The sequence below is a fragment of the Bacillus sp. N12A5 genome, assembly GCF_026790125.1.
Taxonomy (GTDB): domain Bacteria; phylum Bacillota; class Bacilli; order Bacillales; family Bacillaceae; genus Bacillus.
In genome coordinates, this window is record NZ_JALAMR010000022.1 from 17,286 (window position 1) to 74,956 (window position 57,671).

General features: G+C 41.1%; 57 protein-coding genes and 6 pseudogenes. 25 read left to right on the forward strand and 38 right to left on the reverse strand.

Features of this window, described 5'->3' with window-relative positions:
• Window positions 1-597: 597 nt before the first annotated feature.
• From MOC09_RS18985 to MOC09_RS18995, 3 genes are all read right to left on the reverse strand, one after another.
• Window positions 598-1,782 (reverse strand): glycosyltransferase, encoded by a 1,185-nt coding sequence (locus tag MOC09_RS18985; RefSeq protein ID WP_268371530.1) that lies wholly within the window; start codon window positions 1,780-1,782, stop codon window positions 598-600.
• 159 nt (window positions 1,783-1,941) lie between these two features.
• Window positions 1,942-3,204 carry a glycoside hydrolase family 18 protein gene (locus MOC09_RS18990; protein WP_268371532.1) on the reverse strand — a complete coding sequence of 421 codons (1,263 nt, stop codon included), beginning with the start codon at window positions 3,202-3,204 and terminating at the stop codon, window positions 1,942-1,944.
• A 126-nt stretch (window positions 3,205-3,330) separates the two neighbouring features.
• The gene (locus MOC09_RS18995; protein WP_268371533.1) at window positions 3,331-4,005 is read right to left on the reverse strand and encodes a GntR family transcriptional regulator; all 675 of its coding nucleotides are present in this window, start codon (window positions 4,003-4,005) and stop codon (window positions 3,331-3,333) included.
• A 232-nt stretch (window positions 4,006-4,237) separates the two neighbouring features.
• Between MOC09_RS18995 and MOC09_RS19000 the strand changes: the two genes are divergently transcribed.
• Window positions 4,238-4,975 (forward strand): sulfite exporter TauE/SafE family protein, encoded by a 738-nt coding sequence (locus tag MOC09_RS19000; RefSeq protein ID WP_268371534.1) that lies wholly within the window; start codon window positions 4,238-4,240, stop codon window positions 4,973-4,975.
• A 43-nt stretch (window positions 4,976-5,018) separates the two neighbouring features.
• Here the strand turns inward: MOC09_RS19000 and MOC09_RS19005 are convergent, their stop codons facing one another.
• From MOC09_RS19005 to MOC09_RS19015, 3 genes are all read right to left on the reverse strand, one after another.
• A complete protein-coding gene (locus MOC09_RS19005; protein ID WP_268371536.1) occupies window positions 5,019-6,218 on the reverse strand; it encodes a Bcr/CflA family efflux MFS transporter in 1,200 nt (399 codons plus the stop codon).
• A 195-nt stretch (window positions 6,219-6,413) separates the two neighbouring features.
• On the reverse strand, window positions 6,414-6,737 hold the full coding sequence (locus tag MOC09_RS19010) for an AzlD domain-containing protein (RefSeq protein WP_268371537.1): 324 nt from the start codon (window positions 6,735-6,737) through the stop codon (window positions 6,414-6,416).
• Window positions 6,734-7,459 (reverse strand): AzlC family ABC transporter permease, encoded by a 726-nt coding sequence (locus MOC09_RS19015; RefSeq protein WP_268371539.1) that lies wholly within the window; start codon window positions 7,457-7,459, stop codon window positions 6,734-6,736. Before MOC09_RS19015 ends, MOC09_RS19010 begins: the two co-directional genes overlap by 4 nt.
• Window positions 7,460-7,576: 117 nt before the next feature.
• On the opposite strand from MOC09_RS19015, the gene MOC09_RS19020 reads away from it, so the two are divergent.
• The 3 genes from MOC09_RS19020 to MOC09_RS19030 all read left to right on the forward strand — a co-directional run bounded on the left by MOC09_RS19020 (window position 7,577) and on the right by MOC09_RS19030 (window position 9,358).
• Window positions 7,577-8,134 (forward strand): helix-turn-helix domain-containing protein, encoded by a 558-nt coding sequence (locus MOC09_RS19020; RefSeq protein ID WP_268371540.1) that lies wholly within the window; start codon window positions 7,577-7,579, stop codon window positions 8,132-8,134.
• Window positions 8,135-8,218: 84 nt separating this feature from the next.
• Window positions 8,219-8,713: a MarR family transcriptional regulator gene (locus tag MOC09_RS19025; protein WP_268371541.1), complete on the forward strand. Its 495-nt coding sequence runs from the start codon at window positions 8,219-8,221 to the stop codon at window positions 8,711-8,713.
• Between the two features lie 15 nt (window positions 8,714-8,728).
• On the forward strand, window positions 8,729-9,358 hold the full coding sequence (locus MOC09_RS19030) for a nitroreductase family protein (RefSeq protein ID WP_268371542.1): 630 nt from the start codon (window positions 8,729-8,731) through the stop codon (window positions 9,356-9,358).
• Window positions 9,359-9,414: 56 nt separating this feature from the next.
• On the opposite strand, the gene MOC09_RS19035 is transcribed toward MOC09_RS19030, so the two are convergent.
• Together MOC09_RS19035 and MOC09_RS19040 are read right to left on the reverse strand one after the other, a co-directional pair.
• Window positions 9,415-12,072, reverse strand: a complete 2,658-nt coding sequence (locus tag MOC09_RS19035) for an MMPL family transporter (protein ID WP_268371543.1) — start codon at window positions 12,070-12,072, stop codon at window positions 9,415-9,417.
• A complete protein-coding gene (locus MOC09_RS19040; RefSeq protein WP_268371544.1) occupies window positions 12,069-12,527 on the reverse strand; it encodes a MarR family transcriptional regulator in 459 nt (152 codons plus the stop codon). Before MOC09_RS19040 ends, MOC09_RS19035 begins: the two co-directional genes overlap by 4 nt.
• A gap of 165 nt (window positions 12,528-12,692) precedes the next feature.
• On the opposite strand from MOC09_RS19040, the gene dinB reads away from it, so the two are divergent.
• The 4 genes from dinB (at window position 12,693) to MOC09_RS19060 (ending at window position 17,235) form a co-directional block, all read left to right on the forward strand.
• On the forward strand, window positions 12,693-13,205 hold the full coding sequence (dinB, locus tag MOC09_RS19045; RefSeq protein ID WP_268371545.1) for a damage-inducible protein DinB: 513 nt from the start codon (window positions 12,693-12,695) through the stop codon (window positions 13,203-13,205).
• Between the two features lie 171 nt (window positions 13,206-13,376).
• Window positions 13,377-14,753, forward strand: coding sequence for an amino acid permease (locus tag MOC09_RS19050; RefSeq protein ID WP_268371546.1), 1,377 nt, complete (start codon window positions 13,377-13,379; stop codon window positions 14,751-14,753).
• Between the two features lie 323 nt (window positions 14,754-15,076).
• Window positions 15,077-16,702: an ABC-F type ribosomal protection protein VmlR gene (vmlR, locus tag MOC09_RS19055; protein ID WP_268371547.1), complete on the forward strand. Its 1,626-nt coding sequence runs from the start codon at window positions 15,077-15,079 to the stop codon at window positions 16,700-16,702.
• A gap of 95 nt (window positions 16,703-16,797) precedes the next feature.
• Window positions 16,798-17,235, forward strand: a complete 438-nt coding sequence (locus MOC09_RS19060) for an Hsp20/alpha crystallin family protein (protein ID WP_087961925.1) — start codon at window positions 16,798-16,800, stop codon at window positions 17,233-17,235.
• A 27-nt stretch (window positions 17,236-17,262) separates the two neighbouring features.
• Here MOC09_RS19060 and MOC09_RS19065 read toward each other — a convergent pair whose 3' ends face one another.
• The 9 genes and pseudogenes from MOC09_RS19065 to MOC09_RS19105 form a co-directional block, all read right to left on the reverse strand.
• The gene (locus tag MOC09_RS19065) at window positions 17,263-18,084 is read right to left on the reverse strand and encodes a sugar phosphate isomerase/epimerase family protein (protein ID WP_268371548.1); all 822 of its coding nucleotides are present in this window, start codon (window positions 18,082-18,084) and stop codon (window positions 17,263-17,265) included.
• A gap of 15 nt (window positions 18,085-18,099) precedes the next feature.
• The gene (locus tag MOC09_RS19070; RefSeq protein ID WP_268371549.1) at window positions 18,100-19,443 is read right to left on the reverse strand and encodes a sugar porter family MFS transporter; all 1,344 of its coding nucleotides are present in this window, start codon (window positions 19,441-19,443) and stop codon (window positions 18,100-18,102) included.
• Between the two features lie 87 nt (window positions 19,444-19,530).
• The gene (locus MOC09_RS19075) at window positions 19,531-20,535 is read right to left on the reverse strand and encodes a LacI family DNA-binding transcriptional regulator (RefSeq protein WP_268371551.1); all 1,005 of its coding nucleotides are present in this window, start codon (window positions 20,533-20,535) and stop codon (window positions 19,531-19,533) included.
• A 93-nt stretch (window positions 20,536-20,628) separates the two neighbouring features.
• Entirely contained in the window at window positions 20,629-21,654 is a 1,026-nt protein-coding gene (locus tag MOC09_RS19080) for a Gfo/Idh/MocA family oxidoreductase (RefSeq protein WP_268371553.1), read from the reverse strand.
• Between the two features lie 446 nt (window positions 21,655-22,100).
• Window positions 22,101-22,575 (reverse strand): annotated as a pseudogene (locus MOC09_RS19085) (GNAT family N-acetyltransferase).
• A 176-nt stretch (window positions 22,576-22,751) separates the two neighbouring features.
• On the reverse strand, window positions 22,752-23,090 hold the full coding sequence (locus MOC09_RS19090; RefSeq protein ID WP_268371556.1) for a thioredoxin family protein: 339 nt from the start codon (window positions 23,088-23,090) through the stop codon (window positions 22,752-22,754).
• Window positions 23,091-23,266: 176 nt separating this feature from the next.
• The gene (locus MOC09_RS19095; RefSeq protein ID WP_268371558.1) at window positions 23,267-23,656 is read right to left on the reverse strand and encodes a DoxX family protein; all 390 of its coding nucleotides are present in this window, start codon (window positions 23,654-23,656) and stop codon (window positions 23,267-23,269) included.
• 97 nt (window positions 23,657-23,753) lie between these two features.
• Window positions 23,754-24,692, reverse strand: a complete 939-nt coding sequence (locus MOC09_RS19100; RefSeq protein ID WP_268371559.1) for a ring-cleaving dioxygenase — start codon at window positions 24,690-24,692, stop codon at window positions 23,754-23,756.
• Between the two features lie 25 nt (window positions 24,693-24,717).
• Window positions 24,718-25,338 carry a nitroreductase family protein gene (locus MOC09_RS19105; RefSeq protein WP_268371561.1) on the reverse strand — a complete coding sequence of 207 codons (621 nt, stop codon included), beginning with the start codon at window positions 25,336-25,338 and terminating at the stop codon, window positions 24,718-24,720.
• A 428-nt stretch (window positions 25,339-25,766) separates the two neighbouring features.
• Between MOC09_RS19105 and mneP the strand changes: the two genes are divergently transcribed.
• On the forward strand, window positions 25,767-26,660 hold the full coding sequence (mneP, locus tag MOC09_RS19110; protein ID WP_268358374.1) for a manganese transporter MneP: 894 nt from the start codon (window positions 25,767-25,769) through the stop codon (window positions 26,658-26,660).
• A 55-nt stretch (window positions 26,661-26,715) separates the two neighbouring features.
• Here the strand turns inward: mneP and MOC09_RS19115 are convergent, their stop codons facing one another.
• The gene (locus MOC09_RS19115; RefSeq protein ID WP_268371563.1) at window positions 26,716-27,564 is read right to left on the reverse strand and encodes an IS3 family transposase; all 849 of its coding nucleotides are present in this window, start codon (window positions 27,562-27,564) and stop codon (window positions 26,716-26,718) included.
• Window positions 27,565-27,599: 35 nt separating this feature from the next.
• Window positions 27,600-27,896, reverse strand: coding sequence for a transposase (locus MOC09_RS19120; RefSeq protein WP_268371564.1), 297 nt, complete (start codon window positions 27,894-27,896; stop codon window positions 27,600-27,602).
• Window positions 27,897-28,108: 212 nt separating this feature from the next.
• Between MOC09_RS19120 and MOC09_RS19125 the strand changes: the two are divergent.
• A pseudogene (locus MOC09_RS19125) lies at window positions 28,109-28,920 on the forward strand (MerR family transcriptional regulator).
• Between the two features lie 91 nt (window positions 28,921-29,011).
• Complete coding sequence (locus MOC09_RS19130) at window positions 29,012-29,701, forward strand: DUF554 domain-containing protein (protein ID WP_268358376.1); 690 nt, start codon at window positions 29,012-29,014, stop codon at window positions 29,699-29,701.
• A 53-nt stretch (window positions 29,702-29,754) separates the two neighbouring features.
• On the opposite strand, the gene MOC09_RS19135 is transcribed toward MOC09_RS19130, so the two are convergent.
• The 3 genes from MOC09_RS19135 to MOC09_RS19145 form a co-directional block, all read right to left on the reverse strand.
• The gene (locus tag MOC09_RS19135; RefSeq protein ID WP_268371566.1) at window positions 29,755-31,926 is read right to left on the reverse strand and encodes an MMPL family transporter; all 2,172 of its coding nucleotides are present in this window, start codon (window positions 31,924-31,926) and stop codon (window positions 29,755-29,757) included.
• A 114-nt stretch (window positions 31,927-32,040) separates the two neighbouring features.
• The gene (ydfI, locus tag MOC09_RS19140; protein ID WP_268371567.1) at window positions 32,041-32,682 is read right to left on the reverse strand and encodes a two-component system response regulator YdfI; all 642 of its coding nucleotides are present in this window, start codon (window positions 32,680-32,682) and stop codon (window positions 32,041-32,043) included.
• Entirely contained in the window at window positions 32,675-33,835 is a 1,161-nt protein-coding gene (locus tag MOC09_RS19145) for a sensor histidine kinase (protein WP_268371610.1), read from the reverse strand. The genes ydfI and MOC09_RS19145 overlap by 8 nt, the downstream gene beginning before the upstream one ends.
• A 321-nt stretch (window positions 33,836-34,156) precedes the next feature.
• Between MOC09_RS19145 and MOC09_RS19150 the strand changes: the two genes are divergently transcribed.
• The 3 genes from MOC09_RS19150 (at window position 34,157) to MOC09_RS19160 (ending at window position 35,032) form a co-directional block, all read left to right on the forward strand.
• The gene (locus tag MOC09_RS19150) at window positions 34,157-34,327 is read left to right on the forward strand and encodes a hypothetical protein (protein WP_268371568.1); all 171 of its coding nucleotides are present in this window, start codon (window positions 34,157-34,159) and stop codon (window positions 34,325-34,327) included.
• The gene (locus MOC09_RS19155) at window positions 34,324-34,500 is read left to right on the forward strand and encodes a hypothetical protein (protein WP_072565799.1); all 177 of its coding nucleotides are present in this window, start codon (window positions 34,324-34,326) and stop codon (window positions 34,498-34,500) included. Before MOC09_RS19150 ends, MOC09_RS19155 begins: the two co-directional genes overlap by 4 nt.
• A gap of 88 nt (window positions 34,501-34,588) precedes the next feature.
• The gene (locus MOC09_RS19160) at window positions 34,589-35,032 is read left to right on the forward strand and encodes a carboxymuconolactone decarboxylase family protein (RefSeq protein ID WP_268371571.1); all 444 of its coding nucleotides are present in this window, start codon (window positions 34,589-34,591) and stop codon (window positions 35,030-35,032) included.
• 49 nt (window positions 35,033-35,081) lie between these two features.
• On the opposite strand, the gene MOC09_RS19165 is transcribed toward MOC09_RS19160, so the two are convergent.
• The gene (locus MOC09_RS19165; protein WP_268371573.1) at window positions 35,082-35,762 is read right to left on the reverse strand and encodes a winged helix-turn-helix domain-containing protein; all 681 of its coding nucleotides are present in this window, start codon (window positions 35,760-35,762) and stop codon (window positions 35,082-35,084) included.
• A gap of 140 nt (window positions 35,763-35,902) precedes the next feature.
• On the opposite strand from MOC09_RS19165, the gene MOC09_RS19170 reads away from it, so the two are divergent.
• On the forward strand, window positions 35,903-36,472 hold the full coding sequence (locus tag MOC09_RS19170; RefSeq protein ID WP_419900968.1) for a flavin reductase family protein: 570 nt from the start codon (window positions 35,903-35,905) through the stop codon (window positions 36,470-36,472).
• Window positions 36,473-36,536: 64 nt separating this feature from the next.
• On the opposite strand, the pseudogene MOC09_RS19175 reads toward MOC09_RS19170, so the two are convergent.
• Window positions 36,537-36,821, reverse strand: a pseudogene (locus tag MOC09_RS19175) (hypothetical protein); the annotation flags it as partial.
• Here MOC09_RS19175 and MOC09_RS19180 point away from each other — a divergent pair.
• Window positions 36,821-37,284: pseudogene (locus MOC09_RS19180) on the forward strand (DMT family transporter); the annotation flags it as partial. The pseudogenes MOC09_RS19175 and MOC09_RS19180 overlap by 1 nt on opposite strands.
• A gap of 99 nt (window positions 37,285-37,383) precedes the next feature.
• On the opposite strand, the gene MOC09_RS20200 reads toward MOC09_RS19180, so the two are convergent.
• From MOC09_RS20200 to MOC09_RS19210, 6 genes and pseudogenes are all read right to left on the reverse strand, one after another.
• Window positions 37,384-38,127 carry a MerR family transcriptional regulator gene (locus tag MOC09_RS20200; protein WP_268371575.1) on the reverse strand — a complete coding sequence of 248 codons (744 nt, stop codon included), beginning with the start codon at window positions 38,125-38,127 and terminating at the stop codon, window positions 37,384-37,386.
• A gap of 207 nt (window positions 38,128-38,334) precedes the next feature.
• Window positions 38,335-39,100 (reverse strand): annotated as a pseudogene (locus MOC09_RS19190) (GNAT family N-acetyltransferase).
• A 175-nt stretch (window positions 39,101-39,275) separates the two neighbouring features.
• Window positions 39,276-39,695: an arsenate reductase (thioredoxin) gene (gene arsC, locus MOC09_RS19195; RefSeq protein WP_268358386.1), complete on the reverse strand. Its 420-nt coding sequence runs from the start codon at window positions 39,693-39,695 to the stop codon at window positions 39,276-39,278.
• A gap of 15 nt (window positions 39,696-39,710) precedes the next feature.
• Window positions 39,711-41,018 carry an arsenic transporter gene (locus MOC09_RS19200; RefSeq protein WP_268371578.1) on the reverse strand — a complete coding sequence of 436 codons (1,308 nt, stop codon included), beginning with the start codon at window positions 41,016-41,018 and terminating at the stop codon, window positions 39,711-39,713.
• Between the two features lie 12 nt (window positions 41,019-41,030).
• Complete coding sequence (locus MOC09_RS19205) at window positions 41,031-41,366, reverse strand: ArsR/SmtB family transcription factor (RefSeq protein ID WP_268371582.1); 336 nt, start codon at window positions 41,364-41,366, stop codon at window positions 41,031-41,033.
• A gap of 432 nt (window positions 41,367-41,798) precedes the next feature.
• Window positions 41,799-42,671, reverse strand: a complete 873-nt coding sequence (locus MOC09_RS19210; RefSeq protein WP_268358390.1) for a YitT family protein — start codon at window positions 42,669-42,671, stop codon at window positions 41,799-41,801.
• Window positions 42,672-43,052: 381 nt separating this feature from the next.
• Here MOC09_RS19210 and MOC09_RS19215 point away from each other — a divergent pair, with 381 nt between their 5' ends.
• Both MOC09_RS19215 and MOC09_RS19220 read left to right on the forward strand, forming a co-directional pair.
• Window positions 43,053-43,382, forward strand: a complete 330-nt coding sequence (locus tag MOC09_RS19215) for a winged helix-turn-helix transcriptional regulator (protein ID WP_268358392.1) — start codon at window positions 43,053-43,055, stop codon at window positions 43,380-43,382.
• A gap of 82 nt (window positions 43,383-43,464) precedes the next feature.
• Complete coding sequence (locus MOC09_RS19220) at window positions 43,465-44,037, forward strand: alpha/beta hydrolase (protein WP_268358394.1); 573 nt, start codon at window positions 43,465-43,467, stop codon at window positions 44,035-44,037.
• 59 nt (window positions 44,038-44,096) lie between these two features.
• Here the strand turns inward: MOC09_RS19220 and MOC09_RS19225 are convergent, their stop codons facing one another.
• Together MOC09_RS19225 and MOC09_RS19230 are read right to left on the reverse strand one after the other, a co-directional pair.
• The gene (locus tag MOC09_RS19225; protein ID WP_268358395.1) at window positions 44,097-44,522 is read right to left on the reverse strand and encodes a MaoC family dehydratase; all 426 of its coding nucleotides are present in this window, start codon (window positions 44,520-44,522) and stop codon (window positions 44,097-44,099) included.
• Between the two features lie 223 nt (window positions 44,523-44,745).
• Window positions 44,746-46,137 carry a PLP-dependent aminotransferase family protein gene (locus tag MOC09_RS19230; protein WP_268371612.1) on the reverse strand — a complete coding sequence of 464 codons (1,392 nt, stop codon included), beginning with the start codon at window positions 46,135-46,137 and terminating at the stop codon, window positions 44,746-44,748.
• A 155-nt stretch (window positions 46,138-46,292) separates the two neighbouring features.
• Between MOC09_RS19230 and MOC09_RS19235 the strand changes: the two genes are divergently transcribed.
• Window positions 46,293-47,156, forward strand: a complete 864-nt coding sequence (locus MOC09_RS19235; protein ID WP_268371584.1) for a DMT family transporter — start codon at window positions 46,293-46,295, stop codon at window positions 47,154-47,156.
• A gap of 115 nt (window positions 47,157-47,271) precedes the next feature.
• On the opposite strand, the gene MOC09_RS19240 is transcribed toward MOC09_RS19235, so the two are convergent.
• A complete protein-coding gene (locus tag MOC09_RS19240) occupies window positions 47,272-47,682 on the reverse strand; it encodes an Lrp/AsnC family transcriptional regulator (RefSeq protein ID WP_268358397.1) in 411 nt (136 codons plus the stop codon).
• A gap of 255 nt (window positions 47,683-47,937) precedes the next feature.
• On the opposite strand from MOC09_RS19240, the gene MOC09_RS19245 reads away from it, so the two are divergent.
• A complete protein-coding gene (locus MOC09_RS19245) occupies window positions 47,938-48,699 on the forward strand; it encodes an MBL fold metallo-hydrolase (RefSeq protein ID WP_268358398.1) in 762 nt (253 codons plus the stop codon).
• A 251-nt stretch (window positions 48,700-48,950) separates the two neighbouring features.
• Here MOC09_RS19245 and MOC09_RS19250 read toward each other — a convergent pair.
• Window positions 48,951-49,354: pseudogene (locus MOC09_RS19250) on the reverse strand (class I SAM-dependent methyltransferase); the annotation flags it as partial.
• 92 nt (window positions 49,355-49,446) lie between these two features.
• Here MOC09_RS19250 and MOC09_RS19255 point away from each other — a divergent pair.
• Window positions 49,447-50,118, forward strand: coding sequence for a hypothetical protein (locus MOC09_RS19255; RefSeq protein WP_268371586.1), 672 nt, complete (start codon window positions 49,447-49,449; stop codon window positions 50,116-50,118).
• A gap of 230 nt (window positions 50,119-50,348) precedes the next feature.
• On the forward strand, window positions 50,349-51,224 hold the full coding sequence (locus MOC09_RS19260) for an AraC family transcriptional regulator (protein WP_268361590.1): 876 nt from the start codon (window positions 50,349-50,351) through the stop codon (window positions 51,222-51,224).
• Window positions 51,225-51,420: 196 nt separating this feature from the next.
• Here the strand turns inward: MOC09_RS19260 and MOC09_RS19265 are convergent, their stop codons facing one another.
• The gene (locus tag MOC09_RS19265) at window positions 51,421-51,966 is read right to left on the reverse strand and encodes a TetR/AcrR family transcriptional regulator (protein ID WP_268361588.1); all 546 of its coding nucleotides are present in this window, start codon (window positions 51,964-51,966) and stop codon (window positions 51,421-51,423) included.
• A gap of 408 nt (window positions 51,967-52,374) precedes the next feature.
• On the opposite strand from MOC09_RS19265, the gene MOC09_RS19270 reads away from it, so the two are divergent.
• A complete protein-coding gene (locus MOC09_RS19270) occupies window positions 52,375-52,650 on the forward strand; it encodes an HPr family phosphocarrier protein (RefSeq protein ID WP_268361586.1) in 276 nt (91 codons plus the stop codon).
• 191 nt (window positions 52,651-52,841) lie between these two features.
• Here the strand turns inward: MOC09_RS19270 and MOC09_RS19275 are convergent, their stop codons facing one another.
• From MOC09_RS19275 to MOC09_RS19285, 3 genes are all read right to left on the reverse strand, one after another.
• Complete coding sequence (locus tag MOC09_RS19275) at window positions 52,842-53,432, reverse strand: YdeI/OmpD-associated family protein (protein ID WP_268371588.1); 591 nt, start codon at window positions 53,430-53,432, stop codon at window positions 52,842-52,844.
• A gap of 289 nt (window positions 53,433-53,721) precedes the next feature.
• Window positions 53,722-54,096, reverse strand: coding sequence for a hypothetical protein (locus MOC09_RS19280; protein ID WP_268361595.1), 375 nt, complete (start codon window positions 54,094-54,096; stop codon window positions 53,722-53,724).
• Window positions 54,097-54,635: 539 nt separating this feature from the next.
• Window positions 54,636-55,586, reverse strand: coding sequence for an EamA family transporter (locus MOC09_RS19285; protein ID WP_268371590.1), 951 nt, complete (start codon window positions 55,584-55,586; stop codon window positions 54,636-54,638).
• A gap of 113 nt (window positions 55,587-55,699) precedes the next feature.
• Here MOC09_RS19285 and MOC09_RS19290 point away from each other — a divergent pair, with 113 nt between their 5' ends.
• Both MOC09_RS19290 and MOC09_RS19295 read left to right on the forward strand, forming a co-directional pair.
• A complete protein-coding gene (locus MOC09_RS19290) occupies window positions 55,700-56,581 on the forward strand; it encodes an AraC family transcriptional regulator (protein WP_268361579.1) in 882 nt (293 codons plus the stop codon).
• A gap of 414 nt (window positions 56,582-56,995) precedes the next feature.
• Complete coding sequence (locus tag MOC09_RS19295; RefSeq protein WP_268361576.1) at window positions 56,996-57,457, forward strand: CarD family transcriptional regulator; 462 nt, start codon at window positions 56,996-56,998, stop codon at window positions 57,455-57,457.
• The last annotated feature ends 214 nt before the right edge of the window (window positions 57,458-57,671 follow it).

Sequence of the window (57,671 nt, forward strand, 5' to 3'; positions counted from 1 at the left end):
TCCGGCGTCCCCAGTAGCTCCCGTGACTCCTGTCGCTCCTGTCGCTCCTGTGGCTCCCGTAGCTCCCGTAGCTCCCGTGGCTCCTGTCGCTCCGGCCAGCCCTGGTAGTCCTGTGGGACCGGTGGCTCCTGTGGCTCCAACACTGCCTGGGATACCGCGTAATCCGCGTGGTCCCTGAGGCCCTCTTACTCCCCTTACGCAACAGCAACATATACATGATTGTTTAGGCTCAGGAATTTTTTTAGGGCCTACTCTACAACTAGGGCTTGAAGAGTTAGATCCACAATAAGGGCATCTATGTGACGGTTTTCGTGACATAATTTCTATTCACATCCTTTTTATAACTTGATTTTCCATACACCTATTCATAATATGAAAAATGATTTTGAGTGTGAATGAATGTGAAAGTATTCCTCCATCTGCCTTCGCTCCCAGTAAAAGAGCTCTTACAAATATATAATCCTTTTGCCAAAACCGATGATCTGCAAAATGACCCGATTATTTCCACAATGCCTGTTAGACTGTATCAGTAAAAAAGAGTGAGAACATTTTAATCTCACTCTTTTTTCTTATTTCATACGAAGGTCTTTTTGCTGTTTATTTTCTCTGTTCTATAAATTGATCAATCCGCCCCATTACCTCTTCCATATTCATGCAATCCTGAAAGCTTTGATTGATCTTTTGAATCCCTTCCTTATATTGGTCGTTATTCAACACTTCTTCCACTGCTTGTTTTAAAGACTGCGCGGTTACATGGTCTTTAGATACTGTATAACCTGCTTGTAGTTCAGTCAGCCGCTGGGCCACCATTGGCTGGTCCTTATCGTGCGGCATAACAACTAAAGGAACGTTAAAATGAATGCCTTCATTTACACTGTTCATTCCTCCGTGAGTGATGAAAACATCTGATTGTTCCAGCACTTCTAATTGAGGCACATACGAAGCAATGATAAAGTTCTCCGGCGCTTGCTTTAATCTTGTCAAATGAGCTTTTTCTCCCGCAGCTATCACGACCTTGCCCTTGACATCAGAAAATGCATCTATACATAAGTTGAAAAACTCTTCTGTTTCGTCTAATACCGTCCCCATAGAAATATAAATGACTTTCTCATCTTTTAAGTTATCAGTTGGGAAATCAGTTTTATCTGCTCTCTTAGGAAAGCTTGGACCGATAAACAGAAATTCATCGCCGAAACGATGGCTTTCCGGCTGAAAATATCGGCTTGTGTACACTACATTTAATTCACCTTTATTATGCATGAATTGAACCATATTTTCAGGTGATACACCATAATTTTGTTTCATTTCTAATAATAGATCTTCACACTGTTTATCCAATTGTAAAGGCACTTCTGAATCCGGATGCAGAGGCAATATCTTTAAATGCTCTTCATCGAATAAGAAGGAAGCAGAGGAAGAGATGCCAGGGATGTTGAGATAATCCCTGACCAGCTCTCCCGCACCAAATTTATCATAATAAACAAAGTCAAACTGAATGCTTTTTGACAACTCTTTTACGATATATAAAATGTCCAATGAGGTTTTGATATGTATTTTCAGGAAATCAAGAATGCCATTCGGCGAAGTGATATTAATAGGTGTTGTTCTCAGTAAATCCTGATGAAGGTGAACAGTCGCTCCTACTGCTTCCAATCTTTCTTTATACTTCTCAGTGGAGATATAATGTACATCATATCCTCTATCGGCAAAGGCTTTCGTAATGCCTAATGTAGGATTCACATGGCCTTCCGCAGGAAAATTCAAAATCAATACTGTCTTCATTTTGACAACTCCCTCTCATATCGTATTCTGAATCTTTGTTTGATCAGACTACTACTAATCGTAAGATGGAAACGCAACGCCATGCAAGGGACAAATGATTGAACAATTCTGCTGCTCTGGACTGAGATCAAAAAAAGACACCAAGCTTTGGTGTCTTTTTTATACCTTTCTGATCGTAAAAAATTTCCGCAGAAGCCATGGGCCTGGCGTGAAGCCTAAGGTTAACTGCCAAGCGCCTATGGCTTGCAATCCGTATTCGCGGACGATCAGCATCTTCTGGCTCATGCTCCTGACATCTTCAAACCATACCTCATGCATCCGCCCCTGCTGGTCTCTGTACCTGAAAAAAGGGGATTGATATTCGGTTGAATATTGTATCGGAGTTTGGTATCTCATCGCGGTTTCAATTGCGTTTTGATTTGAAATGGCTGAGGCGACTGTACCTGGCTGGTAAGGGATGATCCAGTCGTACCCGTAGAGCGGGACTCCGATAATGATTTTTCTGCTCGGCATCTGCGCAATCGCAAACTCAATGGTTCTCCTGATCTCAGTAATTGGCGCTACAGGGCCTGGCTCACTTCCGGCATGATGCCAATCATAGGCCATGATAAACATATAATCAACAACTGCTCCAATCCCTCCGTAATCGTAGCCTCTCAACCATGGGATATTATCGCTTGTTTTTGCCGGAACAGCTATCGTCAGCACATACCCTCCCGCCTGAAGGCGATCTCTCAGCTGACGTAAAAAACCAGAGAAAAGGTCTCGATCCGCGGCGCTCACCTGTTCAAAATCGATTGTCACACCCCCATATCCCCTTGTGGAAACTAAGTAATAAATATTGTTGACCAAGTTGGTTCTCGCTGTCGGATTATTCAGGACTTGGTGAACGAGTTCTGTGCTGAACCCTGCCGGTGTAAGGTTGGTTATGGTGGCCAGCGGTGTCACTCGCCTTTGCCATGTTGTCTCAATAGCGGCCGCATCATTTAATTGGTTTGCAATGTCGCCGTTAGGTGCAATATGGTATTCGAAAATCGAAATCGAAGACGAGTATGGCGCATAATCATTGATTAACGCCCGGTCAAGCTCAGGACTTCGGATTACATAAAAGCTTAACGTACCCGCAATGTAATTTGAGATAGATGGAATCGTTATTTTTGTTCCCGCCTGTAAAGCATTTGGGCTGATGCCCGGGTTTGCGGCCCGCAGCCGCTCTAATGGGACAAACGCTTTTGCAGCGATGGCCGTCAGCGTGTCACCTGGCTGAACGGTATATACGTAAAGAGGGATAAGAAGAGCCTGCCCCGGCACAATATTTGTTTCATCTAAACCATTCACACCCCTGATTTGATCAACAGAAGCACCGTATCTTCTGCCTATGGAAAACAAAGAATCACCAAGCCCGACGATATGGATAAACATGTTTAACCCCCATTATTCGTTAGTCAATCCATCATAAAATCTTATTAATCGGGTTCCTTATATATGTTGGTGAACACATAAAAAATACCAAGGGGTCAGCTCCCCCTTGGTACCGGATCACGCAATTCAATTCTCTTTTCCTTCTTCAAGCACACGCTTTAAATGCTCACAATCATGGTTGAAATGAGCCATCACATACTGTTTGGCTGCTTCTTTGTTTTTCTTTTTTACCTCTGCAAATATTTTGCGATGTTCACTCAGTATCGTTTCTGCACGGTGGTCACCCGTATAATTAAGGATTCTGCAAAAGTGAATCAAATCATTCACATGCTCAAGCAAATTTTTCAAATGTCTGTTATGGCTAAAATCGACAAGCATATCATGAAACTTTTGGTTTAAACTGATGATTTCCGTATCTTCCATGCCATTCTGAATGGCTTTTTCTGTTTCTTCAAGCTGTTTTTCAAGTATGGCAAGCTCTTCCTCATTCGCTTCGTCTATGACTAACTCGACTGCCAGCTGCTCCAGCGGGATTCTAATTTTATAAATCTCATCTACATCTTTTGCCGTTAACGACGTGATAGAAAATCCATTACGTTCATCGGCTTTTAACAACCCGTCTTTTTCAAGCAGCCGCATGGCTTCCCTTATCGGAGAGCGGCTGACGCCAAAGCTTTTCGCCAGCTGTGTTTCGTTTATCCGTTCCCCCGGCTTAAATGTCCCGTTGAAGATCATTTTTTTCAGCTGGTTATAAAATTGCAGGTAGTAAGGAGTCGGCTTGTCTAATTTAAAATCGTCCATATATAATACCTCTTTTGAATATATTCAGGGGCTTTTCTTCATCAAAATCATATAACAGATGGTATTGGGAAGCAACAAACTGCCTTGTCAGATCTCAAATTTTGAGGTACGATATGTTTGCTGAACGACGGTCGACGGACTACTGGCAACTGTTTTCCTCGCCAATAGGACACCATACCTCCGCCAGAATAGCGCACTTATTTTATTAGATCTTTTCAATGGAGGAAAAAATATGCTCATTATTCTTGTTATGTTTCTTCTCGGGATTATTTTAGGCTTTATTGGTGCCGGGGGAGCAGGCTTTGTCATTGCCCTTTTAACTCTTCTTTTTCACATCCCGATTCATACGGCTCTAGGCACTTCCCTCGCCGGCATGGCTTTTACCAGCTTATCAGGGGCATACAGCCACTATCGTGAAGGCAACATTCAAATGAAAATTGGCTTAACAGTCGGATGCTTTGCTGCGGTTGGCTCATTTTTCGGCGCCAAGCTGACATCTTTCATACCGGCTGATTTGCTTCATTATTTGACGGCTGGAATGCTATTTTTATCAGCGATTCTTATTTTAATCAGATTGTTTCTGTTAAAAGAGAAGGCACAAGTGAATCAAAGCACTCTTTCAACGTATACGAGAGCGGTCATCTTAGGAATTGTAGCCGGCGTTCTTTCCGGCACATTCGGCATCGGGTCGGCGCCTTTTATCCAAATCGGTTTAATGATTATGCTGAACCTGTCCATCCGCCATTCTGTCGGAACGACGATGCTTGTCATCATCCCTCTCGCGGTAGGAGGAGGAATCGGATATATTACAGAAGGATTTGTTGATTATGTATTGCTGATCAAGGTTCTGGTCGGCACCATGTGCGGTGCCTATGTAGGCGCGAAATTCACCAACCTTATGCCAAAGGTTGTCCTGAAGTCAGCCATCTTTTTGACCCCGGCGATTGCGGGCCTGCTGTTGTTATTCTGATCAAACAAAAAAACCTGACATATTGTCAGGTTTTTTATTCGTTCTAGTTCGCTCGTTCTTTCGTTAATCCAAAAAACGCCAGCGAGCCGATGACCGCTGTCACAAACATAATCGCTCCCATCGGGATGGCTGTCGTCTCATTAATGCCCACAAGCGGCGACACAATGGAACCGAGGAGCAACGGAAGCATGCCGAGCAGCGCACTTGCACTTCCGGCGCGGTGCCCCTGCCTCTCCATGGCCAGCGTAAACGTGCTGGTCAAAACCATGCCGATCGTAATCATGTAAACGAAAATGGATATGACTAATGTGGCAAGTGGGCCGTGAATGATGGTCATGGTCAAAAGCACAGCAGTCGCTATCATAGCCGTAATGACCGCCATGCGAAGCAGTCTTTTTTCATGAATGATTCCGCCAAAACGCCCGATAATAAAGCTGCCCGATATAATCGCAAGGCCGTTAATGCCGAAAAGAATGCTAAACACCTGCGGAGACACCCCATAGATATCCTGGTATACGAATGGTGTGCCGGATACATAAGCAAAGCTTCCTCCATGAATAAATCCGACAGTTAACGCGTACCCCATAAAGGATCGATCCTTCAGCAGGCTTCCCATTGTTTTAACAGATGTTCCGATGGAGCTTGGAATCCGTTTTTCTGGCGGCAGCGTTTCTTTTAATCTCAATGCAATCAGAAGAACAAGTAAAAATCCGATGATCGTTAACACGTGAAAAATCGTATGCCACGTTGCGAACGGCAAAAGCAAAATGGCACCGCCTGTCATAGGCGCAACCATTGGTGCCACCGCGGTAATGACCATTAACAGTGAGAAAAATTTAGAAAGCTCTCTTCCGGTAAACACGTCGCGGACGATTGCGCGAGACAGCACAAGCCCTGCAGAAGCGGTAAACCCTTGTAAAAACCGCGCAGCCACTAATGTTGTAATATTGGGCGACAGCGCACAAAACAGAGAAGATAATGCAAATAAAAATATACAGATTAATAGCGGTTTCCGTCTTCCCTGCGCATCACTGACCGGCCCGACAATCAGCTGGCCAATGGTAAGCCCGACCAGGCAGGCTGTTAAACTTAACTGTACAAGTGAAGCACTTGCTGATAGATCATCCGCGATTTCAGGAAAACTCGGCAAATACATATCGATATTAAGCGGGCCTAATATAGCAAGCATGCCGAGGAGAAACGCCAATGCCAAGCGTTCTTTTCCAGTTGGATTGTGCAGCATGTTATCAAACCTTCCCTTCAACCTAGTCCCTTTTATAAAATGGATGTTAACTCCAACAATGGATTGAAGCCGTAAAACATTTGTATATTGTATCACAACTTTCAGCATGTGAAAGCCGTTTAAAGCTCGAACGTAAGACACAAAAAGATCAGGATCTGCTGCCCTGATCTTAAGAGTTTCCGATATGCCCCTGTTCTATGTCCATAAACGCAAACCCGCCATAAGAAGAACGCCGCTGATCACGGTAATGGATAAACTTTTTGTTTTCATCGCAATCAACAGAGTCGGGATCAAGATGACGGCTGCAGGCCAATTCAATTGAAGAGAATCATTTGACTGAATCATACAATCCTTTACGACTAGTGCTGTCAATATACAGACCGGCACATAGGAAAGCCACTTAAGCACAGGCTCCGGCAAAGTGATATTCCGAACAACTAAAAAAGGAATGATACGGGGAATCATTGTGACCAGCGCACAGCCGATAATCACCGTCAAGATGTATGTATTGATACTCATTTATCCGTCACCGCCCCGATTGTTGCTACGATGACCGTTGATATGATGACAGCAAGATGAGACGGCATAAAGAAAGAAAAAACAACCATGGCAATCACCATATAGATAATAAGAGATACATAATGTGTAAGCTTCGTCGGCACAACATGTTCCAGTTGAAGAACCAGCAGCGCTAAAAACATAGCTGTTACCGCAAAATCAAGTCCGAACGATTCCGGATCGGTAATCCATTTGCCAAAAACAGCACCCGCTACACAAGACAGCACCCAGCACGCATACGCTGTAAGATTTAAACCGAACATCCAGCGGTCGTTAATCGGCTCATTTTTGACGATCCTATTTGAAGCAACGCCGAACGATTCGTCTGTGACCATCATGCCGATCCCTACATTTTTCGCCAGTGAATACTTTGAAAAATGAGGAGCAAGGGCAGCACTTAATAGAAAATTCCGTAAATTCACAATAAACGTAGTCAGAATAATGGCGGACATCGGGCTGTTCGCCGCTAACAACGCACACATGATAAACTGGGCGCCGCCAGCAAAAACCAATCCCGACATGAACACGATTTCCATCACGCTTAAATGAGACGCAACTCCCACGATTCCGAGTGCCAAGCCTACACTGATGTAACCGATAAGCGTCGGAACACAATCTTGAAAACCCTGCAGGAATGTTGGCTCATCCGTTTGGGCATGAGTCAATTCTTTCTTAGATATCATTCTGTACCCTCCTCGTCTAGGATATTATACAATTGTATGCTATAACTTACAACAGGATATAATAACAGACTTCCATATGTTATAATAAAGCGAATATGGACGTAAGGAGATACATGTATGGATGATATCCAAGGCATTATCGCAATGAATTTAGTCAAGCTTAGAAGAAACAGAAACCTTACTCTTGATCAAGTTTCTGAATTAACGGGTGTCAGCAAGGCGATGCTCGGACAAATTGAAAAAGGAAAATCAACCCCGACGGTCACAACGCTATGGAAGATCGCAAACGGGCTTCAGGTATCCTTTTCTGTATTTCTAAAAGAAGACAAACCGAAAGTTAGAAAAATCAATCTGGCAGATATCGAACCGATTACAGATAATGAAGAAAACTACTTCGTCTACCCTTTTTTCCCCTACAATCCTGAAACAAAGTTTGAAATTTACGTCGTCGATCTGAAACCCGGATGTATACATGAAGCAAAAACACATTTAGGAGAAGAATATCTTTTCATGAAAGAAGGCGAATTAACGGTTAAACTGCAGGGGCATGAGCACATGCTCGCTTCCGGAGATGCCTTGCAGTTTACAGGGTCAACCCCGCACAGCTACATCAATTCATCTGAAGAAACGGCCAGCTTTTTTTTGCTGATGTTCTATCCTGAGCCGCAAGGATGACAAACGGCCTCCCAGTTTTATACGCTGGGAGGTTTTTCAAATAGGCAAATGGCTTGCAAGATGAAACCAATCGGTGTATATTAATTGACGTGTCAATCATTGATATATCAATTAATAGTTTTGACAAGAAAGAAGGGATGGGTTTTGGCATCATTTTGTTCAGAGGAAGCCGAGATTTTATATCAGCTGCAGGGCGTGAACAAGGTGATTGGCATGAAGTTCGAGGCATGCACGGGCATCAGCCAATCTCGTTTGGAATTGCTGACATTGCTTTATCATGCAGATGAGATTAGTCAAAGCGACCTTCAAAAGAAAGTAAATATTGATAGTGCAGCCGTCACCAGACACCTGAAACAGCTGGAGGCCAAAGGCATGGTATCAAGACGGCGCAAACCTGAGGACAACCGCATCACCCTTGTTCGGCTAACAGACCAGGGAAGAGAGCGCATCGAGTCTTCTAAGAAAGAAAAGGAGCGTTTCATGAAGGAAATGCTCGCAAATGTAAGTGCAGACGAGCGACGCCTGCTCATTGATGTGCTGGCGCGCATGCGGAACAATATAGACAATATTGAAGCTTAAAAGGAGTGTATCAACATGATCAAAACAAACGATTTTATGGAGATTATGAAAGGCCGCCGTTCTATTCGCAACTATGATCCGGCAGTGAAAATCAGCAAAGAAGAGATGACAGAAATCTTAAAGGAAGCAACAACTGCGCCATCTTCTGTTAACGCACAGCCGTGGCGTTTTCTCGTCATTGACAGCCCGGAAGGAAAAGAAAAGCTCGCACCGCTTGCAAGCTTTAACCAAACACAAGTCACAACATCCTCTGCTGTCATCGCTGTATTTGCAGACATGAACAATGCAGACTACTTAGAAGAAATCTATTCAAAAGCCGTGGAGCTCGGTTACATGCCGCAGGAGGTCAAAGACAGACAAATCGCCGCGCTGACAGCACATTTTGAAAAGCTTCCGGCACAGGTGAACCGCGAAACGATCCTGATTGACGGAGGTCTCGTTTCCATGCAGCTGATGCTGACTGCACGCGCGCACGGCTACGATACAAACCCGATCGGCGGCTACGATAAAGAAAACATCGCGGAAACCTTCGGATTAGATAAAGAACGTTATGTACCGGTCATGCTCCTTTCTATCGGAAAAGCAGCAGACGAAGGCTATGCTTCCTACCGTCTGCCGATTGATACAATTGCAGAATGGAAATAAAACAAAGAGCCCAGACCTATTTTCTGGGCTCTTTTGTCCAATCACTCTTCTCTCTGTTATTCTTTGATTTTCTTCCTGCCAAACGGCCACCAGTTGCCTTCGCCAAAAGTCATGATGATTGCCGGAATGAAGAGCGGAAGAATGACAAGACCGTAAAGCAAGAGACCGATAATAATGACACTTGCCACCTGCATCAGCGTATTGACGCCTGAAGGCATCATCGCTGCGAACGTGCCGGCCAAAATAATGGCCGCTGTAATTATAACGGATCCCATTTTGCTCATTGATCTGACGACACCTTGCTCAATGCCAAGGTGCACCTCTTCCTTAAATCGGTCCAGCAAGAAGATCGAATAATCCACGCCTAACGCGATCAAGATGACAAAGCTGAAGAACGGTACTGCCCAGCTGACGCCGGCGTTTCCTAAGCCGTTTACAAAAATTAGTTCCGTTATGGATATCGACGTGTAGTACGTCAGCAGCAGTGACGCGATCATATAAATCGGCATAATCATTGAGCGGAACAAAATGGTTAACACGATAAACAGGCCAATAATCATGATCACCATTGTTCTGGAGAAGTCCGTTGTGGACAGCTCTTTTAAGTCCGCATTCATACTCGTGACCCCGCCGTATACAATCTGTGCATCCTCAAGAGGAGTGCCGTCAACTTCGTTTGCTACAGCTTTTTTGATATGGTTGATCGTCGTAATAGCTTGTTCTGAGTAAGGATTGGAATCCAGTACGACACTTAATTGCACGCCTTTTCCGTCTGCAAAGGAATATTGGTCAATAGACTTCTTAAAGTCTTTATCTTTCATGACTTGATCAGGAATGAATATCCCTGTATCCCTTACAGTTGAGCTTTTGCTCATGTCGCCTAACATCTCACTGGAAGCTGTTATGCCGTCAGTGATTTTGGTCAGGCCACCATTTGCGCTCTTCACGCCTTCAGCCAGCTTCTTCAGGCTTTCTGTCAGCGTTCCGGCTTGTGCCTGCTGGCCTGAGAGCTGCTGGTTTGCTTGTTCAAGGCCGGCTTGAATCTGGCCAAGCTGTCCGCTGATTGCTGTAAGCTGCTGGACGGTCTGTGCGGTATTGCCGGTTTGGGACATCTGTTTGCTCACAAGCTGCAGCTGCTGATTGATTTTGCCTAAGCCGTCTGCCGCATCGCCCAGTGAACCACCGGAGCTGCTGTTTGAGGCTGAGCCGGTTTGCCCCGCTATTTGATTCAACCCGTTTTCGATATCCGTTAAACCGCTTTGGACATCGGCAATTCCTTTTGCCGTCTTATCCAGCCCGTCTGAAACTGAGCCTAGCTGTTTATCAACATATAAATCTTTGATTTTATCACCTGTCGGCTGCGTGATCGTCATGACAGAATCAACGTGGTCGACCTTCTCAATGGCTTTGCTGATATTTCCGAGATAAGGAATTGTATCAGCTGTTGTAAGATCTTTGTCTCCCTTCACGACAACATTGATCGGGAACGCTTTTCCTTCACCAAATCCGTCCTTAATGGCTTCAAGAGCTTTGATGGATTGATAATCGCTGCTGATTTCCGCAGTTGAATCGAATGAAATCTGGTCATCATAGGTCAGGATGAACGGAAGCGTGATCACCACCGTGATGACAATAAACAGAAACGGACGCACAACGGAATGTCTGCCGAGAAACGCCCATAATTTATTGTCACTGTGCGACAGCACTTTCTTAGAAGGCCAGAATAATTTTTCACCCAGTGTCACCATAAATAATGGCAGCAGTGTGTAGAGGATAATCATTAAGATTCCTACACCGACTGCGACTCCTACTGCGGATTGGAAAATCGCAAACTTCGCAAATCCTAAGGCGGAAAATCCGATCAATACCGCAAATCCGCTGATAAATAAGGTTTTTCCCCCTGTGCGGTAAGCGATAAGCGCCGCTTCCTTTTTGTCATGCCCGTTTGCCAATTCTTCACGGAATCGGGTCAGAAGCAGAATGCAGTAATCTGTTCCAATCCCGAACAGGATGGCGACTAAGAAGGTTTGCGTAAACGTTGAAATTGGAAAATCAACATTATACACAAGGATCCCCAAAATGGATTGACTGATCAGATAAGAGAAACCGACAATCACAATCGGGATAAAAGGCGTCACAACAGATCGGAATACGATCAGCAGTAAACCGATAATCAAGCAGACTGTGATCACTTCCGTTTTCTTGAGCCCATCCTCCGAGCTGTGAGCGAAATCCTGATTGATGAGAGAAGCGCCCGTAATATAGGCCGTTAAATCATCAGGAACGATGTGATAAATGTCATCCGCGATTTTTTCCGCCTTTTGATCAGAGCCTGTAAACGTGACAGGAAGGAGAACGGTTTTTTTGTCTTTTGAAATCAATTGGTCTTTGACTTCTTTATCTGCTGTGAGAGGGGACGTTACCTCTTCTACACCGTCGATCTTTTTGATTTTATCGATCATTGTGCGAAGCTGTTTCTCTGTTTCTTTCTTCATAGCGCTGTCTAATGTAAAGACAACACTGATCGAATGATTGTCTTCTCCCGCTAGTTTTAAAATGGCGTTTGCCCTTTCGGAAACAGCATCAGCAGGAAGCTGGGCCTGCCCCTTTTGATTAGCCAGCTCCGTTAAGTTCGGAGAAAATAAACTCAATACGACGGTAAGCGCTAATATAATGGCTGCAATTGCCCACTTGAATTTGATGATGGCTCTCATTCGGCAGAATCTCCTCCTTTAAATTTGCTTTTTAAAATGGTGAATATCTCTATGATGGAATTTACGTGTTCCTCATCTATATCATCGATCAGCTCTTTGAGCGCGTTAAAGATGGCGGAATCTAATTCTTCGAGAATTTTTTCACCGCTGGTTGTGATGTTAATAAGCTTAGAGCGCTTATCACTTTTTGCCGGACAGTCATCCCATTCAACCAATCCTTTATCGAGCAGCTTTTTCAGCCTGTTTGATATCGCGCTCTTATGTACATTTTGATACATGGCCAGACTGCCGGGAGTGGTTGGGCCTTTGACCTTTAAAATTTTTAACAGGTCTGCCTGTTCTCTGGAGATATGCTTGAAGACATCCTGATTGATTTCATGATGCACAAACTCTGTCCCTTCAAGCAGGACTTCCACAAACAGGTTTATCGCCTGACATAGCTTTTGTTCATTCAACATCTTCCCCTCCTCATTATAGTTTACCCCTCTAAACTTTATGCCAATGTTAATTAGTTTATTCCCCTAAACTATGTCTGTCAACATATTTAATTCTAGAAAGCTCCGAAAGGAACACGCGTTCGAGTATAATAGAAGTTATAAACAAGAAAGGGGAACTTTCACATGTCAGATTTTACATTGAAACTGTATAAATATAACGTCTGGGCCAATCAGCAAATATTCAACCGATTAAAAGAGCTTCCAAAAGAGGTGTACCGCCAAGATATTCAAAGTGTGTTTCCGTCGATCTCCCATGTGCTGTCTCATGTCTATCTTTCTGATTTAGGCTGGATTGAAGTGTTTTCCGGCAAAAGCTTGAGTGATGCCTTGGCATTAGCTGAACAGCTAAAAGAACAGACAGATGCAAAAGAATTAGCGGAAATGGAAGACCTATTTCTGGAGTTATCCGAGCGCTATACATTATTTTTACAGCTAAAAGAACAGCTCAATAAGCCTCTCCAGATTCAAAACCCCTCTGGCGGAATCATGAAAACGACTGTTTCTGAATTGGTTCCCCATGTTGTCAATCACGGGACATACCATCGCGGCAATATCTCAGCAATGCTGCGGCAGGCAGGATATGCATCCGCTCCGACAGATTACGGGCTCTACCTGTTTATGAACCAAATGGCATAAAAAGCGGCTTCCCAATGGAGCCGCTTTTTTTATAAGGAATAGTCCAGATCACATTAAAATTTCTTTTCATCTATCCTTTATAGTAAAAAAGATAGAAATTTTAGTGTTATAATAATCATTAAAAACAGATTGCTGACTCAACAAACAATTTTCAATGGAGGAACACATAAAGTGACAGACGACATGACGAAAGACAATATAAATCAGCAAAAGCTGCAGAGAGGCTTGAAAAACAGGCATATCCAGCTCATCGCCATCGGCGGGGCCATTGGGACAGGCTTATTTCTCGGCTCAGGCAAATCGATTCATTTCGCTGGACCGTCAATTTTATTTGCTTACATGATCACAGGGATCATTTGCTTTTTAATTATGAGGTCTCTGGGTGAACTGCTGTTATCAAATTTGAACTATCACTCTTTTGTTGATTTTGTGCAAGACTATTTAGGTGATATGGCAGCCTTTATCACCGGCTGGACCTATTGGTTCTGCTGGATTTCCATTGCGATGGCTGATCTGACAGCTGTCGGCCTTTACACTCAATATTGGCTCCCGGGAGTGCCGCAATGGGTTCCCGGTTTAATCGCTCTGATTATTTTACTGATTATGAACCTGGCAACCGTCAAGCTTTTTGGAGAATTAGAATTTTGGTTTGCGTTAATTAAAGTCATTGCCATTTTGGCGCTGATCGTCATTGGCCTTGTGATGATCTTCAAAGGTTTTTCCACAAGCTCAGGAGTGTCCAGCTTCACAAATCTCTGGAGCCACGGAGGCCTGTTCCCGAATGGCATGCACGGGTTTATCCTCTCGTTCCAGATGGTTGTGTTTGCCTTTGTCGGCATTGAACTTGTCGGACTTACTGCCGGTGAAACAGAAAACCCTGAGAAAGTAATTCCTAAGGCGATTAACAATATCCCTGTCCGGGTGCTGCTTTTCTATATCGGGGCTCTTCTTGTGATTATGAGCATCTATCCTTGGGATGTCATCAATCCTAGTGAAAGCCCATTCGTGCAGGTTTTTGTTGCGGTTGGCATCGTCGGGGCAGCAAGTATCATCAACTTTGTTGTGTTGACATCCGCTGCTTCAGCATGCAACAGCGCTGTATTTAGTACAAGCCGTATGGTCTATTCCCTTGCGAAGGATCACAATGCGCCTGAATCAATGGCGAAACTGACTCCGCGTAAAGTACCTAGAAATGCACTGTTCTTTTCAGCTATCGTGATTTTAATCGGTGTCACGTTAAACTACATCATGCCAGAAGGCGTATTCACCCTGATCACAAGCATTTCAACCGTCTGCTTTATCTATATTTGGGGAATTACGGTCATCTGCCATATGAAATACCGGAAAACAAGACCTGAATTAGCAAAAACAAACAAGTTTAAGCTTCCGCTTTATCCGTTTACAAATTACGTGATTCTTGCGTTCCTGGCGTTTATCCTGGTTGTGCTGGCACTGGCACAGGATACTCGTGTTTCCTTATTTGTCACGCCTGTTTGGTTTATTTTGCTGATTGTGATTTACAAAGTGAGAAAAGCGAAGCATCAATAAGACTCGCAGCTCCTGCCTCAAAAATGAGAGCAGGAGTTTTTTTGATGAAAATGACCTTTGCCTTTGAATTTGAAGGTATGGTATAGTGTTTGTAATCAAAACAAGAAGGGATGATGGGTGGACAATGATTAACTAATCTTATTTTTGCCGTTTGAAATCAATATTTCAAATCAGAAAAAATAGGATTAGTCTGCCCATTTTCTATATATACGACACTGCTATTTATGACAAATAGCTTATTTGATCATGCAAAGGCACGGCTAATCCTTCCAATACATTTTGGGAGGATTTTTTTGATTCTCCCTTTAAAGCGAGGGATATGGATGAAAGAGATCGTAACATTAACAAACGTCAGCTGTGAAGTGAAGGATCTGACTGTTTTTAAAAACGTAAATGCCAGTGTTCAGCAAGGAGATATCATCGGGATTATCGGCAAAAACGGCGCTGGGAAATCTACGCTGCTGCACCTCATTCACAATGACTTAGCCCCTGCACAGGGACAAATCCTTCGGCAGGATATAAAAATGGCGGTCGTTGAACAAGAAACTGCGTCGTATTCCTTTGCGGATCAGACGCCTGCCGAAAAGAAATTATTGGAGAGATGGCATGTGCCTCTTCGTGATTTTCATCAGTTAAGCGGCGGTGAAAAACTGAAAGCGCGGCTGGCGAAAGGACTATCAGAGGATGCAGATCTTTTACTATTAGACGAACCGACAAACCACCTTGATGAAAAAAGCCTGCAGTTTCTCATACAACAGCTGAAACGTTATAGAGGCACTGTGATACTCGTTTCTCACGATCGTTATTTTTTAGACGAAGCTGCAACAAAAATATGGTCACTTGAGGATCAAACGCTGACCGAATTCAAAGGGAATTACTCCGGGTATATGAAGTTCCGGGAGAAGCAAAGACTCACCCAGCAGCGTGAGTATGAAAAGCAGCAAAAAATGATTGAACGAATTGAAGCACAAATGAATGAGCTCGCTTCTTGGTCGGAGAAGGCCCACGCCCAATCGACGAAAAAGGAAGGGTTTAAAGAATATCACCGGGTAAAAGCGAAGCGTACGGATGCCCAAATAAAATCCAAGCAAAAGCGGCTGGAAAAAGAGCTGGAAAAAGCAAAGGCGGAACCCGTTACCCCCGAATATACAGTCCGCTTTTCAATCGATAAAACCCACAAAACAGGAAAACGTTTTTTGGAAGTTCAGAATGTAACGAAGGCTTTTGGAGAAAGGACTCTCTTTAAAAACGCAAACTTTACGATTCAGCACGGCGAAAAGGTTGCAATCATAGGCCCCAACGGCAGCGGAAAAACGACATTACTGAACATCATTCTGGGCCAGGAAACGGCAGAAGGAAGCGTATGGGTGTCGCCGTCCGCAAATATCGGCTATTTGACGCAGGAGGTGTTTGATTTACCTTTAGAACAAACGCCGGAAGAGTTATTTGAGAAAGAAACATACATGGCAAGAGGGCACGTTCAAAATCTGATGAAGCACTTAGGTTTTACAGCCTCCCAATGGACTGAGCCAATCAAGCATATGAGTATGGGTGAGCGTGTAAAGATCAAGCTGATGGCCTATATTCTTGAGGAAAAAGATGTACTGATTTTAGATGAGCCGACAAACCATCTCGACCTGCCGTCACGCGAACAGCTGGAAGAAACACTGTCACAATACTGCGGCACACTGCTGGCGGTTTCACATGACCGATACTTTCTCGAAAAAACAACAAACAGTAAACTCGTCATTTCGGACAATGGCATCGAAAAGCAATTGAATAACGTTCCATCAGAAAGAAATGAGCGGGAGGAACTTCGTTTAAAGCTTGAGACAGAAAGACAAGAAGTGCTGGGGAAGCTCAGTTTTATGACGCCGAATGATAAAGGGTACAAGGAGCTTGATCAGGCTTTCAATGAGCTTACGAAACGAATGAAAGAGCTGGATTGAAGCCGTAAGGACCTCTAAAACAAATTGATAGGGATATAGGACACAAAAAAGCAAATAATATTGACAAACGAAATAGACACACAGGAGGTCCTATCATGGCACTAACACCTTATGATCCATTCAGACAATTGGCGAATATGAGAAAAGACTTTGATCATTTTTTCTCTGAGTTTCCTTTTGATTTGAGAAGCGAGCACAATGTAGGCAGCATAAAAGTGGATGTACACCAAACTGAAAATGAAGTGGTGGCTACATGCGATATTCCCGGGATTGAAAAGAAAGAAGATATCAACATTGAAGTGGAACAAAATATTCTAACGATTAGCGGTTCAATGAATAAAACAAGTGAAATAAAAGAAGAGAATATGTATCGAAAAGAACGTTACGCAGGCAGCTTTCACAGAACTGTGACACTGCCGGCAGCGGTTTCTCACGAAGGCGTAAAAGCAACCTACACGAATGGAGTATTGGTCGTCAGAATGCCTAAGTTAACCCAAGGCAATAAAAATAAAATCGATGTTGATTTTCATTAAAAAGGACAACAGCCGTTGTCCTTTTCTTTATATTTTCAAGCCTTCCCATGACCTTAGTGTCTCTAATGATGACTTATAATACCCTGCCACTACTTCCAAATAGGCATTTCCTTTCATCGGGGTAAACGGATCCGGTCCAGCCGCCACCATCTCCATAATAACCGGGCCTTTATAACCGATAGTATTGAGCGCTTCGATTTGTTCTTTGAGATTCGCATGGCCGTTTCCGATGGCCTGGCGATTTGAATCGGCCACGTGATAGACGCCGAGTTTCTGCCCTGCCAGTTTAATGGCCTTCACAGGATCAGCTTCTTCTATGTTCATATGATACGCATCGAGAAGAACTTCGAGATTGGGGCTGCTGACATCACGTATCAATTGTAACGCTTCTTTGCCAGTGATCACTTGATGATTTTCGTAACGGTTTAATACTTCGAATACGACCTGAATCTGCAATTCCTCCGCTTTGGCCATGATCTTTTTAGCGCTTTCGACCAATAAACTCCAATCCCTTGCATCATCACCGCTCCCTCTCACTTTACCGACATCGCCGTGAAGACAGATACGGGAAGCGCCTGCATCGACAGCCCAATCAAGTAAATCCAAGAAATACTGTACAGCCTTTGACCGAACTTCTTCATTCACACTTGAAATATCCACATTCCTTGGAGTTACTGATAAAATTTTTACTTGATGAGCGGCCAGTGTGTCAGCAATGTCTTTCGGATTTAGCGAAATATCCCCTTCGACCTCAACCCCGTCTACTCCGATTTCTGCAGCCAGCCGGCATTTTTGTTCAAACGGAATGCTGCCGAAAGTCCATAAGCATAACCCATACTCTCTTCCCATATTGAAATCCCCCTTTTAGAAAGATGAAGCTGTATTCTTTGACATGATTTCTCCTTCAATCTGTTCCAATGATTTGCCTTTTGTCTCCGGCACAAAATGATAAACAAAGAGAAAGGCAAGAACGCCAATGGCGCCGTATATGAGAAATAAAGAACCTGTACCGATTAAATCTAAGAGCAGCGGGAAGGACAGCGACACTGCAATATTTGCCAGCCACAGACAGGTACTGGCGATTCCCAGCGCCGTTCCCCTGACCTGCAACGGAAAAATTTCAGCCAGCACAACCCAAACGACCATTCCCCAGCTCGCTGAATACGCTACCATAAACAAGCATAAGCAGGATAACAGCAGCCATCCGGGTGCATGAAAGAACAGCGTACTGATGCCCAAAATACCAAGTGCCAAAGACATTCCAACATTGCCGATCAGCATGAGCTTTCTTCGCCCTATCATATCAATCAGCAGCAGGCCGATAATCGTAAATAAGACATTGATGATGCCGATGCCGATGGTTCCTGCGATGGCACTGGAAGCGCCGAACTTGGCATTTTCTAGGATGGTCGGTGTATAATAAATAATCGTATTCGTGCCTATTACTTGCTGAAAGATGGCGACCCCAATACCGATAAATAGGATCGGCCTGATAGCCGGGGATAATAAAGTTGATATGGAAACACGTTCTTCCGTCTTGATCTCCTTCATACTGCGGATCTCAGCATCAATTGTTTTCGGGTCTCTCGTCAGAAGCAAAATATGGCGTGCTTCATCCTCACTTCTTTTTTGCAGTATCCACCGCGGGCTCTCAGGCATAAAAAACATGCCGGCCATGAGAATGAAGGAGGGAATTACCGCTAATAGAAGCATCAGATCCCACCTGCCCGAAGATGAAAAAACAAAGTTTACAATATACGCCATGAGAATCCCGAAAGAATTCATCAATGTATTCAATGAAGCGATTCTGCCTCTGATCGCGGCAGGCGCCATTTCTGACAGATACAAAGGAACAATTGCCGAAGCTCCTCCAACCGCGACACCCAGTTCTATTCTGAATAGCAATAATATTCCGATATTATGAGCAAAGCCTGTTCCAATGGCTCCAATTGTAAAAAGCACACCGAGCCAGATGATTGTTTTTTTCCTGCCATAGCGGTCGGAAAATCTTCCGCAAAAGGCTGCTCCGGCTAAAGCGCCAATCAGTACTCCGCTGACAACCAATCCTTCTAACAATGGAGTCAGCTCCATGTCTTCTCTAATAAACAGCAGCGCGCCGGATATTACACCCGTATCGTACCCAAACAGCAAACCTCCTAATGCCCCGAAAAAGTAAATAAGACTGATATAGGCCTTTTTGGATGTCATCAAGAAACCTCCGACTGATTGTATTTAACGTTTAAGCAAGGGAGATCCCTTCGTTAAGAGAAAGATCCCCCCCAAATACCAAAAGGGTCATAACAGTGATGCCGTTGAATCCCGCACCATTAATGAAGGAGACAGCATCACACGCTGAATTACTTTCTTTTGTTTCGAATCGGCCATGCCGTCTATCAGCAGTTCAATTGCCTTTTCACCCATTTCTTCAGTCGGCTGTGCGATCGTCGTTAATTGGGGATCACTGATCTTTGCAAGGAAGCTGTTGTCAAACCCAACCACAGAAAGAGATGAAGGAATAGAAATATGAAGCTGCCTTGCAGCCTGCAAAACGCCTAAAGCAAGCAGTTCAGTCGTCACAAAGACAGCCGTCGGCCTATGTTTCTGATTAAGCAGCTTTAAACTGATGTCTTTGCTGGCTGACAAATCATACGGACAGTCCAGAATGGCTGATTCATCAGTTTGGATTCCTGAAACCTGCAGTCCTTCTTTAAAGCCGATGACACGGTTTTTGATTGATGTATTGTTAATCTTTTCTGCTATGACAGCTATATTTGTATGCCCTAGTTGGGCTAAATGGACGGCTGCCTCATATCCCCCTTTAAAATCATCCGCCACTACAGTGTTTACAGGCAAATGCGGTATATCTCTCGACAGCATGACAACCGGCATGTCGCTTTCAATCAGTTCCCGTATCGCCTGACTGTTTTTGAGACCCGTCGCCACAATAATGCCATCTACATGCTTTTGCTTCAGCATGGTGATATATTCTTCTTCTCTCAACGAATTGTTGTCCGTACTGCATATGATGACACTGAAGCCCTTTTTACGGCCGCTGTCCTCCACAGCTCTGGCCAGTTCAGCCATAAATGGATTGGCGATGTCAGGAATGAGCAGCCCGATGGTCTTCATCATTTTTCTCGCTGAAGTTACAACACTTGGCTGATATTGGAGCTCCTCAATCACTTTCCAAATTCTATTTTTCGTTTTTTCACTTATATTTCCGGTGTTATTAAGAACCTTTGAAACCGTAGAGATTGAAACGTTTGCTTCCTTAGCAACATCATAAATGGTTGTTTTCATTAAGAAGGCCACCTTTATAAAATAGATCCTCTCTAGTATAAACGAATGCTTACAAGATTTTCTTTTTAAAAAGGCGCTTCTTCTATCAAAAACTCAAACCGTTTGCGGCACTCCATTTTTTAATGTGACAGGCCGCTTCGTTTTGCAAGATTCTATACAAGCTGCGGCAATAGCAAGTGCTGCACGCGCATCTTCGCCTGTTACTAAGGCTGGTTTATGATTTCGAACAGCATCAACAAACGCTTGTAATTCATCAACATAAGCATCAAATAATAAATCCTGGTCGTAGCGAATCGTGTTGTAGCTGACTCCGTCTTTGTTATACCTTGTCATGTTTGTATGGCGGATATCTCCGATGGTCAGCATGCCTTCAGACCCAAACACCTCTCCGCGGACATCATATCCATAAACGGCTTGGAAGTTTGCTTCCGCCGTTGCAATCGCTCCGTTATCAAATTTGATCGTGACAACTGCAGTATCCAAAAATCCTTTGTCTTTAAAATCAGGTCTGACAAGTGCATCAGCCGCGGCATAGACTTCAATCGGCTTTGCATTTGGATTGAGGTAGAGTAACGTATCAAAGTCATGAATCAGCGTCTCTAAGAAGATCGTCCATTGAGGAATTGGTGTCGGATCGCCGAGTGCCGGGTCTCTTGTGATGGAACGCATTAACTGGGGCGTGCCGATTTTTCCTGCACAGATTTCCTCATACGCATTGCGAAAGCCTTTAGCAAAACGTCTGTTAAAACCGATCTGAAGCGGAACAGACTCTTCATTTACTACCCTTATGACTTCATCCGCTTCTTCCAGCGTGACAGCCATCGGTTTCTCACAGAATACAGCTTTCCCCTTCTTCGCCGCTGCAATAATGTTAGCGGCATGCGTCCTTGCCGGCGAAGCAATGATGACCGCATCAATATCAGGATGTTCCAGCATGTCTAACGGATCTGTAAACGCTTTAATATTTGAGCCGATTGCTTTTGCAAATGCTTCTGCATTCCCCGGAACCGGATCTGCAACTGCATACAAATCTGCTCCTTTCACACGGAACGCAATACTTTCACCATGAAAAGCTCCCATCCGTCCCGCTCCTAATAGCCCAACCTGTACATTTCCCATGAGCACCACTCCCAATCTATGAAGTTAGGGAAAGACTTTCCCTTGTATATCATTATTAAATAAAAAAATCCTTAAAATCATTTATAATATTAATTTTAATGAAGGAAAGTCTTTCCTAATTGTTTTCAATTGTAACCCCTTACAATTTTCAGGTCAATCTTTTTTTTCTGTGTTTTAAAGCAGGCCTCTCCTTCAGCCGTCGCAAGCTTGCCATGACTAAGGGGTTCAAGGGCAAAAAAATATCAAGGGTATGCGGCCCTTGATCGTTCAAATGAAAATTTCACATATAGAAGGGAGGTCATGTAATAGGTGGTTTTCAAAAGGCCGCTTACATAGTGAAAAGAAAAAGACGCGTGCGTGTGATCACCAACTGGGAGCTTACCAAAACTTTAAACATCTACTTTGGCATCCTGTGTTTGGGAAACCGCTTAAGTAAGCAGCTTTTATTAGCGCAGCTGTTTCCGCATACGTATATTGGTCATGGCATACCCCATCTTCTGATAAAGATGGATCGCTGTTTCGTTATGCGCAAATACATGAAGAGCAAGCCTTTCCGCGCCAAGCTCTCTTGCTTTTTTCATCCAGCGTTTGAAGTGCCAATTGAGCCAGCCCTTTTCCGCGAAAGGCTTCATACAATCCAAAGGAATAGATAAACGCTTCCTTTTGCGGATGGAGCGGATCGGCGTACAGCCAGAGCCAGCCCATCCTTTCCCCTTGTTCATTGGTGATGTTCCAAAAGAAATGATTGCTGCTGTCTCGTCCATTCGGAATCATATTTTCATATGCCTGCTCCGATTTCTCAAGCGACTCTTTTTCTGTCCAAGTTCCCGACGTTATGTTTTGTTTCGCATAATTTTGCACGGACATCCTGCGAAATGCTTCGAATTCTTCCACAGTCATGTCTTCCAAGGTTAACGTCATCCTGTTTCCTCCTTATGAAAAAAGTCCAGCCAATGCCGGACAATCACTGCGTACAAATAAAAAATAAGCTGAGTTAAGCCTCTGACTCTCTATCATTCGATAAGAGAAATAGATTTCCTGCAAACCAGAATATAACACTGTGGAAATATAAGAGAAAAGCTTACGTAAACTCTGCTTTATTCATCTTCATATAACCGGTAAACCCTTTTCAGCTTTTCTTCAAGCTGTTCAAAATGAACAAAACGGGCTTCTCTCAGAAACTCAGTCCCATCAATGAACAAAAGAAGCACAGGGACAGTGAAGACTGAAAACCTGCCGGCTACCTCCTCTACATTATCAGCATTAATATGCCCCAATGAGATGGCTGGAAACTGATCCAGTACTATTCTGAGCTGCGGCAGAACAGCGTGACATACGGTACAGTCTGGTCTTGAAATGTAGATAAAACTGAATTGATGCTGGTTGATAAAATGCTCTATGGCATCTAATGAATGTAATTCTGTCAGCTCTTTCATCAATTTACTCCTTCACATTGGCCTGTCTTTTATGGCCAAGCTCATTAATACGTATCATTCACTATACACATTTATGTTTATACTATCCGCTTTTTTGCTTTGCAAAGCGCCTGCAAGTTTGCTAAAAAACAAAAGAACAGTTACTGTCTGCCAGTAACTGTTCTTAGATATTATTATTAATAATGCAAAGCATAAGCGCCTGAACCAATGAGTGCAACCCCGATAGAGACTGCAATCAGCACCGCGTTATATTCAAAACCGCCGGCTCCATTCGCAAATCCCTTCGCTCCATGGACTTTTACGGTAGCACCTAACATAATGATCGTTATGATAGCAGCCCCCAGCGGGAGGAATACACCTAAAATAAATAAAATTCCGCTTGCGAATTCCCCAAGACCTGATAAAGCGGCCGCGACGTTGCCTGGTTTCACCCCAATTGACTCGAACCATTGGCCAGTACCTTTAATGCCGTATCCGCCAAACCAGCCGAATAATTTTTGTGATCCATAAAACAAGAACACCACACCAATCATCACACGAATAAGCAACAGTCCTGTATCTTCCATTTGTATCTCTCCTCATCTTTGTTTTCATCTCTTTGCTGACAGTACCGTCCAGCATTCATCAATTGAATATATGTTTCTTTATTTTTTATGTGTCAAATCAATCTAACTCTCTCACTTCAAACGGCAGCAGCCCCTGTTCAATTTGTTTCCGATGCGGTTCATATTGAACAGGCAGCATTAATTTTTCGCCCATTGTTTCTGGTGATTCATCATGCGCAAACCCCGGCGGATCCGTTGCGATTTCAAACAGGATCTCCCCATGTTCTCTGAAGTAAATTGCATTAAAATAATTTCTATCCCGAACAGGAGTCACACCATATCCTTGGGAAGCAATATGTCTTTGCCAAGCTAATTGATCTTGGTCATCACTAGCCCGCCAAGCAATGTGGTGCACAGTGCCGACTCCCATTTGCCCGCGGCCAATAGGCGTTACTTTAAGGTCAATCACATTTCCGATATCACCGGCAGAACGATAACGAACAAAGTCTCCTTCTTTGCCGACTCGTTCCAGCCCCATAATAGTTTCTAGCAGTTCACCTGTTTTTTCAGGCTGTGCTGATAACAGCGTTGCACCTCCAAAACCTTTAATCGCAACGTCAGGTGTTATATCTCCGAAGGTCCAAGTATTGGCTTCTCCTTCTTCTCTTTCCACGATTTCTACATGCAGGCCATGCGGATCATCAAATTCTACGTATTGTTCACCAAAACGCTCGATTTTTGTGTACGGAACGTTGAACGTTTCAAGTCTCTTTTCCCAAAATGCCATAGCCCCCTTCGGCACGGCATAAGAAGTCACGCCTACTTGACCGTCACCAATGATGCCTTGGCGGGCACCCGCCCACGGAAAGAAGGTGATGATTGTTCCTGGCTTCCCGCCTTCATTCCCAAAATAAAGATGATACGTGCCTGGATCATCGAAATTGACCGTTTGCTTGACCAAACGAAGCCCAAGCACTCCTGCGTAGAAATCAACGTTTTCTTGAGGGTGACCGACAATTGCTGTAATATGATGTATCCCCATCGTTTTTTTAAGCATTTTTATCCGCTCCTTTTTGCGTTTTTTACATATATTCAACAAACTCATTCACAGGCTTCCGGTAGCCGCGCGGCCTTCTGCTCTCTGTTTTTTCTTTCCCGATTGTAATCATCATGACAATCTCAAATTGGTCATCTATATTCAAAATCTGTTTCACGGCCTCCGCATCAAATCCAATCATAGGGCAGGTGTCCCAGCTTTTTTCCTTAGCAATCAGCATAAACATCATCGCAGAAAGTGACGCATTCCTTATCGCCTCATCTCTCTTAAATGATTCTCCCCTGTCTTCATAAAACGAAACGGTGTCTTGAACCATGTGATCATACTCTTGCTTATTTAAGATCCCCAACATCTTTAACCCTTCATAGATGTCAGCCGCTTGCTGATATGCCTGCTTATCCCCTAATACCAGGAGAACGGCAGATGAGCTCAATACTTTATATTGTCCGTTTGCAGCCTGCTTCAGTTTTTCTTTTACATCTGGGTCAAGTACCGCCACATATTTTGTGTGCTGCAAATTAAAAGCTGATGGAGCTAATGCAACCCATTCGAACATCTCATTGAGGTCTTCTTTTGTGATTGGATGATCTGGAAGGAAGTTGCTTGCAGATCTTCTTTCATTGACTAACTGTAAAAATTCAGCCATTATGACACACCTCTTTATCTCGAATTCGAGATATTATTTCAAAAAATCCATTGCAAATAATTAGATGACTCTTCATTATTTAGCGATACTCAGTTTATGATTTTCATGTTTTCATTTATAATCCTAACTGTATATCTCGAATTAAAATATCTTGAATATGAGATAATAATAAAACACGAATGTTTTAAAGTCAATATTTTTTTAAAAACATGGAAAAATTTTCACTAAACGGGATTTTGTTTAGCTGTCTGATCTTTAGCCTGGCTCCAACTTTTTTTCTGTCACCTTATTTAGTAGTAAACAGGAAACAACGTTGCTATAGACCCAAACGAAATGCAATTGGTATGATAAGCAAAGTGATTACACAAGGATACGGAGAGCGATAAAAGGCGCTCCTATTTTTTTGTGCAGTTTTTCAGGAGGAAAAAATGGCAAGTGAAAGAGAACAAATAAGCAAAAAAGTTGCTTTGATAGCATTAATAGCCAATCTGATCTTAATGGCCGGAAAGGTCTTTTTTGGGCTGATAGGCAATAGTGAAGCGGTTTTTGCAGACGGAATACATTCCGCAGCGGATGTCGTTGCGTCGATTGCTGTCCTGGCAGTGATCGGTATTTCCAATAAACCGCCTGATCAAGACCATCCTTTTGGGCATGGCAAAGCGGAAGTCATCAGCGAGGCGATTGTAGGGATTATCTTAGTGATCGTATCCGTTTACATTTTAATAGAAGCGATTTTGTCCTTTGTTGAAGGGCCGGGCGTTCCGCAATACAGCGCATTGTTTGCAGCTCTGATTTCATACGCGGCTAAGGAGATCTTATACCGATATTCCATTAAGCAGGGGGAAAAATGGAACAGCAAAGCGATTATAGCAATTGCATACGATCACAAAGGCGATATCGTGGCCTCTCTTGCCGCTTTTATCGGCGTCCTATTGGCGATTATCGGAAGCATCCGCGGATGGTCTTATCTGCTGTACGCCGATGCAATTGCCAGCGCAATTGTGGCTTACCTTATTTTTAAGATTTCAATGGAATTAATCAGGCCGTCTGTTGATGTGCTCATGGAGAAAAGTGTCGATCCCGAGCTGATAGAGGAATATAAAGCTATTATTTTGCATTGTCCTCAAGTCAAACGGCTCGATAAAATCCGTGCACGGGAACATGGCCACTATAAATTGCTTGATGTCCGATTATCATTGGATCATGATTTGACGATTAAGCAGGGACACGATATTGCGCGCGACATCCGAAATGAAATCAAAAGACAGTTTTCAGATGTTGAAGAAGTGCTTATCCATGTGAATCCTTATTTTGAAGAATAGAAAAGCTCCTTTCAAATGAAGTGACCCCTGTCAAGTAGACAGTGTTAAAAAGACACTAAGCAGCCTGAGTCCTGTATTGATATGGGCTCAGGTTGTTTAACTTCTTTTGGAACCGTTGATGGTTGTAAAAATGAATATATTTACATACGGCTTCTTGAACTGCTTCAGCTGTTTTGAATGAATATAAATACATACATTCCGTTTTAAAATGGCTAAAGAAACTTTCCATGCAAGCATTATCCCAACAGTTTCCTTTTCTCGACATACTGGCTTTCATCTGATATTTTTTGAGTAGCTTGTGGTAGAGGCGGGATGTATATTGGAAACCCTGGTCACTATGCAGGAGTACTCCTTTTACATTTCGTTTTTTCTTTGCTTTTTTAAGAGTGTCTATTACAAGTTTCAGGTTATTCCTTCGACTGATCTGGTAAGCGACGATTTCATTATTATACAAGTCTTTCATCACAGACATGTACAGTTTCTGGCCGTTGAACATTAAATATGTAATATCCGTTACCCATTTTTCATTAGGTTTAGAAGCTGTAAAATCTCTGTTTAGATGGTTGTCAGAAGTCACGTGCGTTTCTTTCTTTCCGTAATAGGGTTTCTTCTTTCGGATGACTGCCCGGATCCCCAATTCGTTCATCAGGCGTTGAATACGCTTGTGGTTGATATGTAGTCCATACATTTTTTCCAACCATACCTGTATTCTCCGATATCCATAAATTCCTCTAAGTTTTTGATGACACTCCATGATTTTTTTCTTTACACTCTCATCCTCTATCTGTTTTTCAGAAGGCGATTTTTGTTTTCTCAGCCATTTATAATAACCACTTTTTGAGACACCGGCTACCTGACATAACAATTGGAGAGAATAAGTCCCTGCGGACATTTCTTTGACCACTTCAAACTTCCTTCTAGTTGGTACAATTCCTCCTTTCACATGTTTAAGAACTTTTTTAGCATTTCATTTTTAGCTTCCAGCCGTTTTATTTTAGATTCAGGATCTTCAGGGCGAATTCTTGGCCTGCCCATACCAGTGCCTTTTGCCTTTCCTCGTTTCTCCTCAAGCCCTGTCATCCCCTCTGTCTGAAAGTGGTTAACCCATCTCCTTACTTGGTTTTTATCAATGTTCATTTCTCTGGCGATTGTGTGATAACCCATCCCATCATTTAGGTGAAGATCAACAACTTTTTTCTTAAAGTGGATATCATAAGTTTTACGTGTTTTCCCCATAAAAAAACCCCTCCATTGTAGACAGATTAGTATGCTTTCTTTTTTCTGTCTACTATGAGGGGATCATATCAAAAAAAAGGGGCTTTTTTTCTGCATTATTCCGCCTTCTACCCTCAGCCTCTAACCCCGATTACCTTTAGGGCTCCTTCATCATATATAATGTGGATGTATGGAAAGAATAAAGCAAACAAATGTACAGAAAGGTTGTTAGAATGAAGGAATTTTTTTCGATTGGAGAAGTTTCAAAGTTATTCAATGTAAAAATTTCTGCGCTTAGGTATTATGATGAAATCGGTCTGTTGAAACCGGAATATAAAGACAAGCAAACGAACTATAGATATTATTCTACCCAACAATTTGAGCGGTTGGATACGATCAAGTATTTAAGGGCTTTAGGCCTGCCAATCAATAAACTTCTTGATTTTTATAATTCTCAAAATACAAACACCTGATTCATTTACTGAAAAGCCAGCAAGCTGAAATTGACCGTAAAAAGAAAGAATTGGAACGCATTGAAAGAAAGATCTCCCGCCGGATCACACAAATAGAAGATGCCGTTCACACGCCGCTAAATCACATTTCAAAAATCAAACTTCCCGCACTACGTGTGGCTTATTTACAGCATGAATATATTCTCGGCCATGATATCGAACATTCCTTAGCAGCTTTGAGAACCCGCCTGAATGTGAATGAAGACATCTTTATAGGCAAGATCGGTTTATCCATTTCAGCAGCAAATGTAAAAGCAAATCAGTTCGACAAATATTCCAGTATCTTCATGATTCTTGAAGATGAAAATGAAGAGACTTCATCCGAAATCATTTTTCCTTCAAGAGAATATCTGCAAATCAGGTTTAAAGGGTCACATCCAGAAGCCGAACCATATTACAAAAAGGTACTGGCATATATGAAAGACCATCATCATGAGATAGCCGGGGACTCAATCGAAATCACACTCATTGATTATGGGATTACGAATCATCTGGATAATTATGTGACTGAAATCCTGCTGCCCATCAAATAAATCCGAAGAATATGCTGTCAATCTCCCTTGACTCTCTACTAACTAGAGGGTTTATTTTGTATGCAGGAATCATTATTGGAGGAGAAAACTTATGTTTGGAACCATTTTTAACACAGTTATGATCATTGCAGGAAGCATCATCGGAGGGGTATTCAAAAAAGGCATTAAAAATGAATACCAGGATATCCTGATGCAAGCAATGGGATTCGCTGCAGTCGCGCTGGGGATCAATGCCATCACACAGCATTTGCCTGATAGTAAATACCCCATTCTTTTCATTGTGAGCTTGGCCATTGGCGGTTTGCTTGGCCAAATCATCAATCTGGAATTGCGATTCAACAAGCTCGTGAACAAATTCTCTAAAAGCAACTTAGCGGAAGGTTTATCAACCGCGATCTTATTATTTTGCATAGGTTCGCTTTCAATATTGGGCCCTGTTGAAGCCGCGCTGAATGAAAATTATACATACCTCCTGACAAACGGTATGTTAGATGGGATTACCTCCATTGTGCTCGCTTCGACTTTTGGTTTTGGAATTGCAGCGGCTGCGATTGTATTATTTGCCTGGCAGGGCTCCATCTATTTATTTGCTTCAGTAATGGAGAGCGCCATCAATACAGACCTTATCAACGAAATCACAATTGTGGGAGGCATACTCATCCTCAGCTCAGGGTTAAGCATTCTTGGAATCAAGAAGTTCAAAACACTGAATCTGCTGCCTTCCCTCTTGATCCCGCCTGTTGTGATTTTTGTGATTCAGGCATTTGGATTGCATTTTTAATAACGGGCGCTTGAAGTTAAAAAAAGCAGATCATAAAAGATCTGCTTTTTCTATTACATGATTTGTTTCTTTTGTTCATGATCTATTTCTGGCTGTATTTCTTTCGTGAGTTGGTGCCCTTCTATGTCCACATTCGGAATGATCTTGTCTAGCCATTTTGGCAAATACCAGGCTGCATTCCCCATCAGCTTCATGACACTTGGAATGAGTGTCATTCGTACAATAAATGCATCAAAGAGCACACCAAAGGAAAGAGCCAATCCGTTGGCTTTGATAGACGCTTCACCAGCAAAGATAAATCCTGCAAAAACGAATATCATGATCAGGCCGGCTGCGGTGACAACAGGACCGCTGTGTTTTAATCCAGCTTGAATCGCTTGTACTGGATTCTTTGTTTTCACATATTCTTCACGCATTCTGCTTACAAGGAATACTTGATAATCCATGGCTAATCCAAACAGTATCCCAATAGATAAAATCGGCAAGAACGCGAGTATCGGCCCTTTTTCAGGTATTTTCAAAAAGTCGATGAGATTACCGTCTTGTAAAACAAATACACAGGTTCCAAGTGTGGCTGTCATCGTCAATATGAATCCTGCAACCGCAACAAGCGGCACAAGCAGCGAACGGAAAACGATGGTCAGCAAGACAAACGCAAAACCAACAATGAGTACAGCAAACACCGGTATCGCGTCATTAAGGCGGTCTGAAATATCAATATTCACTGCAGTCGATCCAGTAACGAGCAAATCTACCCCGTTTTTATCTGATAAACTGCGTACATCCTTTACCAAATCCTTCGTTACCACATCATTTGGACCTGTTTCAGGAACGACCGTAATGATGGCAAAGGTCCCTTCTTTATTCGGCCTTGCAGGAGTGACACTTGATACATGGTCTAGCTCCTTTATTTCTTTCACTGCATCTGCGAAGGCTTCCGCCTTATTTTCTGTCACACTTGTGGCATCCGCAACGATTGTTAATTGACCGTTAAATCCTTCTCCAAAACCGTCGGCAAGCAAGTCATAAGCCCGGCGATCTGGATGATCCTTCGCTTTCATCCCTGCATCGGGCAAGCCCAGCTCCAAATGCATAGATGGGATACTAATAACGAGCAATATAAGAATGCTGCATACACTTAGCATGATAGGATGTTTTGTGACAAAGCGTCCCCAGACATTTGTTTCAGCGTTTTGTTTTTCTTTTTTCTTGTTTGATTTCGGAACCATCCTTTTTCCTGCTATTGATAAGACGGCAGGCACTAACGTTACGGAAGCCAAAACAGCCATCAGTACACTAAGCCCTGCTGTCAGCCCCATTGCAGACATAAAAGGAATGTTAACGACAGTCAGTCCGCAAAGTGCAACGATAACAGTAAGTCCGGCAAAAACAACTGCACTCCCAGCCGTTCCTGTAGCTCTCGCAATTGATTCATTTTTTTGTGCGCCTTCGCCTAAAAACTGGCGGTGCTTTGTAAAAATAAATAAAGCATAATCTATACCAACAGCAAGGCCAATCATTCCAGCTAATGATAGACTGACGGAAGCAATATCGAATACTTGTGTCCCAATCAACACCAGTCCAATACTTACACCTAAACCAATTAGCGCAGTTAAAATCGGCAAACCTGCTATTAACAAGGAGCCGAATGTAATGGCTAAAACGACAAAGGCCAAGATAATGCCGACAATTTCAGACACTCCGCCTATCTCCATCTCGGCTCCTGGTATATCTCCGCTTAGCTCAGTTTGTAATCCAGCGTCATCAGCCATTTTCAAACTGTCTTTTAAGTGTTTGATAGAGTAATCTTTTATATCATCTGCTGAAGATTTAAACTTGATATCAGCATAGGCAACTGTGCTATCTTTCGCGATTGTTCCTGTAACAAAAGGACTTGCAATCGAGTCAACGGAATCATCTTTATTGATTTCCTTGAGTGTATTTTCGATTGCTTTTTTGGCTGACTCTGCAGTAAGTTTCTCTCCATCTTCAGCTCCGAAAATCACCCGTATGCTCCCTTTATCAGGGCCGTGAGGAAATTCTTTTTGAATGACATCCATCGCTTTTTCCGAAGGTGTGTCAGGTATGGACATATCCTCAGAAAAACTTGGTTTTAACGTAATTGCAAGGCCTATCGAAGCAACTAACACAACGATCCACGCACCTATTACTTTTATGCGATGGCGAGCAACCCATCCTCCTAATTTATATAACATTTTTGACATGATAATCTCCTTTCAACACATTGCTTGATCATATTCTTTCTCATTGTAGTGGACAATGAAATAAAAAAAACGTACATTCGGGCATGTACGTTTGGGCAAATTTCAAATTTGATGTTATTTGTCTAATGTCAGAATACCTCTTTGCATGGCAATCGTCACGGCTTCCGTTCTTGAGTTCGCGCCTAATTTATTGTAAATGGACGTTAACCTGGACTTTACAGTTCTCTCTGAGACACCCAAGTCAAAGGCAATCGCTTTGCTTTTGAGGCCTTTAGCAATTGCTTTCAAAACAATGACTTCCTTTTCTGTCAGCTGCGTATCACTGCTCTGCTTTTTCATCCGCTCCAGTTGGATGTCTTGCAGACGTTTTAAGATATCAGGCTGCAACAGCACGTTTCCTCTTATTGCTGCATCCATTGTGTGAAAAAGGGTTTCTGAACTCGTATCCTTTAACAGATATCCTTTCGCCCCTAATTCAATTCCCTCGATCATCAAGTGATCTTCATTATATGTAGTCAAAATAATGATGGGGATGTCGTGTTTTTCTTTGATTTGTTTAATGGCCTCTAACCCGCTCATCTCCGGCATATACAAATCCATAAGAATGATATCCGGTTTTAATTCATCTGCAAGACGGACTGCTGCTTTGCCATTTTCCGCCTCTCCTATAATGGTGTATTGATCATTCGTTTCAATTAAAAGCTTCAGACCTTCCCTTACGACAAGATGGTCATCAGCGATTAAAACTTTATTCATCTTGCATCTCTCCCTGAATTGGCACTGTGATCTCAATTTGTGTTCCTTTCGATTTTGTGCTCTTTATATTGAATTGGCCTTTCATTGTCCTGACGCGTTCTTGTATGCCGAGTAGCCCATAATGTCCTCTCTTTTTCTTGCCCTTTTCAACATCAAAGCCTTTGCCATTGTCTCTAACCGTTAAATGGAGCCTCCCGTTATCATCCCAAATGGATACCGAGATCGTATCTGCTTCAGCATGCTTTGCTGCATTCGTTATGCACTCCCCAATGATGTAGTAACAGTTTTCAGCTGTACGAACGTCTAACACCTGATGTAACTTGTAGTCTAAAACTCCACCCATGCCTGTCGACTCTTGAAAATGATCCATTAGTGAAGTTATTCTTTCTTTTAAAAAAACGATTTCTTCCGATTTGCTGCGCAGATCGTCAATGGCTGAACGCGCGTCCGCTAATGTCCCTCTCACTCTTTTCATTGATTGTTGAATGATTTCTTTTGCTCTCTCTGTGTTGCCTTTGGCGAGATGAACATGAGTAGCGTCCAGCTGCATATTTAAACTAACCAGCCCTTGAGCAAGCGTATCATGTAAGTCCCGGGCCATACGCTGTCTTTCATTTTGCAGCGTCAGCTGTTCTACCTGCTGATGAGCCAGCTCAAGCCTTTCAAGAGTCAGCTGCGCTTTTATTTTTTCATCGACTTGGGCGAAAAGTGTAGCGGCATATGTGATAATCACGGTCATAATAGGTACCGCTATGACAAGAAAATGCAAATATTCACCTTTGTGAATATGATATAGTACATTGATTGACAGCAGAAGCAATAAATAAAGGATGAGGAACGTCTTTCTTCTGTCCGCCATTCCTATAATCTGTCCGATCAAAAATGCATAAAGGCCAATGACGATCAGCACCAAGAAGTCAATCATTAGATTAGCAAGCGTAAAAGTGATCAAGCCTTGTATTACGAAGTACAGAATCACCCTTTTCTTAACCCAGCGATATGAGTGCCAATGCAACATAGCAAAGATGGCGGCCAATACCGCAAACACATGAAGCAATAAAATGGACCAGCTCCCATACAGAAATTGCAGCACGATAGAGGCTACATAAATCATGAGGATAAAAGCCAGGCCAGGCACTCTGAGCGCAAGCATATTTAATGCCCGTCTATCATGTAAGTAGTATTTTTCTTTGAAAGGATTCCTCAAACCTCATTCACTCCTTTAACAGTTTAACCGAACAGAGACTAATGAAAACCGATACCATTTCAATAACGTGCAACAACCATTTATCCAATGATTTTATAGGAAAAGAATGAACTCAACAATACGAAGTGCACTGAACCATTAGGTGTTCCCGGCGTATGTTCATTGCCCAAACGTACATAAGCGTTCTGCCTTTATGTACGTTTTATCTTTTCAAATGTACATTTACAATAATAAAGAACTCACTATTCATTGAAGGAATGATCATTATTGAAATCACTTGATCTCACCATTTTATCATTAAAAAGAAAAGGCATCCGAACTGAGAAAGTGTTAAAAAATCAGTGCCTTGATCGATTAAGCAATGTAAACGAAAAAACAGACAAGCATAGAAACAAAAATGCTCAATCAAAGAGAACGTGTAAAGAAAAAGAGGAATGAATATGTATTGGTTTTTAGGTGCTTTTTTATATTTTCTCATCGGTACTTGTATATTCATTGGAGTCATTAGAGACAGTCACTCAGGTTCATGGATACTCCTTGCATTAGCAGCTCCACTCATCATTGTTGGCTATCCTTACTTTTATTCAAAGCAGCTTCTTGCCAAAAGATAGTGAAATAGACGCCATACGAACTGTACATTGGTAAAATGATCAATGTCGGGATACAATTTATGTATCTTAAGGAAAGGAGTCTTGCCTTATGAGTCAAAGAGTATCCTACTATGATGTTGCACCTGAAGGTATGAAGATGATGATGGATATGGAGAAATACACGAAACAATCTTCAATTAACCGAACGACGAGAGAGCTAATTAAAATCAGAGTTTCTCAAATAAACGGCTGTGCTTTCTGCTTAGATATGCATACTTCTGATGCCCGCAAAATGGGCGAAACTGAACAGCGAATTTACTGTTTACATGCTTGGAATGAATGTGATTTTTATTCACCTGAAGAGAAAGCAGCGCTCGAACTATCTGAACACATCACGCTCATTCCATCTAAAAGGGTTCCTGATGAGCTCTATCATCGAGTGCGGGAACATTATGATGAAAAACAATATGTTGACCTAGTTCTCATCATCAATCAAATAAACAGTTGGAATCGCATCTCTATTGCAATGGGGAATCAAGCAACTTCAAAATAGGCAAAAGGAGTAAAAATTCCAACGAATTTTACTCCTTCTTTCTCATTCCCTAAATACTCAGTTTCAAGTACTTCTCAAATGCAATTTTTCCGCTTTGTGTAATCCTAACCGCTCTCGTTTTCGGCATACGAACGATCCATTCTTCTTCTAACATGCGCACCAATAGGGCGTTTCCTAACGCTCCTGCAAGATGATGCTGCCGCTCACTCCAATCTAGACAGCAGCGGGCAAATGCTCTCCTCTTATTTCGCTGCTGCTCTTCGTGGATGCCTAAATTCGAAAAGAACAAAGATCCCTCTGACGTCACCTCAAAGTTTACATCAATTTTTTTTAACATCCCTTGCTCAACGAGTGAATTTGTAATTTGTACGCCCACATAACCCGCCAAATGATCATAACAGGTGCGGGCGAAATGCATGTCCCTTTTCTCTTTTGAATCCTTTAAAGATGTGACTTTGGCTTCAGGCGCAATATGAAGCAATTGTTCGATCATGTTTGCAGCATCTGAGTTAGACAACCTGTAATACCGATGCCTTCCATGCTTCTCTACGCTAATCAGCTTTGCTTCAAGCAATTTATTCAGGTGAAAACTTGCGGTTTGAGGTTTAATATTAGCGAGATATGCAAGCTCTCCCGCAGGGTGTATCCTTCCATCCATTAGGCTGAGAAGAATGGAAGAACGCGAGGGATCAGATAGCAGCGAAGAGATTTTGGCAATATTAGGATTCATGTTTTTCCTCCTTACATTCATATTTCGATGATAGTTGAAATGTTAAACCTTTACAATATGAATGTAATGATGACAAGGAGGGATAAGCATTGAATATTGAACAAGACACTCTTCATTTTAAAGAAATCAAACCAAACATCATGTATTATGGAACCTCAACATTTCTTCTTTCCACATTGAATGAGGATGGAACCACTAATATTAGTCCTATGTCTTCTTCTTGGGCTCTTGGAAACTATATTGTCCTTGGAATAGGCCTGGGAGGAAAAGCGATTGAAAACATAAATAGACACAAAGAATGTGTCATAAACTTACCCGGCCCTGATTTATGGGAAAACGTTGAAAGAATTTCATCCTATAGCGGAAAAAAGGATATTCCGCCTTTAAAGAAACAGCTCGGGTTTACATATAAAAAAGAAAAATACGAGGCAGCAGGGTTAACAGCTTTGCAATCAAAAACAGTTTTACCTACACGCATTAAAGAATGCCCCATCCATATTGAAGCTGAGGTAAAACATATTCGGATTCCAGAATATGAATCATCTTTTGCGATTGTAGAGACACAGGCGTTACATGTTCACGCCGAGGAAAGAATCATATTAAACGAAAACCATATCAACCCCTCTAAATGGAGCCCGCTTATCTATAATTTTAGACATTATTTTGGTTTAGGCAGAGAAGTAGGGAAGACCTTTCGTTCAGAAACATGATCTTTTTAAGACCAAGCTAAGACTTGGTCTATTTATAGAGGAAATTCACCAGATCAAGCGAACATTAAGCTTGATCTCTTTTTTTAGGATTGGATAAATACTGCCTGCTGGCCAATTCTTTAATCATCAAGCCCAATTCATAAATCCCTTTTTGAAGATCTTCCAGTGATGCATAAGCATATGATAAGCGAATATAATTCCCTTTTTCCCGAGCATAAATACTGCCGAGATTAAGAAGAATCCCTTTTGATAAGGCTTTCGTATAAAGTAACTTCATTGATATTGCAGGCAATATTTTGATCCAGATAAAGAATCCTCCCTTAGGCACATTCCATGTTGCAACATTCTTTGTTCATCCTGCTGGCCGCTTTTTCGGAGAGTATTTATTTCGTTTTTCAACCCCGCTATATAAAAAATATGGCTTTATCCGATTCGTTACATTTTCATTTTGGGGCAGAACAATACCTATGCTTATGTTTCTGCCAGGCTTAGGCGGAGAGATGATGAACGCTTCCATGAACTCAACATTGTCTATTGTTTATTTAGGTTTGCTGCCAACAATCGTGCCTTACTTTGCCCTTGCATATGTCACTTCACTCATCGGCTCATCAGAAGCAACCCTTTCGCTTTATGCAACACCGGCTTTAGCCTTGCTTATTTCTTGGCTGTGGATAGGCGAAATACCCGTACTCCTCTCCCTGCTAGGCGGGGTGGTGACAGTCAGCGGAGTGTGTTTTACCTACCTTAAAGGAAATAAAACGAATCAGATTTTAATCCCCCATGTTTCTTCTAAAAGGATTAAAAAACTCTAAAGAAAAAGATACCAACATTGTTTGGTATCTCATTTTTATGCTTACAATTTCATTTATAAACCTCTTTTGAAACTGGGCAAAAGCGGCTTATGAGGGATGCTATTTTATATTTGCCAAATTAGCTGCTGCTTTATTTAGGAAATAAGCGTAACCTGTTTGCAATTGCTCAAGCATATTTCTATGAAACTCATCAACGATGAAAAACTCTGTTTGATTTAGAAAGTCTTGCGGTGATGATGGATGCCCCTTTTTTCTTAAAAAGGATAAATGTTCTTTTACACGATTCAAAACGGTTGCATCGTTTGGAGAGAGACCTTCTTGCAGGAATCGAACCATGTCTTCATTAAATGACTGCGCTTCTATGGCAGAATCGTTCATTGCTTCTACATCAATGGTTTCATTTGATAAGTCAAAATCATACTCTTTTTTCAAATGTTCATTTTGGTCTTTTAAGGCTTCTTCCCATTCTTCTTCAGTTTCAAAACCTTTAAACATTGCTTCCATGTCTAAATCGACTCCTTCTTTGGCGCTTTTGATCGAGGAATTGATTGTCTTAACCAGTCCTTTCAACCGATCGATTTTTTGTTCTAATAAATATTTTTGCTGGATCAGCATACTTTCTCTATCGGTTTCTCCATCTAATAATTGTTTAATATCTTTGAGAGGCAAATCCAGTTCTTTGTAAAAAAGGATTTGCTGCAATCGTTCGATATCCTTTTTTCCGTATAAATGATAGCCTGCTTCCGTCATTTGCTCCGGAATCAAAAGGCCTAATTTGTGATAGTAATGTAACGTCTTCACTGTGGTGTGAGCTAACTTAGCAACTTCACGAACGGTATACACTTCAATTCCCCCTTTCCATGCTCTTATACTAAGGTATCCTCGAAGGTAAGAGTCAACACAGTCATTTCACCTTTTTAGCTAAAAACAACAAGCCATTGATGTGTATTTATTGTTTATCATTTCATTTTCAAAACATTAACCGAGTTTCAGGTCGAACAATCCGCAAGGTTTTTATATTTCTCCTTCTTAATGAAAAAAAGAACCTTTTTAGGTTCTTTCATTACGATTATCCAGAAAAGTAAATAGAGTATTAAAGCCTAATTTAGCTGCCAATGTAATAGACGAATTGTTGCAAACATCACAATCCCAGCTAGGAGTCACCCCATTTTCCAGACCATATTCTATAAACTTACTTCCTGCACAATAAGCTAAGCCCATGCCTCTATATTCTTCAAGTGTATAGATATCCATTTCTGCTCGATTGTTTCCTAAAAAGATAGAAGTACACTCACTAACAACATGATCGCCGTGTACGACGGCAAATCCAAAGCCATTTCCCAAAAAATGCGTGGCAGAATTCCAATACTCCTCGTAATAAGCGCTGTTAAACGCTGTACTGTTTGAAATGATGTCTTCGTCTATTCTTTTTAACACTAGCCCCTTTGGCAGCTGAAAAGCCGTTTTCGAAGGTTTTGGCTGAAAAGAAAATGCAGCTCTTCTTATTTGATTAAAGTCGTCTCTCAGTATTGTTTTCATCACGCTATCCCATGTATCGTTAGAAGAAAACAGGGTAAATCTCTTTGTTGAATTCCTTTGTTTTTCATAATATTCAGCAATGAAATCATTAAAAACTTGATTCCCCTCTTCTCCCGCAACAAAATAAATGCCTGATTCAGTCCCTACAAAAAACATCTAGGGAATGTTTGGTTATCTACATAAATAGCTCCCGGAATGGTTTGGTCTAATATTGAATAGACAAATGTCGGAAAAAATGTTTTAAGCTGTTATATTTGGCTTTTATTAGTTCCTGCAAACAGACAACCCCTTTGTAACATCTTCCTCCTTCAAATTCTGTTAACAAAATTAATTTTCCTTTCTCTAAGCTAAATAACTTTCCTTCAAGTAGAATAAAAAAACAGGTGTCTGCACTAAGCCTACAGACACCTGTTGAACAACACATTGATGGACCACCAATTTTCTTCTGAGTCTTATTCCCCAGTTTCAGCAAACTGTTTTAAGCGGTCTCCAATTTCATCACGGACTCTTTGGAAAAACGCCCATTTTTCTTCATCTGTTCCTTGTGCTTTTGCAGGATCATCAAATCCCCAGTGCTCGCGTTTTACATGCGGAGGTGTCACTGGGCATTTGTCAGCTGCATCACCGCAGAGGGTAACAACCAAATCAGCATTGTTTAAAATGTTCGGATCAATGATATCTGAGGTTTGGTCGGAAATATCAATCCCTGCTTCCTTCATTGCTTTGACGGCATGAGGGTTTAAGCCATGAGCCTCGATTCCTGCGCTGTGCACGTTCCACTTGTCTCCAAGGTATTTTTTCCCCCATCCTTCAGCCATTTGGCTGCGGCAGGAGTTACCAGTGCATAAAAAGTAAATTGTTTTCTTTGACATGTCTATCTTCTCCTTTTAAGAACATGAATGGATGATCATCAGCCAAAGATACAGGCCGACAAGTGTAATCAATAATGTTGGGATTGTGAGAATGATTCCTGTTTTAAAGTATGTGCCCCAAGAAATCTTCACACCTTTTTGTGACAGGACATGGAGCCATAATAGTGTCGCCAAGGAACCAATCGGCGTTATTTTAGGTCCTAAATCTGAGCCGATGACATTTGCGTATATGAGCGCTTCTCTCATCATTCCATGTGTATCTGTGCCGGCAATGGCCAATGCATCAATCATGACAGTCGGCAGGTTATTCATAACGGAAGAAAGAATCGCCGCGATAAAGCCCATTCCAACCGTACCTGCAAATAATCCATGATCAGCCATGGCTTGAATCACATCTGAAAGGACATCTGTCAATCCAGCATTTCGGACACCATACACAACAACATACATGCCAATTGAGAAGAACACGATAGCCCACGGCGCTTCTTTCAGCACTTTTTTGGTATGAACGGCCGGACTCTTTTTTGCAGCCATTAAGAAAAAGATTGCAATGATCCCTGCTACCACTGAAACAGGGATCGATAAGAATTCACTTGCAAAGTATCCAACTAACAGAAGTCCTAAGATATACCATGAAAGCTTGAACATGTATTGATCTTTTATGGCTTCTACAGGTTTTTTCACCTCAGTCAGCTCATAACGTTTTGGTATGCTTTTTCTGAAGAAAAGGTACAGTACAATGATACTCGCGAATAACGAAAACAAGTTCGGGACAATCATTCTGGATGCATAATCAATAAACGTAATATGAAAATAATCTGCTGAAACGATGTTAACCAAATTGCTCACTACTAACGGAAGCGAGGTCGTATCTGCAATAAACCCGCTGGCCATAATAAAAGGAAAAACCAATTTTTCATTGAAGTTTAAAGCTCTGACCATCGCTAATACAATTGGTGTCAATATAAGAGCTGCACCATCATTTGCAAATAAAGCAGCGACTACCGCCCCTAATATTGATACATAAACGAACATGCGCACACCGTTTCCTTTTGCAGCCTTCGCCATATGAAGCGCTGCCCATTCAAAGAAACCGATGTTATCGAGGATTAATGAGATAATAATGATAGCCACAAAAGCCAATGTCGCATTCCAAACAATGCCTGTCACCGTTAATACATCTTGAAAACTGACAACTCCAGCTATTAGAGCCAAAACAGCTCCTCCGCAGGCTGACCACCCTATAGACAAGTTTCTCGGCTGCCATATTACCAAGACTAAAGTGAATAAAAAGATAAATAAAGCCAAAATGACTGAAGTCAATCTAATGCCTCCTTACTGGCAACACGCTTGAGTTTCCTTTTGTTTGATGTGAGTTAACCATTTGTCCTCCTGATCGATTTGCTGTAAAAGAAATTGCAATGTATCAAACTCAGGACATGATCTGTTTATTGAATAATAACGCCATTGCCCTCTTCTGTCCTCGTTCACAAATCCTGCGTTCTTTAATTTTCGCAAATGCTGGCTTATGGCGGGCTGGCTCATGTCGAACATATCAACCAATTGACAGACACAATATTCTTTTTCAAGAAATAATGTCATCATCATAAGCCTTGTTTGATCACTTAGTGTTTTTAAACAGCGAGTCATCGCAGCAACGTCAATCGTCATATGTACTCCTCCTTCACAAATCAATATATAACCAAATCGTCATCTATACGCCAAATGATTATACGTCTCTATATGCAGCGCTCCGTTTATCTTAAGTATCAAAACGCCGAAAACGAAAACCTGAGTATCTCCCCGCGTTTCCTTAGCCACTGCCATTATATAAGCTTTTATTTATATAAACAATCCCTTATATTTGGAACATCAAATATTTATAATTCCTTCATATCAACCTCCTGATGAGACCCCTACATTATTTACCGATATCCATTGTCAAAGCTGCTCCATTTACACATTAAAATTGAAACAGCATGTAAACTGGTAGATGAGACGGAAATGTCTTCAAACATAAAAATACCAAGAGCGCAAAACCCTTGGTATTTCTATGATACGACTCATGATGACATGTCCAAAATAGATGGTGGCGAAAATTTTCTAATGATTATTCAGGTTTCTAAAATTGCTGCCCTTTACCTCAGCGACGTCATATACGGTAACAAAGGCAGATTTATCGATATCATTAATAATTTCCTTTAGTTTGGTTTCTTCTAAGCGGTTGATGACACATGTGATTTCTTTAAATTTCTCGTGGGAAAACCCCCCGTAAGCTTCTTTATATGTTGCGCTTCGGCCCAATTGATCACGTATGGTCTCTACCATTAATTCAGGTTCGGAGGTAATAATTTGAAAGGTTTTAGAACCGCTTAAACCTTCCTCAACGACATGAATGACTTTGGAGGCAATGTAGTAAGCAATGACTGAAAGCAACGCCCCTTGCAAGCCAAATACTATGGATACAAAAATAAATACAAAAAGGTTTAAGAATAAGATAAGATCGCTCGTTCCAAATGGCAGTTTTCTGGATAATAGCACAGCAAGCATATCAATTCCATCTAACGCGCCGCCATTACGCAGCGCTAACCCCATTCCGAATCCAAGGATAATCCCGCCGACTACGGTGATTAACAAGGTATCTCCTTCAATGATAGCGGGTGTGTGGTGGAAAAAGCTTGTCCCCGCGGCAAGCGATATGATTCCGATAATGGATAATAACGCAAAGTTTTTCCCAATTTGCTTATATCCTAACCACACAAACGGAATGTTGATCACAGCAATCAGAATCCCCAGCGGCAGATTGAATAGTTGTGAACCAACGATGCTAAGACCAGTCACCCCTCCATCAGAGACACTGTTTGGAATGAGCACTGTTTCCAGTCCATATGCCGCTATAATTCCTCCGATCACAACCATAATGACTTGCAGAATCATTTTCGCTTTAGATTTTTTATGTTTTTTGACTGTATTCATACCATTCCTCATTTCTCAAATATTTCGTTATATTTAACTATACCATAATAGATATTTTCAGCTAAAAACATCGGTTTTTTCAAATAAAGTAATTAACAGTAAGATAACCCTCTTTGACTTATAACATTCAGTGTGCCATGCAGCCTGTTGAGCAATCGCCCTTTCAGTTCAGATTGTGGATCACGTCACAAATATCATGTGGTTCAAGCTCTGACAGATTAAGCTTCAGCCCTGGCCAATAACAAGCAAGATCCTTGGTTTCATGTTCGCAGCCGAGAGAACGTAAGCCGCCTCAGATTTACCCGCCAGGCCCCTCAAACTTCAACACCGAAATTCCTGATTTATTCTGTTATTATACTTAAAAAAGGAGGTTTGATTACAATGAATAGCCTATGCCGCAGTAAACAAGCCCCATTTGAATACACCTTATCTCTGATAGGAGGAAAATGGAAAATGAGAATTCTCTATGAGTTAGGGTGTGAAAAAACGATGAGATACGGCGAGCTGAAACGGGCTATGCCCTTCATCACCCATAAAATGTTAAGCGCACAGCTTAAGGAATTGCAAACCGACGGTCTTATTCATCGGTCTGAGGTTTCTCAAACCCCACTGAAAGTGGAGTATTCGTTGTCTGCCAGAGGGCTGTCTTTGTATCCCCTTATAGATGAAATGTGTAAGTGGGGAATGGCACAAGGAATGTCTCATAAGTAAAAGCCACTTACAAAAAAGTGCGTACTTGTTTCCCAAAGAGAGGAATTTTATACTGAATGAAAATAGTCGTTAGGAGAAAAAAATGACAAAACAAGTCTATATCATTCATGGCTACAGAGCATCCTCAACAAACCATTGGTTCCCTTGGCTGAAAAAACGTCTGCTCGCAGATGGGGTCAAAGCAGACATTTTAAATATGCCTCATCCGCACCAGCCAAGACTTGAGGATTGGCTGGATACACTCTCTTTTTATCTACACACTTTAGATGAAAATACGTATTTGGTTGCGCACAGCTTAGGATGCCCCGCCATCTTGAGATTTTTGGAACATATTCAATTACGTAAACAACTTGGCGGAATCATACTGGTTTCCGGCTTTGCCAAATCACTGCCTGCTTTAAAGATGTTAGATGAATTTACACAGGGATCGATTGATCATCAAAAAATCATCGAGTCCGCGAAGCACCGTGCTGTCATTGCTTCTAAGGATGACCAAATTGTGCCTTTCTCATGGAGCAAGGAACTGGCACAACAAATTGACGCTGCGTTATATGAAGTCCAGCACGGGGGTCATTTTCTAGAAGATGAGGGATTTACTTCTTTGCCTATTGTTTATGATGTGTTAACCTCTTATTTTTCAAAAGAAACTTGCTAAAATCCATCACCCATTAGCTTTTTGAATCGAGCCCGCTTTAGGAAAGCGGGCCTTATAAGTTATTGCTTCATCAATACCGATAACTCACCTTCAAAAACTTTTTCTTCTTTTTGATTATAAGTAGATAACAATACAGTGAGGATTCCCAATCCATTTCTCTTTGGCTGCTTATCAAGCACCTCAACGATGGTATGCAGTTCATCACCTGGATAAACGGGTTTTGTGAATGTCATATGATTCATTTCTGTTCCGGCAATCACATCGTCTCCATACAAACCTTCTTCAATCCAAAGCTTAAAAGAAATGGCCAGTGTTTGTATGCCAGAAGCAATAATTCCATTAAATCTGCCCTTACTCGCTTTTTCTTCATCTACATGCATATATTGAGGGTCAAATTCACTTGCAAACCGCATAATATCATCTTTTGTTAATGTTAAAGATTTCGTTTTGAATAGCTGACCGATTGTAAACTCATCTAACTTCATTCTTACACCTCTATTTTGTCATTTGTGTACTTGTTTATTGTATCACTGCGACATCAGCAAATAAAAAAATCTCACGTAAAGCTTCATCAATCGCCTGTCATCTGAAGTGTTACATCCAAAACTGATCAGGAGCTAGAGACTGAGGGCACTTATATCTTCAGTATTGTCATTCATAACTGTGGATATTTTAATAGCCATCATCCCCTAATGGCTTTCTGGCCTCTCATATCCTCCAGGCAGTTTTTAGTTTTTTGATGCCTTCTCGTATGTTGAATTCTGAAACTCCTGCAAATCCAAGTGAGACCCTTTTCGCAGGAGGATTGTTTTTATAAGAAAGTGAAACAGGGTAAATTTTCACCCCATGTTCCTTTGCCTTCTCAATCAACTCTTTTTCACTAAATGGCAAATAAACGTCAAGTAAGATACGAAGCCCAGAGTTTTCTCCGCGAATCCTGACATGCTTTCCCAGTTCTCTTTGTACAGCCTCTAATAAAGCGGCTCTTTTTTTCCGGTAAAGCTTTCTCATTCTGTTGATGTGTTTTTGCCACTCTCCGCTTTTTATAAAGTCAGCCAGCGTCAGCTGACTGTGGCAGGACACCGTTTGCTTATATAAGGACGTTATTTCATGGCCTTTTTTCAAAAGAGGCGAAGGAAGAATCATGTAGCTGATACGCAGCGAGGGAAGAAGAGACTTAGAAAAAGTGCCCATATAAATGACACGGTTTTGCTGGTCAAGCCCCTGCAAAGAAGAAACCGGCTGCCCTGTGTATCTAAATTCCCCATCATAATCATCCTCTATGATAAATGAATGACTTTCAGCCGCCCATTTGAGGAGCTCCATTCTTCTGTTAATCGTCATAATGGTTCCCAGCGTAAATTGATGGGAAGGCGTGACATATACAAGGTTCGGCTGCTGTTCTTTGATCTTCTGTATGCAGATTCCTTCATCATCAACCGGTATAGGAAGTATATTCATACGATTGGCTTCAAAAATCTTGCGTGCTCTTGGATAACCGGGATCCTCATATCCTATGGAAATATTCGGTTCAAAAACTTGGCACAAAATTTGCAGAAGAATAGGATTGCCGGCACCTATGATGACTTGTTCAGGGACACAATGGACACCGCGTGATTGATACAGGTACTCCGCAATGAGTGTTCTTAGTGCAAACTCTCCTAAAGCATCTCCCGGCCGATAAAGCTCGTCGCCATATTGGTCTAAGCTATTGACCATGCTTCTTCGCCAGGCGGAAAAAGGAAAGTAAGAAGAATCTACATTTCCATAGTGAAAATCAATCCATTGTTTATTTTCTTGAACTTTTTCTTTAAAAGGTGATGCGCTCGGCATTTTATGATAGGCAACATCAGAATCATGATAGTCAGCAAACCATCCGCTTCTTGGCTTGCTCACGATATAGCCCTCAGCCGCAAGCTGTTCATACGCACGTTCTACAGTCGTTTGACTGATGGAAAGCTGACTCGCCAGGATTCTTTTTGAAGGGAGCTTCATTCCTTTTTGAATACGCCCTTGATGCATGTTTTCTTTGAAATACCGATAAAGCTGCTGATAAAGCGGAATATCCAGGTTTCTATTCAAAAAAGGCGTGATATCCATTTGCACGTTTTTCTCCTAACTGGTATGCATTTATTTATGAAAACTGGCTGTTTATAAAAGGCCGATTTCAGTTTATAGTCATTGTAATCCTTAGATACTGGTTTTGTTAAGAACATCCAGATCATGAAAAAGAAATATATTTGGAGTGATTGCAATTGAACAAAACAACAAATGGCTGGATAAATGGTTTTATAGGCGTACTCATTTTCAGCGGCTCGCTGCCAGCGACCCGCTTGGCTGTGGCGGACTTCGACCCATTGTTCCTCACCGTGTGCCGTGCTGCAATAGCTGGTGTATTGGCTGGATGTCTCCTACTCATCTTCCGGCAGCAGCATCCTGCCAAAAGAGACATCATTTCACTGTTGGTAGTGGCGCTCGGCGTGGTGATCGGTTTCCCTTTGCTGACAGCCTTAGCGCTTCAGTATGTCACATCCGCTCATGCGATTGTCTTCATTGGGCTTCTTCCGCTTGCGACAGCGATCTTCGGCGTACTGCGCGGAGGGGAACGCCCCCGGCCGGTCTTCTGGATATTCTCAGCTGCTGGCAGCTTGCTAGTGGCAGGCTTCGCCCTGATTCAGGGGGGAGGTTCATCTCCGCTTGGCGACGCATACATGCTGGCTTCTATCGTTGTTTGCGGTCTTGGTTATGCAGAAGGGGCCAGGCTTTCTAGACGTCTCGGCTATTGGCAGGTGATCTCTTGGGCACTCGTTCTCTCGCTTCCTCTTATGCTGCCATTGTCGTTCTATTTTACGCCGGACTCATGGTCGTCTATTGGCGTTTCTGCGCTGCTCAGTCTTGCCTATGTCTCCTTATTCAGCATGCTGATCGGCTTCGTGTTTTGGTATCGGGGTCTTGCCCAAGGCGGAATTGCGTCAGTCGGACAGCTGCAGCTTCTCCAGCCTTTCTTTGGGCTCTTGCTAGCCTCAGTGATTCTGCACGAGAAAGTAGGCTGGGCACTCGTGGCAGTGAATATCGCCGTTATCATGTGCGTAGCAGGGGCTCGGCGATTTGCAAAGTAAGACAGACTATAAAAGAAGGCATGAAAAATACCAAGGGTCTGCAGCCCTTGGTATTTGATGTGGCCGAGAGGGTTTAGACCTCACATATTATTTAGCTTTGAAAGAGAAAGAGCCTCTATTTGTTAATGACAATCGATAATTTATAATTGACATGCTTGTTTAATTCCACTAAAAATTGATCTAACATTTCATGAGACGGAAATCTGCATTCAAGAAGATAACAGCCATCCCCGCTAATTTTATAATTATTGAGTACATATTCCGCTTGTGTTTTGATAAATGACAAATATGGCTGATGATGGGTGCTTTTTGTATAGATGTTAAGCAAAGCATGTATATAACACCCTAATTTCACTTGGTTCACTTTAATGGTGTATCCCTCAATTACACCGTTGTCTTCTAATTTGGCAACCCTCGAGGCGGCTGCTTGCCCTGTTAAATGAACTTTCTCGCCTAATTCCTTCATTGTAATGCGGCTATTCTTAGACAACTCTTTCAATATTTGCATGTCCGTGTGATCTAACATGAAATCAAGTCCCTTCAATATGATGAAAATAAAACCATCCTGTACATCAGCTCCTAAAAAGGTGCAGCCTTGTACATGACTATAAAATCCGTTTCTTTCACCGTGTTTCAATTACCCCGATTATACCTTAGTGACAATGGATCCAAAATACTTTCAAAAATCAAGTCAATCGACAGAAAGACTTGATTTGTTCCATGTATTTATTCAGCAGCTGTATGTAGACTATACACATATGTAAGAAAAGGAGTTTTGCACATGAACATTCAACAAATTCGTAATGCCACACTTGTTGTCGAATATGCAGGCAAAACGTTTTTAATAGACCCTATGTTAGCTGATAAAGGGGCTTACCCTCCATTCCCAAATGCGCCAAGACAGGACCAAAACAACCCTTTAGTTGAGCTGCCAACATCTGTCGACAATTTGATTCAAGACATTGATGCTGTGATTGTTACCCATCTGCACCTCGACCATTGGGATGAGGCAGCTAAAGAGCTATTGCCAAAAGGGATCAAATTGTTCTCCCAAAATGAAGAGGATGCTACAGAAATGCGAAATGCCGGTTTCAAAAATGTCGAAGTGTTAACAAAAGATACAATCTTTGAAGGCATTCAACTGATAAAAACTAAAGGCGAACACGGAAGAGGAGAAATTCTAAAACTGGCAGGTCTTGTATGCGGTGTCGTCTTCAAACACCAAAGTGAGAAAACGTTATATATCGCCGGAGATACTGTCTGGTACGATGCAGTTCGGGAAGAGATTGATACACATCAGCCAGACATCATTGTAGTGAACGGCGGAGATAATCAATTCTATGAAGGCGGTTCTCTTGTCATGGGTAAAGAAGATATCTATGAAACGTATAAGGCTGCTCCAAAAGCAAACATTATTGTGAGCCACATGGAGGCTGTCAACCATTGGGGATTATCAAGAGAAGAATTAAAGTCCTTTATTCATGAAAAAGGAATCTCCTCACGTGTCTTCGTGCCTGAAGATGGCGAATCATATTCATTTTAAATGTTTATTTCAGGATATAAGATGTCATGATGTCCGTTGAAACAATAAAGAATTAGGTTAAATGATTGAACAGACATTCTTATGTTGATGTGGCATGACATTCTCCATCAGCTTGGTGTTCCTGCCTAAAAAGCTAATGAGTGACATAAGAGATGATTTTACTTAGTGATCAAGCATTGGCTTGGTCTCTTTTTTTATTTTTCCTTAGAATGATGGTATTGATAGCATATCTAGCTTAGAACAACCAAACTTAGTTTCTGCAAAGGAAGACCGGAAACCACATAGTCTGTATAAGGTATACCATATTCCTTAAAATAACGACTGCCTTCTTCGGCAGATCCACTGATAATGAATACATTTTTTCGTCTTTAAATTTTTCTTTCAAGATTAAATAAAATGCGTTATTTTGTTCAACTAATAACATAATCGTCTTTGGATTTCGTTTTTCAAGCAGTTTTTTTGTAAATACACCTGTGCCTGGTCCATATTCGACAGTGTAATTGGCTGTCTTAAAATCAATTTCCTCCATCATTTTATCTCCTAGAAGCCTTGAACGCGGAAGGATGGCACCAACAGTTCTTGGATGACCTATATATTGAAATAAGAATAACAGCCGGTCTTTTAGAATCGATTTCCAAAATCGTTTCCTCTTCATTTTTCAAAAAGATATATCTATTACATGGTAATATTTAGATGCATACAGCTTTATATGAAGCTGCAACCGAGTGAATGGAGAGGAATGAAAAAATGAAGAAACTCAGCAAAATACTTTATTTTCATGTTGCCCTGCTGCTTGCCTTATTGCTTGCTGGATGTTCGGACAGTAAGCACGAAGAAGCAAAACAACCTTCAAATCATGATTCTGATGTACTATCTGATGAAATGAGCAACAAGATGGAAGACAGCACCAAAATAGGCAAAGATGAATCGGAGCCAGCGTCAGGATCAGAAGAATCCTCAACGGATGAATCAAATCAAACCTCTTCAGAAAAAGAAAAAAACGAGGAGAAAGGTGAAGAAGATCATGTATTGGCAGCATATCCTTCTGAGAAAATTGAATATGCTCGAGTGTGGCTACAGCTTGGAGCAAATCAAGAGATAGATGAATTGAATGTTCGACACATTTCAGCCGGTGAACCAATCAACCCAAATGATGATACCAGTGCCAGTTATCCAGAAGATATCATCCAATTAGCAGGTTCTCGATTAGTGGATGGATCAATAACTTATAGCGGCAATGGGGATGGCACGATTAACGTATACAATGTTCCTTTACGCTGGGATTCCGCTCATCATTTAGATCAAGGCGTAATGCGTGAAGTGACTGAAAATATCATCAAAAACACAAAAAAAGTATATGTTGATACAGGCGACGATGAGAAAGTAAAGCAGCTCATTGATATGATGTCGATTCATTAATGCTACAGAGAAGACTTGAACCTCCCGGGTTATTCTAGCAGGCTCTCAATAAAGAGGAAGCATATGATCAGTTAGAAAAACGTTTATAGTCATTTCAATGCCTATTTTATATTCATTTCGGGCACAAAATGGGCACTGTTTTAGGTTAAGTTATCCTGCAAAACTGTGCACAGAAAGTCGGGTAGATATATTTCACCCCTGTTATTCTTTTGTTAAAGGAGGTCAAACAAATGGATTTGCTAAAAAGCATGAATGGAGCATTAGAGTATATTGAAGAAAATCTTACTAATGAAATTGATTTTAAAGAAGCTGCAAAGCTTGCTTTCTGCTCTGAATATCATTTAAAAAGAATGTTTTCCTTCCTTGCAGGTATTACATTATCGGAATATATCCGCCGCAGACGTCTTACTCTTGCAGCTTTTGAACTTAAAGATAGCAGCGTAAAGGTGATTGACATTGCAATCAAGTATGGTTATCACTCACCGGATTCTTTTGCACGGGCATTTCAACATTTGCACGGCATAAAACCATCAGAAGCCAGGCGTAATGGCCATTCACTTAAAGCTTATCCGCGCATGACCTTCCAGTTATCCATCAAAGGAGGAAGTGAAATGAACTTTCGCATTGAAGAAAAAGAGGCCTTTCGCATCGTTGGCATAAAGAAAAGGGTCCCTATTATTTTCAAAGGGGTTAATCCGGAGATTGCATCTATGTGGGAAAGTTTAGATGAAGTAGCAATCAATCAGCTTAAAAACCTATCGAATGTAGCCCCTTTGGGTCTGATTAGTGCATCCACGAACTTTTCTGAAGATCGGTTAGAGGGAAAAGGAGAGCTTGATCACTATATTGGCGCAGCCACAACAAAACAATGTCCACATCATCTCTCACAGCTTGAAGTTCCTGCCTCAACATGGGCTGTATTCGAAGCGGCCGGACCATTTCCGGAAACACTGCAAGAAGTATGGGGACGCATTTATTCCGAATGGTTTCCATCTTCAAATTATGAACAAATAGAAGGTCCAGAAATCCTCTGGAACGAGCATAAGGATGTAACATCACCCTCTTTTAAAAGTGAAATATGGATACCGATTTCAAAAAAGCAATAAGTTTAACAGATGAAGATTCTATATGAATGTAAAACATACCAATATTCATTATTTGGTATGTTTTTATTATGCAAGCTCCTAACATTGTGCAGGCTGTTTTCAACCGCAATAATAAAACGGTCTGGGGCATGTTTGATCATCCCCATCCATCTCATTGGCTTCTGAATGAAATGAAGGATTCTGATCGCAGGTTAAATTATACAATCCTCTCTAACAATTCCCCCACTCTTTCTGCCATGATACGAGGTGGATACGGCATTTCATTTTTTAACCACCATTCGACGACGCCTACATATGCATTTGCAGCAAATTCAACAATGACATCTTCACTTTGGCCCTGATTTTTTCCTTTCGTTATATCGACATCTTTCTTGAACTCTTCGATATTAAACTTAAGGAACTGACTGCGAAAATATCGCGCTCCCTCACTTGCCAACATCGTTGAAAAGAATAAATAATTTCTCTCTAGGTATTCCATACAGTGTATCGTCGATTCAATCCAATCCATTTCAGCTGCTGATTCGCAAAAATCCCCCATATTGTTTATATGCTCTTCCATAATCTTATCTAAGAGATCAAATTTATCTAAGTAATGAAGATAAATGGTTCCTCGATTAACATTTGCTCTATCAGCAATATCCTTAATGGTTATGTGATCAAAACTTTTTTCAGTCATCAGCTCAATCAGAGCCCTCTTAATCGCTTCTTGGCTTTTGGTTATTCTTCTATCCACTTTGGACATAGCTGGTCACCTAACTTTCCTAAGATAATCAACAATTTAGTTTGAAACGTTGAATAATCAACGAATTGCATGAATTTGACCATTGTACACACTATTTTTCTATTTACAATAATAAACAACTGCTGATTTATTAATCAACACTGCTTGTCCTTTTTCAAATGAAGTCACTGTCCAATTTAGTACAAAAAATTTTGCACACAAAATGAGAAAGGGTGTATGTCAACTTGCTTATTTGGGCGCACGGTCTCCACATAGCGGCGGTACTTGTCATGCTTTTATCCCCATCCGCGGCAGACAGCCTGGCGCGGGACTAAACTTTTCCTCAGAGCGACAAGGCGTCCCATTTTGGGATAAACCTGATAGCGGATATGGTATGTCCCCTTTCTTAATAAACCTATGAGGTGAAGAATGATTAAAAAACAGTTTACGATCATGAAGGAAACAGGATTTGCAAGACCAGCAACCTTGTTAGTAAGTTTATCGCATCGATTTAGATCAGATATTTTTCTTGAATACCGAGGGAAAACTGTCAACCTAAAACACTCGCATAAGTCCGTCATGGACATTATGGACTTAGGAATTAAACCTGGACACCAAATATATATAATGGCTAATGGAGCTGACGAAGCGCAGGCTATACAATTCATTAAAGATTATTTAATAAAAAAAGAGTATGTACAGTAAACTTGATGTCCCCTGAAAACATAACAGTGTGGATACATATAAGCGCCGTAATTATTATTTACACTCCACTAAGAATGTAAATTAAAAAACATACCAATATCATTTGGTATGTTTCCTGTTTAGGTAGACTTTTCGCATTGATTGATTTGAGATTTCCCGCATTTTACTTAGCCCCTTTGTATAGCCGAATTCTAATCCTTTAATCCCTTTCCATCGAGAATGTTTTGCACATATTTTTCAACTCTGGACTCTCGGGTTTTGGATTGTTTGGCTTGAGAAAAATAGAGAATGTACGCTCTTTGCCGTCCCGGGGTCAATGCTTCAAAAGCTGTTTTCAAGTCAGGGATTTCATCAAATTTATGTTGAAGCTCTTCAGGAATAATGAATTCTATATTCTTTTTCTCCACTTTCAAACCGGCTTTTTCAACTTCAATGGCTTCATGAATATAGGCTTTCAAAATGGTTTCCATTTCATCTATTTCCTGAACATTGGTGAACCGAATCTGGCGCGCCCCCTGTACATTCTCCGTTTGTTGGATAAGAATCTCATGGGGATCCTTCAACAAGGCACCTTTGTGAAACAGAAGCGCACAATATTCTTTAAACCCATGTATTAAAACGATATTTTTATTATTATATGTGTAACAAGGATGCATCCACTTAAACTCTTCAGTCAGCCCACAGTCAAGAGTGATGGTTCTCAACTTCTCAAATTCTTTCTTCCACTTTTTTGCTTTACTTAAAAAATCATCAACCTTCGGATTTGTTTTGCTGTTTGTCATGAAGGAATTCCCCTCTTTCCAGGCGTTAAGACTTACTGGTTCGTCGTACATTTACGTAATGAACACTAATGAAGTCCAGCCAATTTATTTTTGACATCACAGTATTTATTTTATTCGTCTAGAGGTTCTGCTTATTATTCAATAGATTAAGCCTAAAGCGGAGATGATGCAACAAAAAAAACATCAAGGGCTATATTCAAGTCCGCAACATAAAAAGAGAAGGCCGCTATAGCCCTCTCACCTAGTTTTATTACATCACTGTCTACTTGACAAAGCAGCAATTCTATTATTATGTAAGTTTTTTATTCTTGCCAACGCATAAGGTTACGACAACACTCGCTATACTGACTAAAGTTCCAGCAATAGAAAAAAGGATTGTCAAAAAGCCATTAGGGATAAGAAATCCAATTGGTATGAGCCCCAGAAAAGTTAAAACGATAAAACATTGGTATACTCCAGATATGATTCTTACAACCCAGTTGCCAAAAAAGGACATGGCTAATGGAGGGATGAATAAAAAAACTACTATGCCAATTGAAATCAATAAGATAATTGGCTGATCAAATGAAATGACGTTATTTCCAGGAGAATCTTTAGCAGCTACTAGCACAACAGCGATAGATATCATAAGCGTTAAACAAACCAGACAAAACCTTTTTAACAATGTTATAACTCCTTTACCTAAAGAGCGGGTAGTCCTGCCTTTTTTAAATCCGATAACCATTTTATGTTACTCAACAAAAGAATATGCAGTAAGTATCACAGCTATAAGTAATCTTGATCAAATCCCATATACCAAAGTGCATCTTTAAATCGATTTAAAGATGTATCTCATATGCAGTTAAATGACACGTTTAGATCCTTTATCTAACAACATAACAAAATTTATGGAATATAGGCAATCCAGAACCTATTGTTTTATATGGTATCCTCCATCCTACATTCTTCTACTCGATCCCTTTTGGTGTACTTCACATGCTATGTGCCAACAATCTTTTCAGAATTGGGTGTATACCCTTTTAACACAGTCTGGCTTATCTTTACTTTCGCGAGACCATTCTACTACCGGATGGTAATAACGACTAAGGAAATGGCTGACTAACTTTTAAAGATAGGTGAAAAAAACACCAAAGGCCTATAACTCTTGGTATTATCGCTTAACCCTTCACCTACTGGGCCTTAATAAAGTATCTTATTTATCTTTTATAAATTATTATTTGCATGATTTCCAATAGATTTTTCACTCTGAATAGAAGGTCCTTTATGTAAAGCCAATATCAGAGTGATTCCTATAATACATACAGCACCAATCCATTGAAAATAGCCATATGGTTCCTTTAGCCAAACAACAGTTGTTATAACTGCTGATAGCGGCTCTAAGCTGCCTAGCAGGCTTGTTTCTTTAGGTGAAAGGCTTTCCAGGCTTTTGATGAAGAACCAGAACGCAATCATTGTTCCAAACAATATAACAAATAAAATGTATGCATATGCCTCGGCTGTTAAGAATTGAAAATCCAGTTGCCATGGCGGATGGATAAAGCTTAATGCAAAACCGCCAATAACCATAGCCCAACCTACCACAACAAGAGAATCAAATTTGATTAATAAACCAACAGCATATAAAGTATAAAAAGCTGCCGCGAATCCTGATAAGATTCCCCATACTACTGCTATTTCTGGTACTGAAAGTTGAGAAATTGAACCATTTGTTAGCAGAAAAAAGCACCCGGCCAAAGCAAGCAATACTGTTATGATATCCTGTTTAGTAAGAACAGTTCGTTTTCGCAAAAGCGAATAGATGATGACGATGACTGGGGATAAATATTGTAATAACGTAGCAACGGCAGCATTCCCATGTTGAATGGATGCCATATATGTGTACTGCACAGCAAGCATTCCCAATAAACCAAAAATAAGAAGCTGACAAGCTGACGCTTTGTTTTTCCAAATCCCAATAACCTGAGACCGTTCCTTTCTGAACAATTGGAGCATTAAGAGTAGCATTCCAGCCGTAAGCAAGCGTGTCGTTACAAGCCAATTGACATCAATTTGATATTCTTGAAAAAGCTTTTTCGCTACTGTACCTCCAATTCCCCAACATGTCGCCCCTGTGATTACATAGAACAATCCCATTCCTCTTTTGGAAGTATTCATACCTGACTCCTCACTAATAAATATAATAATAGTGTTATAATAAATGTGAACCCTTATAAAAAATACTCAAATCGAACGAAAAAATATAAATATATTGAGGTGAGAATGCCCAAATGAAAAGTTTTTTGATTGATCAGAGTTTAAAAGAATTAACAGAACACCGAACGGTAGAATTACCGGTTGCCTGTTACGAGACAAGGATCAATCAAAATATAAATGGCTATATACCGCTTCATTGGCATGACGAAATTCAATTTGTTTTGATACTAAAAGGGGTGGCGGTCTTTCAAATAAATGAAGAAAAAGTAGTGGTACAAGAAGGAGATGGATTATTTATCAACAGTGGCTGCCTGCACATGGCAGAAGAAAAGGATCACTCGGATTGTACGTATATTTGCTTAAATGTTTCACCCCATTTCGTTTTATCTCAAGAGCTGTATCCAAACTATGTTCAGCCCTATATGTTTTCAACTAATTTATCTTATTTATGTTTGGATGGAAACCAACATTGGGCAAAAAACATTCTACAAGCTGTTAAAAAAATAAATCAACTGGTTCAACAAAGGACATCGCTCTATGAGATTGACATTACCATGCAATTAACTGTAATGTGGAAAAACTTAGTCTTAAATGGCTTTCAATTAGAGTACGATCAATCTGAAATGATAAAAAGTCACCGAATGAAACAAATGTTAAACTGGATCCATCACCATTATGCTGAAAAAATCACACTAGAGGACATTGCAAAAGCTGGCCAACTGAGCCGTTCTGAGTGCTGCCGCTATTTTAAACGAATGCTGAATAAAACGCCGTTACGTTATGTCCTGGATTATAGAATCCAAAAAAGCTTATTGTTACTGCAACACCCGGACACCAATGTGACAGAAGTGTCTTATCAAGTTGGATTTAACAGTACCAGTTATTTTATAAGCAAATTTCAACAAGCGATGAAAATGACACCATTGTCATATAAAAAAATTCATGTGAAGCAGTAATTCATAAGGTTTATTCTACTATTAATAAAGGGAGTCCCTGTGAATGGTGCTCCCTTCTAATGTATAAATTGTGGTCATCTCTCGGTAGCAAAATGTCAAACGTCAGCAAACCTTTTCTGTCCACATTAAGTGCCCTTGGTATCGTTGATGCGGCCGAGAGGACTCGAATCCTCCAAGGATGATTGGCTCACTACACTAGGCCCTCAACATTCTAAAACCAATCACTCGTGATGAGAGCTTATTTTCTAGTTGGAGAATCCGACACGACGTTCCCTAATATTAAATAGTTTTTGCTTGATATGATTTTGAAAAAGTGATTGACAAATAAAAATTCATCATGTTATTATTAAAATTTTGATAATTCGCCTACATGTATGATAATCTAAAGAGGGTACAATATATGGAGGTGGATTAATGTTTCAAATTGGCGATAATATTGTTTATCCAATGCACGGAGCCGGTATAATTGAAGCCATAGAAGAAAAAGAATTCTTAGAGGAAAAACAACAGTATTATGTCATAAAAATGTCAATCAGTAAGATGACAGTTATGATACCAACGCGTAACATATTAAGTTCAAAAATACGGCCAGTTACTGATATACTTGCTTTAAAACACATTATCCACATTTATCAGCATGGAGAATCAGATAAGTTACTGCCGTGGAAACAAAGGTATAAAGTAAACACAGACAAAATAAAAACGGGTGAAATACAAGAAGGCGCTGAAGTTGTACGTGATTTAATGCGTATGAAAAAAGAAAAAGCACTTAATGCAAGCGAAAAAAAAATGCTCGATAACGCATATGAATTTTTAATTAGTGAACTGGAAGTAATTAAAGGAATCACTGAAAATCAAATAAAAAGTTTCTGTTAAGGTTAATTACAGGTCATGAAAAAGATCCTGAATTAAACAGATTATGATGATTAAAAAGGAAATCATTCAACTTTACTTTTAGAACATTACCCTCTATGTCCTACAACTCTTATTATTAGAATTTCTTCCTGCGAACTTTTAAAGTTTTATCAAATTGTTAAGCCAAACCTGATTCTCACTGGCACGGACAAGGAGCCGTAAGGATGGGAGAGAG

Coding starts and splice junctions, on each gene's coding strand:
- MOC09_RS19120 (WP_268371564.1), bottom strand. CDS start 27,896: ATGGGGAAAACACGTAAAACTTATGATATCCACTTTAAGAAAAAAGTT.
- MOC09_RS19020 (WP_268371540.1), top strand. CDS start 7,577: ATGGATGATATCCAAGGCATTATCGCAATGAATTTAGTCAAGCTTAGA.
- MOC09_RS19225 (WP_268358395.1), bottom strand. CDS start 44,522: ATGAAGTTAGATGAGTTTACAATCGGTCAGCTATTCAAAACGAAATCT.
- MOC09_RS19065 (WP_268371548.1), bottom strand. CDS start 18,084: ATGGGAAGAGAGTATGGGTTATGCTTATGGACTTTCGGCAGCATTCCG.
- MOC09_RS19015 (WP_268371539.1), bottom strand. CDS start 7,459: ATGATATCTAAGAAAGAATTGACTCATGCCCAAACGGATGAGCCAACA.
- MOC09_RS19230 (WP_268371612.1), bottom strand. CDS start 46,137: ATGGATATCACGCCTTTTTTGAATAGAAACCTGGATATTCCGCTTTAT.
- MOC09_RS19000 (WP_268371534.1), top strand. CDS start 4,238: ATGCTCATTATTCTTGTTATGTTTCTTCTCGGGATTATTTTAGGCTTT.
- MOC09_RS19210 (WP_268358390.1), bottom strand. CDS start 42,671: ATGAATACAGTCAAAAAACATAAAAAATCTAAAGCGAAAATGATTCTG.
- MOC09_RS19030 (WP_268371542.1), top strand. CDS start 8,729: ATGATCAAAACAAACGATTTTATGGAGATTATGAAAGGCCGCCGTTCT.
- MOC09_RS19260 (WP_268361590.1), top strand. CDS start 50,349: ATGGATTTGCTAAAAAGCATGAATGGAGCATTAGAGTATATTGAAGAA.
- MOC09_RS19285 (WP_268371590.1), bottom strand. CDS start 55,586: ATGAATACTTCCAAAAGAGGAATGGGATTGTTCTATGTAATCACAGGG.
- MOC09_RS19080 (WP_268371553.1), bottom strand. CDS start 21,654: ATGGGAAATGTACAGGTTGGGCTATTAGGAGCGGGACGGATGGGAGCT.
- MOC09_RS19270 (WP_268361586.1), top strand. CDS start 52,375: ATGATTAAAAAACAGTTTACGATCATGAAGGAAACAGGATTTGCAAGA.
- vmlR (WP_268371547.1), top strand. CDS start 15,077: ATGAAAGAGATCGTAACATTAACAAACGTCAGCTGTGAAGTGAAGGAT.
- MOC09_RS19095 (WP_268371558.1), bottom strand. CDS start 23,656: ATGGAAGATACAGGACTGTTGCTTATTCGTGTGATGATTGGTGTGGTG.
- MOC09_RS18995 (WP_268371533.1), bottom strand. CDS start 4,005: ATGGACGATTTTAAATTAGACAAGCCGACTCCTTACTACCTGCAATTT.
- MOC09_RS19160 (WP_268371571.1), top strand. CDS start 34,589: ATGAGTCAAAGAGTATCCTACTATGATGTTGCACCTGAAGGTATGAAG.
- MOC09_RS19075 (WP_268371551.1), bottom strand. CDS start 20,535: ATGAAAACAACCATTTATGATGTTGCTAAGGAAGCAAACGTTTCAATC.
- arsC (WP_268358386.1), bottom strand. CDS start 39,695: ATGTCAAAGAAAACAATTTACTTTTTATGCACTGGTAACTCCTGCCGC.
- MOC09_RS19265 (WP_268361588.1), bottom strand. CDS start 51,966: ATGTCCAAAGTGGATAGAAGAATAACCAAAAGCCAAGAAGCGATTAAG.
- MOC09_RS19155 (WP_072565799.1), top strand. CDS start 34,324: ATGAATATGTATTGGTTTTTAGGTGCTTTTTTATATTTTCTCATCGGT.
- MOC09_RS19130 (WP_268358376.1), top strand. CDS start 29,012: ATGTTTGGAACCATTTTTAACACAGTTATGATCATTGCAGGAAGCATC.
- mneP (WP_268358374.1), top strand. CDS start 25,767: ATGGCAAGTGAAAGAGAACAAATAAGCAAAAAAGTTGCTTTGATAGCA.
- ydfI (WP_268371567.1), bottom strand. CDS start 32,682: ATGAATAAAGTTTTAATCGCTGATGACCATCTTGTCGTAAGGGAAGGT.
- MOC09_RS19240 (WP_268358397.1), bottom strand. CDS start 47,682: ATGTTAGATCACACGGACATGCAAATATTGAAAGAGTTGTCTAAGAAT.
- MOC09_RS19275 (WP_268371588.1), bottom strand. CDS start 53,432: ATGACAAACAGCAAAACAAATCCGAAGGTTGATGATTTTTTAAGTAAA.
- MOC09_RS19005 (WP_268371536.1), bottom strand. CDS start 6,218: ATGCTGCACAATCCAACTGGAAAAGAACGCTTGGCATTGGCGTTTCTC.
- MOC09_RS19215 (WP_268358392.1), top strand. CDS start 43,053: ATGAATAGCCTATGCCGCAGTAAACAAGCCCCATTTGAATACACCTTA.
- MOC09_RS19290 (WP_268361579.1), top strand. CDS start 55,700: ATGAAAAGTTTTTTGATTGATCAGAGTTTAAAAGAATTAACAGAACAC.
- MOC09_RS19060 (WP_087961925.1), top strand. CDS start 16,798: ATGGCACTAACACCTTATGATCCATTCAGACAATTGGCGAATATGAGA.
- MOC09_RS18990 (WP_268371532.1), bottom strand. CDS start 3,204: ATGTTTATCCATATCGTCGGGCTTGGTGATTCTTTGTTTTCCATAGGC.
- MOC09_RS19170 (WP_419900968.1), top strand. CDS start 35,903: ATGTATTATGGAACCTCAACATTTCTTCTTTCCACATTGAATGAGGAT.
- MOC09_RS18985 (WP_268371530.1), bottom strand. CDS start 1,782: ATGAAGACAGTATTGATTTTGAATTTTCCTGCGGAAGGCCATGTGAAT.
- MOC09_RS19145 (WP_268371610.1), bottom strand. CDS start 33,835: ATGCTTGCGCTCAGAGTGCCTGGCCTGGCTTTTATCCTCATGATTTAT.
- MOC09_RS19295 (WP_268361576.1), top strand. CDS start 56,996: ATGTTTCAAATTGGCGATAATATTGTTTATCCAATGCACGGAGCCGGT.
- MOC09_RS19245 (WP_268358398.1), top strand. CDS start 47,938: ATGAACATTCAACAAATTCGTAATGCCACACTTGTTGTCGAATATGCA.
- MOC09_RS19100 (WP_268371559.1), bottom strand. CDS start 24,692: ATGCTTAAAAAAACGATGGGGATACATCATATTACAGCAATTGTCGGT.
- MOC09_RS19105 (WP_268371561.1), bottom strand. CDS start 25,338: ATGGCTGAATTTTTACAGTTAGTCAATGAAAGAAGATCTGCAAGCAAC.
- MOC09_RS19220 (WP_268358394.1), top strand. CDS start 43,465: ATGACAAAACAAGTCTATATCATTCATGGCTACAGAGCATCCTCAACA.
- MOC09_RS19165 (WP_268371573.1), bottom strand. CDS start 35,762: ATGAATCCTAATATTGCCAAAATCTCTTCGCTGCTATCTGATCCCTCG.
- MOC09_RS19035 (WP_268371543.1), bottom strand. CDS start 12,072: ATGAGAGCCATCATCAAATTCAAGTGGGCAATTGCAGCCATTATATTA.
- MOC09_RS19205 (WP_268371582.1), bottom strand. CDS start 41,366: ATGACGATTGACGTTGCTGCGATGACTCGCTGTTTAAAAACACTAAGT.
- MOC09_RS19255 (WP_268371586.1), top strand. CDS start 49,447: ATGAAGAAACTCAGCAAAATACTTTATTTTCATGTTGCCCTGCTGCTT.
- MOC09_RS19135 (WP_268371566.1), bottom strand. CDS start 31,926: ATGTCAAAAATGTTATATAAATTAGGAGGATGGGTTGCTCGCCATCGC.
- MOC09_RS19010 (WP_268371537.1), bottom strand. CDS start 6,737: ATGAGTATCAATACATACATCTTGACGGTGATTATCGGCTGTGCGCTG.
- MOC09_RS19070 (WP_268371549.1), bottom strand. CDS start 19,443: ATGACATCCAAAAAGGCCTATATCAGTCTTATTTACTTTTTCGGGGCA.
- dinB (WP_268371545.1), top strand. CDS start 12,693: ATGTCAGATTTTACATTGAAACTGTATAAATATAACGTCTGGGCCAAT.
- MOC09_RS19090 (WP_268371556.1), bottom strand. CDS start 23,090: ATGAAAGAGCTGACAGAATTACATTCATTAGATGCCATAGAGCATTTT.